Source organism: Pseudomonas sp. WSY_20, assembly GCF_043104335.1.
Taxonomy (GTDB): Bacteria; Pseudomonadota; Gammaproteobacteria; order Pseudomonadales; family Pseudomonadaceae; genus Aquipseudomonas; species Aquipseudomonas parafulva_B.
In genome coordinates, this window is record NZ_JBICKP010000054.1 from 1 (window position 1) to 56,925 (window position 56,925).

51 protein-coding genes and 1 pseudogene (1 of these 52 only partly in view) are annotated in these 56,925 nt (G+C 62.6%); 25 read left to right on the plus strand and 27 right to left on the minus strand.

The genetic code is table 11. The features are described 5' to 3' along the window. Nucleotides 1-20: 20 nt before the first annotated feature. Entirely contained in the window at nt 21-347 is a 327-nt protein-coding gene (gene trxA / locus ACF8E5_RS13205; protein ID WP_058602819.1) for a thioredoxin TrxA, read from the minus strand. A 256-nt stretch (nt 348-603) separates the two neighbouring features. Between trxA and ppx the strand changes: the two genes are divergently transcribed. Then, nucleotides 604-2,106 (plus strand): exopolyphosphatase, encoded by a 1,503-nt coding sequence (gene ppx, locus ACF8E5_RS13210; RefSeq protein WP_058638203.1) that lies wholly within the window; start codon nt 604-606, stop codon nt 2,104-2,106. On the opposite strand, the gene ppk1 is transcribed toward ppx, so the two are convergent. Next, nucleotides 2,093-4,336 (minus strand): polyphosphate kinase 1, encoded by a 2,244-nt coding sequence (gene ppk1, locus ACF8E5_RS13215; protein ID WP_058602818.1) that lies wholly within the window; start codon nt 4,334-4,336, stop codon nt 2,093-2,095. The genes ppx and ppk1 overlap by 14 nt on opposite strands. A gap of 213 nt (nt 4,337-4,549) precedes the next feature. On the opposite strand from ppk1, the gene ACF8E5_RS13220 reads away from it, so the two are divergent. Further along, nucleotides 4,550-5,134 carry a DedA family protein gene (locus ACF8E5_RS13220; RefSeq protein ID WP_023532679.1) on the plus strand — a complete coding sequence of 195 codons (585 nt, stop codon included), beginning with the start codon at nt 4,550-4,552 and terminating at the stop codon, nt 5,132-5,134. 101 nt (nt 5,135-5,235) lie between these two features. Beyond that, the gene (gene elbB / locus ACF8E5_RS13225; RefSeq protein ID WP_058638195.1) at nt 5,236-5,895 is read left to right on the plus strand and encodes an isoprenoid biosynthesis glyoxalase ElbB; all 660 of its coding nucleotides are present in this window, start codon (nt 5,236-5,238) and stop codon (nt 5,893-5,895) included. Nucleotides 5,896-5,949: 54 nt separating this feature from the next. Here elbB and ACF8E5_RS13230 read toward each other — a convergent pair whose 3' ends face one another. Then, on the minus strand, nt 5,950-6,402 hold the full coding sequence (locus ACF8E5_RS13230; RefSeq protein ID WP_058638196.1) for a YaiI/YqxD family protein: 453 nt from the start codon (nt 6,400-6,402) through the stop codon (nt 5,950-5,952). Between the two features lie 152 nt (nt 6,403-6,554). On the opposite strand from ACF8E5_RS13230, the gene ACF8E5_RS13235 reads away from it, so the two are divergent. Then, nucleotides 6,555-9,410, plus strand: coding sequence for a class I adenylate cyclase (locus ACF8E5_RS13235; protein ID WP_197844300.1), 2,856 nt, complete (start codon nt 6,555-6,557; stop codon nt 9,408-9,410). A gap of 31 nt (nt 9,411-9,441) precedes the next feature. On the opposite strand, the gene rnk is transcribed toward ACF8E5_RS13235, so the two are convergent. The 3 genes from rnk to cyaY form a co-directional block, all read right to left on the minus strand. Further along, on the minus strand, nt 9,442-9,852 hold the full coding sequence (gene rnk, locus ACF8E5_RS13240; RefSeq protein ID WP_058638197.1) for a nucleoside diphosphate kinase regulator: 411 nt from the start codon (nt 9,850-9,852) through the stop codon (nt 9,442-9,444). A gap of 218 nt (nt 9,853-10,070) precedes the next feature. Further along, the gene (locus tag ACF8E5_RS13245; RefSeq protein WP_058602813.1) at nt 10,071-10,292 is read right to left on the minus strand and encodes a DUF1289 domain-containing protein; all 222 of its coding nucleotides are present in this window, start codon (nt 10,290-10,292) and stop codon (nt 10,071-10,073) included. A gap of 1 nt (nt 10,293) precedes the next feature. Next, entirely contained in the window at nt 10,294-10,626 is a 333-nt protein-coding gene (gene cyaY, locus ACF8E5_RS13250; RefSeq protein WP_023532439.1) for an iron donor protein CyaY, read from the minus strand. Nucleotides 10,627-10,870: 244 nt separating this feature from the next. On the opposite strand from cyaY, the gene ACF8E5_RS13255 reads away from it, so the two are divergent. The 6 genes from ACF8E5_RS13255 to ACF8E5_RS13280 are packed head-to-tail and all read left to right on the plus strand — an operon-like array spanning nt 10,871 to nt 15,493. Then, nucleotides 10,871-11,086 (plus strand): lipoprotein, encoded by a 216-nt coding sequence (locus ACF8E5_RS13255; RefSeq protein WP_058638864.1) that lies wholly within the window; start codon nt 10,871-10,873, stop codon nt 11,084-11,086. A 9-nt stretch (nt 11,087-11,095) separates the two neighbouring features. Continuing rightward, nucleotides 11,096-12,343, plus strand: a complete 1,248-nt coding sequence (gene lysA / locus ACF8E5_RS13260; protein ID WP_058638863.1) for a diaminopimelate decarboxylase — start codon at nt 11,096-11,098, stop codon at nt 12,341-12,343. 4 nt (nt 12,344-12,347) lie between these two features. Beyond that, entirely contained in the window at nt 12,348-13,178 is an 831-nt protein-coding gene (dapF, locus tag ACF8E5_RS13265) for a diaminopimelate epimerase (protein ID WP_078479335.1), read from the plus strand. Between the two features lie 13 nt (nt 13,179-13,191). After that, complete coding sequence (locus tag ACF8E5_RS13270) at nt 13,192-13,902, plus strand: DUF484 family protein (protein WP_058638862.1); 711 nt, start codon at nt 13,192-13,194, stop codon at nt 13,900-13,902. Then, complete coding sequence (gene xerC, locus ACF8E5_RS13275) at nt 13,902-14,798, plus strand: tyrosine recombinase XerC (RefSeq protein ID WP_058602808.1); 897 nt, start codon at nt 13,902-13,904, stop codon at nt 14,796-14,798. Before ACF8E5_RS13270 ends, xerC begins: the two co-directional genes overlap by 1 nt. Next, nucleotides 14,798-15,493 (plus strand): HAD family hydrolase, encoded by a 696-nt coding sequence (locus ACF8E5_RS13280; protein WP_058602807.1) that lies wholly within the window; start codon nt 14,798-14,800, stop codon nt 15,491-15,493. Before xerC ends, ACF8E5_RS13280 begins: the two co-directional genes overlap by 1 nt. 77 nt (nt 15,494-15,570) lie before the next feature. On the opposite strand, the gene sutA is transcribed toward ACF8E5_RS13280, so the two are convergent. From sutA to glnK, 3 genes are all read right to left on the minus strand, one after another. Further along, nucleotides 15,571-15,900, minus strand: coding sequence for a transcriptional regulator SutA (sutA, locus tag ACF8E5_RS13285; protein ID WP_023532471.1), 330 nt, complete (start codon nt 15,898-15,900; stop codon nt 15,571-15,573). A 515-nt stretch (nt 15,901-16,415) separates the two neighbouring features. Beyond that, complete coding sequence (locus ACF8E5_RS13290) at nt 16,416-17,747, minus strand: ammonium transporter (RefSeq protein WP_023532646.1); 1,332 nt, start codon at nt 17,745-17,747, stop codon at nt 16,416-16,418. Nucleotides 17,748-17,794: 47 nt separating this feature from the next. Further along, the gene (gene glnK / locus ACF8E5_RS13295) at nt 17,795-18,133 is read right to left on the minus strand and encodes a P-II family nitrogen regulator (RefSeq protein ID WP_002555808.1); all 339 of its coding nucleotides are present in this window, start codon (nt 18,131-18,133) and stop codon (nt 17,795-17,797) included. 363 nt (nt 18,134-18,496) lie between these two features. Between glnK and ACF8E5_RS13300 the strand changes: the two genes are divergently transcribed. Beyond that, complete coding sequence (locus tag ACF8E5_RS13300) at nt 18,497-18,754, plus strand: accessory factor UbiK family protein (RefSeq protein ID WP_058602805.1); 258 nt, start codon at nt 18,497-18,499, stop codon at nt 18,752-18,754. Between the two features lie 35 nt (nt 18,755-18,789). Here the strand turns inward: ACF8E5_RS13300 and ACF8E5_RS13305 are convergent, their stop codons facing one another. Continuing rightward, the gene (locus tag ACF8E5_RS13305; protein ID WP_392475406.1) at nt 18,790-20,799 is read right to left on the minus strand and encodes a DUF4034 domain-containing protein; all 2,010 of its coding nucleotides are present in this window, start codon (nt 20,797-20,799) and stop codon (nt 18,790-18,792) included. A gap of 232 nt (nt 20,800-21,031) precedes the next feature. Between ACF8E5_RS13305 and ACF8E5_RS13310 the strand changes: the two genes are divergently transcribed. From ACF8E5_RS13310 to ACF8E5_RS13325, 4 genes are all read left to right on the plus strand, one after another. Further along, complete coding sequence (locus tag ACF8E5_RS13310; protein ID WP_058602804.1) at nt 21,032-22,522, plus strand: YifB family Mg chelatase-like AAA ATPase; 1,491 nt, start codon at nt 21,032-21,034, stop codon at nt 22,520-22,522. 117 nt (nt 22,523-22,639) lie between these two features. After that, the gene (locus ACF8E5_RS13315; RefSeq protein WP_392475389.1) at nt 22,640-23,416 is read left to right on the plus strand and encodes an alpha/beta fold hydrolase; all 777 of its coding nucleotides are present in this window, start codon (nt 22,640-22,642) and stop codon (nt 23,414-23,416) included. Beyond that, on the plus strand, nt 23,416-24,213 hold the full coding sequence (locus ACF8E5_RS13320) for an SDR family NAD(P)-dependent oxidoreductase (protein WP_144963932.1): 798 nt from the start codon (nt 23,416-23,418) through the stop codon (nt 24,211-24,213). Before ACF8E5_RS13315 ends, ACF8E5_RS13320 begins: the two co-directional genes overlap by 1 nt. A 130-nt stretch (nt 24,214-24,343) precedes the next feature. Then, entirely contained in the window at nt 24,344-25,255 is a 912-nt protein-coding gene (locus ACF8E5_RS13325) for a LysR substrate-binding domain-containing protein (protein WP_197844302.1), read from the plus strand. Nucleotides 25,256-25,455: 200 nt separating this feature from the next. On the opposite strand, the gene ACF8E5_RS13330 is transcribed toward ACF8E5_RS13325, so the two are convergent. The 4 genes from ACF8E5_RS13330 to ycaC all read right to left on the minus strand — a co-directional run bounded on the left by ACF8E5_RS13330 (nt 25,456) and on the right by ycaC (nt 29,540). After that, entirely contained in the window at nt 25,456-27,297 is a 1,842-nt protein-coding gene (locus ACF8E5_RS13330) for an amidohydrolase (protein WP_392475390.1), read from the minus strand. Nucleotides 27,298-27,374: 77 nt separating this feature from the next. After that, complete coding sequence (locus ACF8E5_RS13335) at nt 27,375-28,193, minus strand: alpha/beta fold hydrolase (protein ID WP_392475391.1); 819 nt, start codon at nt 28,191-28,193, stop codon at nt 27,375-27,377. A gap of 37 nt (nt 28,194-28,230) precedes the next feature. After that, nucleotides 28,231-28,797 carry an antibiotic biosynthesis monooxygenase gene (locus ACF8E5_RS13340; protein WP_392475392.1) on the minus strand — a complete coding sequence of 189 codons (567 nt, stop codon included), beginning with the start codon at nt 28,795-28,797 and terminating at the stop codon, nt 28,231-28,233. Nucleotides 28,798-28,910: 113 nt separating this feature from the next. After that, nucleotides 28,911-29,540 carry an isochorismate family cysteine hydrolase YcaC gene (gene ycaC, locus ACF8E5_RS13345; protein WP_023532859.1) on the minus strand — a complete coding sequence of 210 codons (630 nt, stop codon included), beginning with the start codon at nt 29,538-29,540 and terminating at the stop codon, nt 28,911-28,913. 223 nt (nt 29,541-29,763) lie between these two features. Here ycaC and ACF8E5_RS13350 point away from each other — a divergent pair, with 223 nt between their 5' ends. After that, nucleotides 29,764-31,191 carry a mechanosensitive ion channel family protein gene (locus ACF8E5_RS13350; RefSeq protein ID WP_058638853.1) on the plus strand — a complete coding sequence of 476 codons (1,428 nt, stop codon included), beginning with the start codon at nt 29,764-29,766 and terminating at the stop codon, nt 31,189-31,191. A gap of 29 nt (nt 31,192-31,220) precedes the next feature. Here ACF8E5_RS13350 and ACF8E5_RS13355 read toward each other — a convergent pair whose 3' ends face one another. Further along, entirely contained in the window at nt 31,221-32,507 is a 1,287-nt protein-coding gene (locus ACF8E5_RS13355; RefSeq protein ID WP_197844305.1) for an FAD-binding oxidoreductase, read from the minus strand. 159 nt (nt 32,508-32,666) lie between these two features. Next, nucleotides 32,667-34,157 (minus strand): aldehyde dehydrogenase family protein, encoded by a 1,491-nt coding sequence (locus ACF8E5_RS13360; protein WP_197844306.1) that lies wholly within the window; start codon nt 34,155-34,157, stop codon nt 32,667-32,669. A gap of 133 nt (nt 34,158-34,290) precedes the next feature. On the opposite strand from ACF8E5_RS13360, the gene ACF8E5_RS13365 reads away from it, so the two are divergent. Beyond that, nucleotides 34,291-35,181, plus strand: coding sequence for a LysR family transcriptional regulator (locus tag ACF8E5_RS13365; protein WP_058602794.1), 891 nt, complete (start codon nt 34,291-34,293; stop codon nt 35,179-35,181). 137 nt (nt 35,182-35,318) lie between these two features. Beyond that, the gene (locus tag ACF8E5_RS13370; RefSeq protein WP_196127304.1) at nt 35,319-36,713 is read left to right on the plus strand and encodes a VOC family protein; all 1,395 of its coding nucleotides are present in this window, start codon (nt 35,319-35,321) and stop codon (nt 36,711-36,713) included. A 38-nt stretch (nt 36,714-36,751) separates the two neighbouring features. Here ACF8E5_RS13370 and ACF8E5_RS13375 read toward each other — a convergent pair whose 3' ends face one another. The 3 genes and pseudogenes from ACF8E5_RS13375 to ACF8E5_RS13385 all read right to left on the minus strand — a co-directional run bounded on the left by ACF8E5_RS13375 (nt 36,752) and on the right by ACF8E5_RS13385 (nt 39,732). Then, nucleotides 36,752-37,612, minus strand: a complete 861-nt coding sequence (locus ACF8E5_RS13375; RefSeq protein ID WP_392475407.1) for a methyl-accepting chemotaxis protein — start codon at nt 37,610-37,612, stop codon at nt 36,752-36,754. Continuing rightward, nucleotides 37,607-38,650 (minus strand): annotated as a pseudogene (locus ACF8E5_RS13380) (Cache 3/Cache 2 fusion domain-containing protein); the annotation flags it as partial. The pseudogene ACF8E5_RS13380 and the gene ACF8E5_RS13375, both read right to left, overlap by 6 nt. A gap of 155 nt (nt 38,651-38,805) precedes the next feature. Beyond that, complete coding sequence (locus ACF8E5_RS13385) at nt 38,806-39,732, minus strand: LysR substrate-binding domain-containing protein (protein WP_058602791.1); 927 nt, start codon at nt 39,730-39,732, stop codon at nt 38,806-38,808. 154 nt (nt 39,733-39,886) lie between these two features. On the opposite strand from ACF8E5_RS13385, the gene ACF8E5_RS13390 reads away from it, so the two are divergent. Next, complete coding sequence (locus ACF8E5_RS13390; protein ID WP_197844308.1) at nt 39,887-41,275, plus strand: NorM family multidrug efflux MATE transporter; 1,389 nt, start codon at nt 39,887-39,889, stop codon at nt 41,273-41,275. Nucleotides 41,276-41,323: 48 nt separating this feature from the next. Here the strand turns inward: ACF8E5_RS13390 and ACF8E5_RS13395 are convergent, their stop codons facing one another. Continuing rightward, on the minus strand, nt 41,324-42,991 hold the full coding sequence (locus ACF8E5_RS13395; RefSeq protein WP_197844309.1) for a bifunctional diguanylate cyclase/phosphodiesterase: 1,668 nt from the start codon (nt 42,989-42,991) through the stop codon (nt 41,324-41,326). A gap of 290 nt (nt 42,992-43,281) precedes the next feature. On the opposite strand from ACF8E5_RS13395, the gene rep reads away from it, so the two are divergent. Next, entirely contained in the window at nt 43,282-45,291 is a 2,010-nt protein-coding gene (rep, locus tag ACF8E5_RS13400) for a DNA helicase Rep (protein WP_058638846.1), read from the plus strand. A 62-nt stretch (nt 45,292-45,353) separates the two neighbouring features. Next, nucleotides 45,354-45,926 carry a xanthine phosphoribosyltransferase gene (xpt, locus tag ACF8E5_RS13405; protein WP_023532789.1) on the plus strand — a complete coding sequence of 191 codons (573 nt, stop codon included), beginning with the start codon at nt 45,354-45,356 and terminating at the stop codon, nt 45,924-45,926. 60 nt (nt 45,927-45,986) lie between these two features. On the opposite strand, the gene ACF8E5_RS13410 is transcribed toward xpt, so the two are convergent. From ACF8E5_RS13410 to dadA, 5 genes are all read right to left on the minus strand, one after another. Then, the gene (locus tag ACF8E5_RS13410; protein WP_196126277.1) at nt 45,987-47,843 is read right to left on the minus strand and encodes an acetyl-CoA hydrolase/transferase family protein; all 1,857 of its coding nucleotides are present in this window, start codon (nt 47,841-47,843) and stop codon (nt 45,987-45,989) included. Between the two features lie 427 nt (nt 47,844-48,270). Then, entirely contained in the window at nt 48,271-48,720 is a 450-nt protein-coding gene (locus ACF8E5_RS13415; RefSeq protein WP_228385158.1) for a cytochrome c5 family protein, read from the minus strand. 109 nt (nt 48,721-48,829) lie between these two features. Then, nucleotides 48,830-49,378, minus strand: a complete 549-nt coding sequence (locus ACF8E5_RS13420; RefSeq protein WP_023532512.1) for a cupin domain-containing protein — start codon at nt 49,376-49,378, stop codon at nt 48,830-48,832. A gap of 93 nt (nt 49,379-49,471) precedes the next feature. After that, nucleotides 49,472-50,545 (minus strand): alanine racemase, encoded by a 1,074-nt coding sequence (gene alr, locus ACF8E5_RS13425; RefSeq protein ID WP_326383969.1) that lies wholly within the window; start codon nt 50,543-50,545, stop codon nt 49,472-49,474. An 80-nt stretch (nt 50,546-50,625) separates the two neighbouring features. Continuing rightward, complete coding sequence (gene dadA, locus ACF8E5_RS13430; RefSeq protein WP_326383968.1) at nt 50,626-51,930, minus strand: D-amino acid dehydrogenase; 1,305 nt, start codon at nt 51,928-51,930, stop codon at nt 50,626-50,628. A 154-nt stretch (nt 51,931-52,084) separates the two neighbouring features. Between dadA and dadR the strand changes: the two genes are divergently transcribed. Continuing rightward, nucleotides 52,085-52,573, plus strand: a complete 489-nt coding sequence (gene dadR / locus ACF8E5_RS13435; protein WP_039581953.1) for a transcriptional regulator DadR — start codon at nt 52,085-52,087, stop codon at nt 52,571-52,573. A gap of 22 nt (nt 52,574-52,595) precedes the next feature. Here dadR and ACF8E5_RS13440 read toward each other — a convergent pair whose 3' ends face one another. Beyond that, nucleotides 52,596-52,949, minus strand: a complete 354-nt coding sequence (locus ACF8E5_RS13440) for a YkgJ family cysteine cluster protein (RefSeq protein WP_023532519.1) — start codon at nt 52,947-52,949, stop codon at nt 52,596-52,598. Nucleotides 52,950-53,051: 102 nt separating this feature from the next. On the opposite strand from ACF8E5_RS13440, the gene ACF8E5_RS13445 reads away from it, so the two are divergent. Further along, nucleotides 53,052-54,344, plus strand: a complete 1,293-nt coding sequence (locus ACF8E5_RS13445; protein ID WP_058638843.1) for an FAD-binding oxidoreductase — start codon at nt 53,052-53,054, stop codon at nt 54,342-54,344. A 6-nt stretch (nt 54,345-54,350) separates the two neighbouring features. Here the strand turns inward: ACF8E5_RS13445 and ACF8E5_RS13450 are convergent, their stop codons facing one another. Continuing rightward, complete coding sequence (locus tag ACF8E5_RS13450) at nt 54,351-54,581, minus strand: DUF1127 domain-containing protein (RefSeq protein WP_078479345.1); 231 nt, start codon at nt 54,579-54,581, stop codon at nt 54,351-54,353. Nucleotides 54,582-54,757: 176 nt separating this feature from the next. Between ACF8E5_RS13450 and ACF8E5_RS13455 the strand changes: the two genes are divergently transcribed. Then, complete coding sequence (locus ACF8E5_RS13455) at nt 54,758-56,188, plus strand: PLP-dependent aminotransferase family protein (protein WP_058638841.1); 1,431 nt, start codon at nt 54,758-54,760, stop codon at nt 56,186-56,188. 58 nt (nt 56,189-56,246) lie between these two features. Continuing rightward, nucleotides 56,247-56,925, plus strand: partial view of a phospholipase D family protein gene (locus ACF8E5_RS13460; RefSeq protein ID WP_058602781.1) — the 5' end (the start) only. It continues 875 nt past the right edge of the window; only the first 679 of its 1,554 coding nucleotides appear in the window; the start codon lies at nt 56,247-56,249; the stop codon falls past the right edge of the window.

The following is a 56,925-nucleotide window of genomic DNA, read 5'->3' on the forward strand; positions in this document are numbered from 1 at the left end:
GCATTTGCGGGGCTTTTTCATCACAGGTGGGCGTCGAGAAACGCTGCCAGCTGCGATTTGGACAAGGCGCCGACCTTGGTGGCTTCGACGTTGCCGTTCTTGAACAGCATCAGCGTCGGGATACCACGCACGCCGTGCTTGGCTGGGGTTTCCTGGTTTTCGTCGATGTTCAGCTTGGCAACGACCAGCTTGCCTTCGTACGTAGTGGCGATGTCGTCCAGAACCGGAGCGATCATCTTGCACGGGCCGCACCATTCAGCCCAGTAGTCGACCAACACCGGGCCTTGAGCCTGAAGCACTTCGGCATCGAAGGTGGCGTCGGTGACGTGTTTGATTTTGTCGCTCATGGAAATCTCCAAGGTCGTAAGCACGGAAAACGTTGCCCATCATAGCCGCCCCCGCGGTCGACAGGAAGCCGCAGACGATTGAGTGTAACTATAGTTGTGCAAGAGCACTCGAATCGAAACTGTCACATCGCCGTCATCCAATCGAATGGCATATTGCCGTATATCAAGCTCACCGCGCAGGCCAGGTGCCACGCGTTGGCGACCAGCCTGCTATCGTGGCACGATTGCCAGGTTAATGACCGAGAACTTCCAGATCATGCCGCATACCACCGCGAAGAACCTGTCCCTGATAGCCGCCATCGACCTTGGCTCCAACAGCTTCCACATGGTCGTGGCCAAGGCCCACCACACCGAAATCCGCATTCTCGAGCGGCAGGGCGAGAAGGTACAGCTGGCCGCCGGCATCGATGAGGAGCGCAAGCTCAGTGAAGAAGCCATGGAGCGCGGCCTTGAGTGCCTCAAGCGCTTCGCTCAGCTGATCAACGGCATGCCCGCAGGCTCGGTGCGCATCGTCGGCACAAACGCCTTGCGTGAAGCGCGCAACCGCAACATCTTCATCCAGCGTGCCGAAGCCATCCTTGGCCACCCGGTGGAAGTCATTTCAGGCCGCGAAGAGGCCCGCCTGATCTACCTGGGCGTTTCCCACACGCTGGCCGATACCCCAGGCAAGCGCCTGGTGGCGGACATCGGCGGCGGCAGCACCGAATTCATCATTGGCCAGCGCTTCGAGCCCCTGTTGCGCGAGAGCTTGCAGATGGGCTGCGTCAGCTTCACCCAGCGCTATTTCCGTGACGGCAAGATCACCCCGGCGCGATATGCACAGGCGTATACGGCCGCCCGGCTTGAGCTGATGAGCATCGAGCATGCCCTGCACCGCCTGACCTGGGATGAAGCCATCGGCTCGTCCGGCACTATTCGTGCCATCGGCGCCGCCATTAGGTCCGCAGGCCTGGGCAATGGTGAGGTGAATGCCGACGGGCTGGCCTGGGTCAAGCGCAAGCTGTTCAAGCTGGGCGAAGTCGACAGGATCGACTTCGATGGGGTCAAGCCGGATCGGCGCACCATCTTCCCGGCGGGCCTGGCCATCCTCGAAGCGATCTTCGATGCCCTGGAGCTGCAGCGCATGGACCACTGCGACGGTGCGCTGCGTGAAGGTGTGCTGTTCGATCTGCTTGGACGGCATCATCATGAGGACGTACGCGAGCGTACCCTCAACTCGCTGATGGAGCGCTACCACGTCGACCAAGGCCAGGCCGCCAGGGTCGAGCGCAAGGCACTGCATGCCTTCGACCAGGTGGCCGAGGCATGGGACCTGCAGGACGGCAACTGGCGCGACCTGCTGGGTTGGGCAGCCAAGGTCCACGAGATCGGCCTGGACATTGCCCACTATCATTACCACAAGCACGGCGCGTACCTGATCGAGCACTCCGACCTGGCAGGCTTCTCGCGCGAGGATCAGCAGATGATGGCCTTGCTGGTGCGCGGCCACCGCCGCAACATTCCCAAGGACCGTTATGCCGAACTGGGGGATGAAGGGGTCAAGCTGCTGCGCCTGTGCGTGCTGCTGCGCTTCGCCATCCTGTTCCACCATATCCGGGGCACGCAGCAGATGCCCAAAGTCGAGCTCAAGGCGGCCGACAACCGCCTGGAAGTGGTATTCCCGGAAGGTTGGCTCGAACAGAACCAGCTGACCCAGGCCGACTTTGCCAACGAGGCGGAGTGGCTGGCCCGGGTCGGCTTTGTCCTCAGCGTACGTTGAGGACCGGGTTGCTCAGGCGCTCCAGTAGGGTCGCCTGGGCACTGCGCGGGTTCTGGTTACCCGTTGGACTGCTGCGCACATAGCGCCCGTCTGGCTGAAGGGTCCAGGCGTGGGTGTTGTCGGTCAGGTACGCCTCCAGTTCCTTCTTCACCCGCAACAGCAGCTTCTTGCCCTCGACCGGGAAGCAGGTCTCGACCCGCTTGTCGAGGTTGCGCTCCATCCAGTCGGCACTGGAGAGGTAGATCTGCTCTTCACCGCCATTGAGGAAATAGAACACACGGGTGTGTTCCAGGAAGCGGCCGATGATCGAGCGCACCTGGATGTTATGTGAAACCCCTGGAATCCCTGGACGCAGGCAGCACATGCCACGCACGATCAAGTCGATCTTCACCCCCGATTGACTGGCCTTGTACAAGGCCTTGATGACCTTCGCATCGGTCAGCGAGTTGAATTTGGCGATGATATGCGCCGGCTTGCCGTCCAAGGCGAACTGGGTTTCGCGGGCGATCATGTCCAGCATGCCCTTTTTCAAGGTGAACGGCGCATGCATCAGTTTCTTCATGCGCAGGGTCTTGCCCATGCCGATCAACTGGCTGAACAGCTTGCCGACGTCTTCGGTGAGCGCATCGTCGGAGGTGAGCAGGCTGTAGTCGGTGTACAAACGGGCGTTGCCAGCGTGGTAGTTGCCGGTCCCCAGGTGCGCATAGCGTACGATCTCGCCCTGCTCGCGGCGCAGGATCAACATCATCTTGGCGTGCGTCTTGAAACCGACCACGCCATAGATCACCACCGCGCCTGCTGCTTGCAGGCGGCTTGCCATCTGCAGGTTGGACTCCTCGTCAAAGCGTGCGCGCAGTTCGATCACTGCGGTGACTTCCTTGCCGTTGCGCGCTGCATCGACCAGCGCATCGACGATTTCCGAGTTGGCGCCGGAGCGGTACAGCGTCTGGCGTACGGCCAGGACGTGCGGGTCCTTGGCCGCCTGGCGCAACAAGTCGATGACCGGCGTGAACGACTCGAAGGGGTGCATGAGCAGGATGTCCTGCTTGCTGATCACGCTGAAAATATTGTCGGCGTTCTGCAGCAACTTCGGGATGGCCGGGGTGAACGGCACATATTGAAGCTCGGGATGGCTGTCCAGCCCGGTAATGCTGAACAACCGCGTCAGGTTGACCGGCCCGTTGACCTGGTACAGCTCGCTTTCGCTCAGGCTGAACTGCTTGAGCAGGTAGTCCGACAGGTGCTTGGGGCACGTATCGGCGACTTCCAGGCGCACGGCATCGCCATAGCGGCGCGAGAACAGCTCGCCACGAAGCGCCCGGGCCAGGTCGTCGACTTCCTCGGAATCCAACGCCAGGTCGGCGTTGCGGGTCAGGCGGAACTGGTAGCACCCCTTGACCTTCATGCCCTGGAACAGGTCGTCTGCGTGGGCATGGATCATCGACGAAAGGAAGACATAGTTCGCACCGGTGCCACCCACTTCCTCAGGCACGCGAATGACCCGTGGCAGCAGCCGCGGTGCCGGAATGATGGCCAGACCTGAATCGCGGCCGAAGGCATCGACGCCTTCGAGCTCGACGATGAAGTTCAGGCTCTTGTTCACCAGCAACGGGAATGGGTGGGTAGGGTCCAGGCCGATCGGGGTGATGATGGGCGCGATCTCGTCGCGGAAGTAGCGACGCACCCATGTCTTGAGCTTGGGTGTCCAGTGACGACGACGAATGAATCGAATCTGGTGTTTTTCCAGCTCTGGCAGCAATACATCGTTGAGAATCGCGTACTGGCGATCGACCTCGATATGCACCAGTTCGCTGATGCGCGTGAGGGCCTGGTGCGGCTGCAAGCCGTCGGCGCCGGCCTGCTCGCGGGCGAAATTGATCTGTTTCTTAAGCCCAGCCACACGAATCTCGAAAAACTCGTCCAGGTTGCTCGAGAAAATCAGCAGGAACTTCAGGCGTTCGAGCAACGGGTAGCTTTCATCCAGCGCCTGCTCCAGTACCCGGATGTTGAACTGCAGTTGGGACAGTTCGCGATGAATGTACAGGCTGGTATCGTCCAGGCCGGGCACGGCGATGGGCGGCGCCGGGGCCGGCGTGGGCGTCGCTGGCTCCGCTGCAGGCTCTACAGCGACCTGGGACCCGGGTGGCAGATCAGGCGGGGTCTGCACCAGCTCCTCTGGAAGCTCCTTGGCATCCTTGATCAAGACAGGGGGAAGCACTTCGTTATTCATCTGGCGGTCCTGAGGACGTTAACGCCCTATCATCAATTGAGCGGCAAGATAAGCGCCCATTATGACGCCTGTGTTACACGCCAGGGCAAGCCATGGCACACGGTTGCAGACATTGTGGTGGCGGGCACTGTTCACGTCGAGACACATTTGGACACTTTCCCGAACGCACGCGAAGGGGTAGGCTGCGCGTTCATTTCGCCAGCACCTCAGAAAATGCTCCAACAATTCCTGCAGGATTTCGGCTACTTTGCCCTTTTTCTAGGCACCTTCTTCGAAGGCGAGACCATTCTGGTCCTTGCAGGCTTTCTTGCGTTCCGCGATTACATGGACATCAAGCTGGTATGCCTGGTGGCATTCATGGGCAGCTATGCCGGTGATCAGCTGTGGTATTTCATGGGTCGTCGCCATGGACGCAAGATTCTGGCGCGCAAGCCCCGCTGGCAGGCAATGGGCGACCGCGCCCTGGGCCACATCCGTCGCCATCCCGATATCTGGGTGCTCAGCTTCCGCTTTGTTTACGGGCTTCGCACGGTAATGCCGGTCGCAATCGGCCTCTCGGGCTATCCGCCGCGGCGCTACCTGCTGCTCAACGGCATCGGGGCCGCGATCTGGGCCATCGCCCTGGGTGCTGCGGCCTATCATTTCGGCGCAATCCTCGAAGGCCTGCTGGGCAATATCAAGCGCTACGAACTGTGGGTACTCGGTGCCTTGCTGGTGCTTGGCGTAGGCCTGTGGCTGCACCGGCGCTTTCGTACGCTGCGGGCAGAGCGCCGGGCTGCGCGCGAGTCCCAGGACTGAACACCTGCACCGCGGCACACTCCAACAGACATGGACCATCCCGCACTGCGCCGCGCTGCCAGCCTGACGGGTATCAAGCGCTTCGACCTGGAGTAATGAGCATGACAAAAAAAGTGGCGGTGATTCTTTCTGGCTGTGGCGTTTATGACGGTGCAGAAATTCACGAAAGCGTGATCACCCTGCTGCGCCTGGACCAACGCGGCGCGCAGGTGCAGTGCTTTGCACCGAACATCGCGCAGATGCATGTCATCGACCACCTGACCGGCAACGAGATGCCCGAGTCGCGCAACGTGCTGGTGGAATCTGCCCGTATTGCGCGTGGCGATGTGAAAGACATCCGTGAGGCGCGCGTCGAGGACTTCGACGCGTTGATCGTTCCGGGCGGCTTTGGCGCAGCCAAGAACCTCTCGGACTTTGCCGTAAAAGGCGCAGACTGCACTGTCAATCCGGATGTCCTGGCGTTGGCCGAGGCGTTCGCCGCTGCCTGCAAGCCAGTTGGCCTGATCTGTATCTCGCCTGCACTGGCTGCCAAGATCTATGGCCCTGGCGTGGTCTGCACCATCGGTAACGACGCCGATACCGCTGAGGCCGTCGTCAAGATGGGCGGCACCCACGAAGAATGCGACGTGCACGACATCGTCGAGGACCCGCAGCGCAAACTGGTGACCACTCCCGCCTACATGTCGGCAAAGACCATCAGCGAAGCCGCTAGCGGGATCTACAAGCTGGTTGATCGCGTGCTGGAGCTGACCCACGAGTAAGCTCCGCTTGCCCGGCTGGAGCGCCTGACCGGGTGGTTGACGCTCTACTGGATATCAACGCACCGATAGCCGAGTGATAATCCGGTCCAGCGCATTGGCAAACGCCTGTTTTTCGCGATCCCCATAGGGCCCCTGCCCGCCGCCCGACTGGCCCTGTTCACGCAGTTCGGTGAACAGGTTGCGCGTAGCCAGGCGCTCGCCCATGTTGCGCTCGTCGAACTCGCGCCCGCGCGGGTCCAGCGCCGCTACGCCTTTCTTCACAAGCCGGTCGGCCAGCGGCACGTCGCTGCAGACGACCAACTCACCCGGCACGGCATGCTCGACGAGATAATCGTCGGCCGCATCCATGCCGCTGGGTACCACGATCAGTTGCACGATGCCGAAGGCTGGCTTGGCCACCGCCTGACCCGCGACCATGACCACTTCGAACTTGCGCTTGAGGGCGAACTTGACGATCAGGTCCCTGGCGGCCTTCGGACACGCGTCGGCATCGATCCAAACACGCATGATTTACCTCACGTTGTCATTGAGCCAGCCATGATGCACTACCCCACAGGTTGCAGGAACTCGCGCAAATGGCCTCAGTACTCAATGAGCCTGCGTGGGCCGTATCGTTCAAGCTACACTCGCCCCAGCTTCAGCGGACTGATGAGCGCAAAATGAATTGTCCCGACGAGATCCAACTGGACCTGGACAACGGGATCGACCGTAAGCTGCTGGCCACCTTGCGCGGGCGCTACCTACAGATCAACGCAGGCCGCCTGCAGCGGGCAATGGCCGGTTTGTCCCCCCGCCAGCAGCAGGTGCTGACCGCGCTGCCAGTGCTGTTCCATGTGAACCATCCGTTATTGCCCGGCTATGTTTCGTCGATGACGCCGGCAGGGATCTGCGACTTCGAGCCAAGCGGCGACCAGATATTCGAAGCCCAGCGCCTGGCACGTGCCTTCAGCTACAAAGCCCGCGACAAGTCCTCTGCACGTTCCATCGACGGGCTGTTTCTAATCGGCAGCCTGGGCACGCTTGCCCAGGCTGAGGACAGCGACATCGATGTGTGGGTATGCCATACCAGCGAACTGGAGCACGAAGCGTTGGAGTCACTGCAGCGTAAATGCCAGTTGCTGGAGACCTGGGCCGCGAGCCAGGGCGCCGATACGCATTTCTTCCTGATTGACACCCAGGCGTTCGCTCAAGGCCAGCGCACAGGCCAACTCGGCACCGACGATTGCGGCACCACGCAGCATTATCTTCTGCTGGACGAGTTCTACCGCACGGCCCTCTGGTTGGCAGGACGGACGCCACTGTGGTGGTTGGTGCCGCCCGATCAGGAGTGCGCTTACCCGGCCTACGCCCAGACCCTGCTGGCAAAGCGTTTCGTACGCCCTGGAGAAGCGCTCGATCTGGGCCACCTGGCGCAGATCCCAGGCCACGAATTCATTGGCGCCGGGCTTTGGCAGCTGTTCAAAGGTATCGATGCCCCTCACAAGTCCTTGCTCAAACTGCTGCTGGCCGAAGCCTATGCCAGCGAATACCCCACCGTGCGGTGCCTGAGCCTTGACTACAAGCAAGCGGTGTTCGCCAATCAGCTCGACCTTGACCGTCTCGATCCTTACGTCATGGTCTACCGACGGATCGAGCGCTACCTGATACAGCGCGGTGAGCTGGCTCGGTTGGAACTGGTGCGGCGCAGCTTGTACCTGAAAGTGAACGGCAAGCTCAGCGAACAGGGGCGCGCCGAGGGCTGGCAACGCCGCCTGCTGCGCAGCCTGACCGACGCATGGGGATGGGGAGGCGCGCAGCTGGCCATGCTCGATGGACGCCCTGGCTGGGGGGTGCACCAGGTTACCCTGGAGCGCCGCGAACGGGTGGCCGAACTCAGCCGCAGCTACCGGTTTCTGGTGCAGTTCGCACGCGCTCACGACGCGACCAGCCGCGCTGACCTGCGCGAGCTCAGCCTGTTGGGGCGGCGCCTGCAAGCGGCATTCGAACGCCGTGCAGACAAGGTGGAAATCCTCCAGGGCGACCGTGCTTGCGACCTGGCCGAACAAACCGTGACGTTGGCCCAATCACCCAGCCGCAGAGCGCCAGGCAGCCACCCCTGGGCACTGTACAGCGGTAACCTGCATGGCCATGAGATGGAACTCGCCAACCCGATCAAGCGCTGCTGGCACCTTGTGGAACTGTTGGTCTGGGCCCATTGCAATGGCGTGATAGACAGCCACACACGACTGGCGCTGCATCCGGGCATCAGCGATCTGAAAGAGCCTGAATTGCAGGGCCTGCTCGCGAGCCTGCAGCAACTCATCGTGTTGCCGCTGCTGGCCGTCAGCGAGATGAGGCTATTGCAGCCAAGCGCTGCCGACGATGTGCTGCTGCTGATCAACGTGGGCATCGACCCCCTGCCCCACCACCGTGAACTGGATATCCTGCTGACCACTGAACGTACCGACTCGCTCAGCTACGGTGGCCTGCGGGAAAACCTGGTATTGACGGTGGACCAGGTCACGATCAGCTCCTGGAACGAGGTGCTGGTACACCGCTACGACGGCGAGCACGCGCTGATGCGATGCCTGCGCGACTTCATCAACCTGCCGAAACAGGCAAGCGGCTGGCCCAACGTGCGGGCGCACTGCTTTGCCCAGCACCGGGCGCAGGCCATCAGTCAGCGTGTCGCCGAGCTCTTCCAGACCGCGCGGCAGTTGCACGAACAGGAGGCCCCTGGCCGTTACCTGGTGCAAGTGGCGCACCAGGTTCATGTGCTGGAGTGGCTTGGGGGCAAGGTCGTCCTCACAAGCCTGGACGATCATGATGCGCTACTCGCGTTCCTGGGCCAGGCGCGCAGCACCTACAGCCCTGTGTATCTGGATGCCAATGCCCTGGCGGACACCGATGTGGGCCTTGTGCTCGAGCAAGCCCGCCGCGACTGCGTTCAGGTCTTCTATCGACTATTCGACAACTGGGCCGAGCTCTACGTGCTGGATGAATGCAACGCCTTGTGGCACGAGCGCGTGCCGTTGCAGGACGAACCTCATCTTCTGCTGCCGCTGCAACGCTTTCTGGCATCGGTCTTGCGACGACGCGAGGCGCAGTTGCCTTATGGTGCAAGGCAAGCAGCACGCCTGGGCATCGTGTACGCGCAGCTGCTCGGGTCTGGATCAGGCAGGGCACGGGGCCTGGAGCAGCGGGCGGCACCGGATGCGGGGAACGCGCAGCCCTACTACGACGTCCAGGCCATGCTTCACGCCGACGCCGACGGTGCCACGCATGTGACCTTGTTCTGCGAGGAGCAGGAGTTCTCCGAGCTCGACCATGGGCCGAGCCTGTATGGCATGGTGGCCCGGGAAATCATCGCCCAACGGCGAAATGCGGGCCAGTATCGGTGCTACATCACCGACTTGGATGTTTCCGGGTTGCCCGATGGCCGCCAGGCCACGACGCAGGTCTACCTGAACTACAAACGGACACTTGAGCAGGCCTTGAATGAGGGGCTACGGCAGGTGCTGGCGAGCCAGGCTTAGCACTGGCCGCGCCAGCGGTGCGTTGCAAGCACTAAAGGTCGAAATCGCCCGCCGCTTCCGGCTGGTACTCGACTTCCAGCAACTCCAGCTTGAGGGTCTTGCCCCCTGGCGCCGGCCAGTCGATCTGCTCACCCACCGACAACCCGAGCAAGGCACAGCCGATGGGCGCCAGGACCGAGACCTTGCCGTCTGGCCCGGCATCCTTGGGGTAGACCAAGGTCAGGTGGTAGTCCTTGCCACTGGCTTGCTCGCGGCAATGCACGCGCGAATTCATGGTCACTACACCTGCCGGTACCTCATCATGACCTACCACCTGCTCGGCACGGTCGAGCTCGCCGCTGAGCGCGAGCACGCCAGGGGTACTTTCGTCGAGGCTATCGAGCAGACGCTCCAGACGTTGTACATCCAAACGGGTGAGGATAAGGGAAGGCTTGGTGCTCATGATCCAGTCAGACTCCTTTGAACAGGCAGTTTTTCGATGCACAGATAAAGCGAAACCCCGCCCTGAGCGCGTAGTGCTGTTCACTTGAGATTGTTGGGGCTGCTGTGCAGCCCTAAGTGACCAGCATTACGCCCAAAGGCGGGGTTTTCGAATGCTTTGGCGTCATCGACGCAAGCCCCGACACTACCACAGCGGGGCAAATACTCAAGCCCTTGCTATCAGTGTGCCTTACGGTCGCGAAGCGCAGTGGCCTCGCGGCAGATCTGCCGACGGCGCTCGTCATCGGCAGAGCGCCATTCGCGGATATGTTCCACATGCCGATGACAGCCGGTGCACACGCGCTGCTCGTCAAGGCGGCAGATGCTGATGCACGGCGATGGCACCGCTGGGCTGACGTTGCTGTAAAGCGGCTTGGGGGGCCGAACGGGTGCATTGCTCATGTCAGATGTCGTCGAAATCCAGCTTTTCGCCGGCTCGCTCCCACACGATGCGCTCAAGCATTTCACCTAGCAGCTCTTCGCTCTTCTCGCACACCCACTTGCCGCTCTCTTCGTCATAGTCAAAGTGGAAGCCGCCTGACCGATCGGCCAGCCACAGCTGGCGCAAAGGCTCCTGGCGGCTGAAGATCAGCTGGGCTCCACCTTCGAACTTGACGGTAAGCACCCCAGCGGAGTTCTCCATGTCCAGGTCCAGCCCGCTTTCGTCGAACAGGTCTTCCAGCGCCTGCTGGGTAGCGTCGACCAGATCATGGAAACGCGCTTCACTCAAACTCATTGCAGGAACCTCGAAATTGGCGGCGTGACAGGCAAGCCGGGCACGATACGGGCGCTGGCCGATGAATGCAAAGGTTTAGCCAGGGTCCTTGCAGGCCACTTCGCTCGCAATGCAGCCCTGACGGCAAACAGGTGCAGGTCGGCACCAAGGATAGCCTGCCCGGCGGGCCGGTACTTGCATAGGCAAGCCGCCGGTCGCTCGGTATACTCGGGCTCAATACTGCATTTTTCTAAGGATTTCATCCATGAAGCGCCTGATTTCCTCCCTCGCGGCGCTGGTCGCTGTTGCCTGCCTCGTTTCTGCATGCGGCCAGAAAGGCCCGCTGTACCTGCCCGATGACGGCAAGGACCGCAAAGACGCCCACTCGGCGCACCAGCACCAGACCAAAGCCAAGTCAGCACAGACCGAGGAGCAGCAAGACACGCTGCAGTCCGAGCCTGAGCAGTCGCCTGAGCAATAAGGGAATCGGATGAACGTCTTCAATTACCGCGACGGTGAACTGTTCGCGGAAGGGGTGTCCCTGTCGGCGATCGCCGAGCGGCACGGTACCCCCACCTACGTGTATTCGCGCGCCCACATCGAGGCCCAGTACCGCAGCTACACCGATGCCTTGCAAGGGTGTGAACACCTGGTCTGCTTCGCCGTCAAAGCCAACTCGAACCTGGGCGTGCTCAATGTACTGGCGCGCATGGGTGCAGGCTTCGACATCGTTTCAGGTGGCGAACTCGAGCGCGTGTTGGCTGCTGGCGGGCGCGCCGACCGCGTGGTGTTTTCCGGCGTGGGCAAAACCCGCGAAGACATGCGTCGTGCGCTTGAAGTGGGCGTGCATTGCTTCAACGTCGAGTCCACCGACGAGCTGGAGCGCTTGCAGCAGGTGGCCGCCGAAATGGGCAAGGTCGCGCCCGTCTCGCTGCGGGTCAACCCGGACGTGGATGCAGGTACCCACCCGTACATTTCCACCGGGCTCAAGGAAAACAAGTTCGGCATCGCCATCGCCGATGCAGAGGCCATCTACGTGCGGGCCGCTCAGTTGCCCAACCTGGACGTAGTCGGGGTCGATTGCCATATCGGTTCGCAGCTGACCACCGTGGAGCCCTTTCTCGATGCGCTGGACCGCTTGCTGGTACTGGTCGACCGCCTGGCAGAGTGCGGTATCCACCTGCGCCACCTGGACCTGGGCGGCGGGGTCGGCGTGCGCTACCGCGACGAAGAACCACCGCTGGTAGCCGATTACATCCAGGCCATTCGCACGCGCCTGGGCGATCGAGACCTGGCACTGGTGTTCGAGCCGGGGCGCTATATCGTGGCCAACGCTGGCGTGCTGCTGACCCGTGTGGAGTACCTCAAGCACACCGAACACAAGGACTTCGCCATCATCGATGCGGCCATGAACGACTTGATCCGCCCAGCCCTGTACCAGGCCTGGATGGGCATCTGTGCAGTCAAGCCGCGTGAGGGCGAAGGTCGTCCGTATGACCTGGTCGGTCCGATCTGCGAAACCGGCGATTTCCTGGGCAAGGACCGAGTCCTGAACCTTGCCGAAGGTGACCTGCTGGCCGTTCAGTCAGCAGGCGCCTATGGTTTCGTGATGAGCTCCAACTACAACACGCGTGGCCGTTGCGCGGAAATACTGGTCGACGGCGACCAGGCTTTCGAAGTACGCCGCCGCGAAACCATCGCCGAATTGTACGCTGGCGAAAGCCTGCTGCCGGAGTAAGCCCATGCTGCTGCGTTTTACCAAGATGCATGGGCTGGGCAACGACTTCATGGTCCTGGACCTGGTAAGCCAGCATGCCCACATCCAGCCCAAGCACGCCAAGCAGTGGGGCGATCGCCACACGGGCATCGGCTTTGACCAGTTGCTGATCGTCGAGGCGCCAAACAACCCGGAAGTCGATTTCCGCTACCGTATCTTCAATGCCGACGGCTCCGAAGTTGAACAGTGTGGCAATGGTGCACGCTGCTTTGCGCGGTTCGTGCTCGACAAGCGCCTGACCGCCAAGAAGCGCATACGTGTGGAAACCAAGGGCGGCATCATCGTGCTGGACGTGCAGAACGACGGCCAGGTCAGTGTCGACATGGGCCCGCCACGCTTCGTCCCTGCCGACATCCCGTTCGTCGCCGACGCGCAGTCGGTGAGCTACCCGCTGGAGGTGGACGGTCAGGTGCATTCGATTGCAGCGGTGTCCATGGGCAACCCTCACGCCGTACTGCGCGTGGACGATGTGGTCAGTGCCCCTGTGCATCAGCTGGGGCCGAAGATCGAAAACCACCCGCGCTTCCCCCAGCGCGTCAATGCCGGCTTCCTGCAGGTCATTGACCGCCACCGCGCCAACTTGCGCGTGTGGGAGCGCGGTGCTGGGGAAACCCAGGCGTGTGGTACCGGGGCCTGTGCAGCTGCCGTGGCTGCCATCAGCCAGGGCTGGATGGACTCGCCCGTCTCCCTTGACCTGCCGGGCGGGCGCTTGCATATCGAGTGGGCCGGTCCAGGCAAGCCGGTGGTGATGACCGGCCCAGCCGTACGCGTCTACGAAGGACAGGTTCGATTTTAAGCGAGTAACCGTCATGACCGATCACCCCAAGGATATACCCCAGCAAGCCGCTGAGCTCGATGCCGAAGCGGTGGTCGCTTACCTGCGTGCTCATCCGACCTTCTTCACCGAGCATGATGAGCTGCTGGTCGAGCAGCACATTCCACACCAGCGCGGTGACAGTGTTTCCCTGGTCGAGCGCCAGCTCAAGTTGCTGCGCGACCGCAACATCGAGATGCGCCACCGCCTTTCGCAGTTGATGGACGTGGCCCGTGACAACGATCGGTTGTTCGACAAGACCAGACGCCTGATCCTGGACTTGCTCGACGCCACCACGTTGGAAGACGTGGTGATGGTCGTCGAAGACAGCCTGCGTCAGGAGTTCCAGGTGCCTTTCGTCAGCCTGATCCTGTTTGGCGACAACGTGGCGCCCGTGGGGCGCTGGGTCAGCAACGCCGAAGCCCAGCAAGCGATCGGCCCGCTGCTCGGTAGCGGCAAGACCGTCAGCGGCAGCCTGCGTGACCACGAGCTGGCGTTTCTGTTCGGTGAGGAGCAACGCCGCGACGTAGGCTCCAGCGCAGTGGCGACCCTGGAGCACCAGGGGCTGCATGGTGTGCTGGCCATTGGTAGCCGCGACCCGCAGCATTACAAGAGCAGTGTCGGCACGCTGTTCCTGAGCTATATCGCCGAGGTGCTGGGCCGTGTGGTCCCCCGCGTCAGCCAAAGCCTGCGCCCGGTGCGCTGATGGAGCGCCAGCTGGAGGCTTACTGCGCACACCTGCGCAATGAGCGCCAGGTTTCCGAGCACACGCTTGTGGGCTACCGTCGGGACCTGGAGAAGGTCATGGCCTACTGCAGCGAGCAGGCTATCGGGGGCTGGCAAGCCTTGCAGATTCAGCACCTGCGCCAGTTGATCGCGCGCCAGCATCACCAGGGCCAGTCTTCGCGCAGTCTGTCCAGGCTGCTATCGGCGGTGCGAGGGCTGTACCGTTATCTCAACCGCGAAAAGATCTGCCAGCACGATCCTGCCAATGGCCTGAGCGCCCCCAAGGGGGAGCGTCGATTGCCCAAGGTGCTCGACACCGACCGTGCCTTGCAACTGCTCGATGGCGGCGTGGACGATGATTTCATTGCCCTGCGCGATCAAGCCATCCTCGAATTGTTCTACTCCTCAGGCCTGCGCCTTTCGGAGCTGACCAACCTTGATCTCGACCATGTCGACCTGGCCGGTGGCCTGGTACAGGTGCTGGGCAAAGGCGGCAAAGCCCGCGTGCTGCCGGTAGGGCGCAAGGCGCGGGAGGCGCTGCAGGCGTGGTACCGCGTGCGTGGCGCCGGCAACCCCAGGGATCGCGCCGTGTTCATCACTCGGCAAGGCAATCGCATCAGCCCACGCGCCGTGCAACAGCGGGTCAGGGTGGCCGGAGAACGCGAGCTGGGCCAGCATTTGCATCCGCACATGCTTCGCCATTCCTTCGCCAGCCACGTGCTGGAATCGTCCCAGGACTTGCGCGCTGTACAGGAAATGCTCGGACACGCCGACATCGGCACGACGCAAATCTATACGCACCTGGATTTCCAGCACCTGGCAACGGTGTACGACAGCGCCCATCCCAGGGCCAAACGCAGCAAAGGCACCGACTGATGAACATCAAGCTGATCACCTTCGACCTCGACGATACTCTGTGGGACACAGCGCCGGTCATTGCCAGTGCCGAGGTTGTGCTGCGCGACTGGCTTCAAGCTAATGCCCCGTTGCTGGGCGACGTGCCTGTCGAACATCTGTTCGCCATCCGTGAACGGATCGTCCTGGCAGAACCCGAGCTCAAGCACCGTATCAGCGCCTTGCGCCGCCGCGTGCTGACCCGCGCCCTCGAAGATGTAGGCTACGGCCAGACGCAGGCGCAACAATTGGCCGAACAGGGGTTCGAGGTGTTCTTGCAGGCCAGGCACAAGGTCGAGATTTTCCCGGAAGTCCAGCCGATGCTGGAATTGCTGAGCCAGCATTACGCCCTGGGCGTCATCACCAATGGCAATGCCGATGTCAGCCGGCTGGGGCTGGCCGACTATTTCCGCTTCGCCTTGTGCGCGGAGGACCTGGGTATCGGCAAGCCCGACCCTGCCCCGTTTGAAGAGGCCCTGCGGCGCAGCGGCGTGCCTGCCAGCGAAGCGGTGCACGTCGGCGATCATCCTCGCGATGACATTGCCGGTGCTCAGCGCGCCGGGCTGCGCGCTGTCTGGTTCAACCCCCAGGCCAAGGCATGGGTCGGTGAACAAGCGCCCGATGCCGAAATTCAGCGCCTGTCGCACCTGCACGAGGTGCTTGCTCGCTGGCAATGACCTCGCCGACAGCACCTCGCCGCGCAAACCAGGCATAAAAAAACCCGCAGCGACGGCGGGTTTTTCGAGGGCATCGCTTAGATAGGGCGACTGCCGTATTTGTTGTCCGGCTTCTTGGGTGGGTCGGCGACCACATTGGCCTCGACTTCCTGAACCTTGCCACCACGCGACAGGAACTCTTCCATGGCCTTGGCCAGGGCATCGCGCTCCTTTTGCTTGGCTTCCAGGCTGGGCATCTCGTCTACCGAGACAGCCGCCTTGGATTTGCCCTTGGCAGCGGGTGCAGGACTGCTGTCGTCGTCGCCAGCGTCTTCTGCAACATCATCGGCAGCCGCTTCCAGGCCGTCATCAGCCTCGTCTTCATCACCGACCTCGAGGTCATCATTTTCCAGATCGTCGTCGCTCATGTTCTACCTCATGACGTGCAAAAGCAGGTTAGTTAGAGACCAGTGCAGCCGTAGACCGGCAGCGCCTGGCGAAAATTCCACTGGCCGTGGGTTCGACCTCGGCCTTTGGGCCAACACATCTGACGGACGGCTGTACCCTGGTGGGCCTGCACGTGGCAGTGCCGCACAAAACCTGTGACCCCTGCTGGGCCACGCGCTTTTTTAGCAAGCCTGGCAAAGGCTGGCAGGGGTGATGAATGCATGATCCAACACCCTTCGGCGCGCATTCTAGCGTGCTCGCAGAAAAAGCAAAGCGCCATGAATGCCCCAACTTTTGTAAGTTTTGTACCCGTGTCACAAACAGGCGGGATAAACCGTTTGCGCGCCTGAAAATACTGGGCAATTGATCAAAAAAAGGCAGCAGGGGCGCCTGTGAGCGACATGCCAGCCCATGCCCCGGACGCCTGCCCAGGCCGACCCCAACCACAAGACGAAAAAATGCCCGGCAAGCCGGGCACATTTCTGCAGCTTCGTTGTTACAGGTTGTAGCCGCGTTCGTTGTGCTGCGCCAGATCAAGACCAACGGATTCTTCTTCTTCGTTGACCCGAAGCCCCATCACCAAGTCCAGGACCTTGAGGATGATGTAGGTGACGATGGCGGTGTAGGCCACGGTGAAAATCACGCCCTTGGCCTGCACCCAGACCTGCATGCCGATATCGGTGACCGCGCCGAAGCCGCCCAGCGCCGGGGCTGCGAACACACCGGTCAGAATGGCGCCGACAATACCGCCGATGCCGTGTACGCCAAATGCGTCCAAGGAGTCGTCGTAGCCGAGCTTGCGCTTGAGGCTGGTGGCGCAGAAGTAGCAGATCACGCCCGATGCGAGGCCGATGACCAGGGCGCCCATCGGCCCCACCGTGCCCGCTGCCGGCGTAATGGCGACCAGGCCCGCGACCACGCCCGATGCGATACCCAGCGCACTGGGCTTACCGTGACCGATCCATTCGGCGAACATCCAGCCCAACGCCGCAGCAGCCGTGGCGATCTGGGTGACCAGCATGGCCATGCCTGCAGTGCCGTTGGCCGCAGCCGCCGAACCCGCGTTGAAACCGAACCAGCCGATCCACAGCATGGCCGCGCCCATCAGCGTGTAGCCCAGGTTGTGCGGTGCCATGGGTGTGGTCGGGTAGCCTTTGCGCTTGCCCAGCACCAGGCAGCAGACCAGGCCTGCGATACCGGCATTGATGTGCACGACGGTGCCACCCGCGAAGTCCAGCACGCCCCAGTCCCACATCAGGGCACCGTCACCGCTCCACACCATATGGGCGATCGGCGCATAGACGAGGGTGAACCAGATGCCCATGAACACCAGCATGGCCGAAAACTTCATGCGCTCGGCGAAGGCGCCCACGATCAAGGCCGGTGTGATGATGGCGAACGTCATCTGGAAGGTGATGAACACCGCTTCGGGGAACAGCGCCGTGGCCGAGGTCAGGCTGTCAGGCGTCACGCCGCTGAGAAATGCCTTGGAGAAGCCGCCGACGAAGGAATTGAAGTTGAGAACGCCTTTCTCCATACCGGTGGTATCGAAGGCCATGCTGTACCCGTAGACGACCCAGAGAATGCTCATCAAGCCAGTGATGGCGAAGCACTGCATCATCACCGACAACACGTTTTTCGAGCGCACCATGCCGCCATAGAACAGCGCCAGGCCTGGGATGGTCATGAACAGCACGAGCGCCGTGGCGGTGAGCATCCAGGCGGTGTCGCCGGAGTTGAGTGCTGGCGCGGCCTCCTCTGCAAGGGCAAGCCCTGGCATGACGAAGGACAATAGGGCTCCTAGCCCTGCGATCTTACGCAGAGTCATATTGTTTTCTCCTGGGGCGTTGGGTTTGGTGAGGCTTGTGTTGCTGCTTAGATCGCGTCGGTATCGGTCTCGCCGGTACGGATGCGGATCGCCTGCTCCAGATTCACCACGAAGATCTTGCCGTCACCGATCTTGCCGGTGTTGGCAGCCTTGGTGATGGCCTCGATTACCCGATCCAGGTCTTTGTCATCGATGGCAACATCGATCTTCACCTTGGGCAGGAAATCGACCACGTATTCGGCACCGCGATACAGTTCGGTGTGACCCTTTTGACGCCCGAAGCCTTTGACTTCGGTGACGGTGATGCCCTGCACGCCGATTTCCGACAGTGACTCGCGCACGTCGTCCAGCTTGAACGGCTTGATGATGGCTGTGACTAGCTTCATGAAACTCTCTCCCGATTTGGTGGACTTGCCCCAGGAAAACAAACCCGTCTCAAGTCTAAGCGCAGCGGTTGCCTTTTGTAACGCGTCGTCGGCATGCGCACTGCCTGGTCACAAGGAACTGCATCAGTGCATGGCTCGCTTAGCACTTTGCAGAAACCTTGCCAGGTTTGTGAAAGCCAGCAAAATCAGACCTTTGGTCACATTGCACGGCTTTGGCCCATCGCCACTACCCAGCCTGTGCACTCATACGGTGCGAGGCCGACACTGCCATTGCGCGAAAAATGTGCAACGCCGCCTCGTCATTGGAGACACCGGGGTGCGTGGTACACTGGCCACCATTTCCCGACACTGGTGGATACCTTGATGCTCGCGCCCAAAGCCCTTCTCGATGCCCTGAGCGACCAGGCCTCGCGCCTGTTCAGCAGCGACAACACCCAGCCTCGGGCCGAGCTGGAAAGCCAGTTCAAGGCCCTGATGCAGGGCGCTTTGAGCAAGCTCGACGTGGTCAGCCGCGAGGAATTCGATAGTCAGATGGTGGTGCTGGCACGCACCCGGACTCGCCTGGAGGCGCTGGAAAAACAAGTCGCCGAACTCGAAGCGCGCCTGGAAGCTAAACGCTGACGCCTAGGCTGAGTGAATCAGCCTCTTATCAGGTTTCAGCGCGCTTCAAGCCTGCGGGCCGGTCGATCCAGGCCAGGTTTGGGCGGCAGTTCGCTGGGGCGTAGGGTGCCCCGGAACAATGCAGCACCGTATTGCGTGAACAGGGTGCGTACCCTGTTATGCGAATTGAGGACTTCGGCGTGAATGTCTTCGATGGCAGTGTCGCCAGGTCGCAGACTCGCCGCGTGGGTCACCCACTCGATGGCTGCGTAGCGGCTTTGCCTGCGTGTACCTTGCCCCTGCATCCAGGCAAGCCCCAGCTCGGCACTGGCACGCGCCGCAATAGCGCTGTCCGGGTGTTCCACCAGGCTGAGCAAGTAGGCGACCGCCTCGGCTCGCTCACGCGGCTGGCCAAACTGGCGCAGCAATATGCCCAGGTGCAACCGTGCGCAGGCATTGGTCTGAGCATTGCCCAGGGCGTCTATCAACAGGCACCTGACCTCAAGCACCTTGTCTCGATCACCAAAGTTCGTCCCCCCTTGCATCTGCAGGCAGGCCAACCGGTATTTGGCTTGGCGACTGCCCAGCTGGACGGCGCGCAGCAACCATTGCTCAGCCACTTCACGGTCCAGGTATCGCCCAGGGGTATCGTTCCACTCGCCCTGGTGCAGTTCAAACAGGCTCAACGCCGCACCTGACAGGGCTTGCTCGGCGCCGCCCTGAAGCAAAAAGTAGGCGACCTCATGCCGCCCGTAGGACCAGAGCAAGCGGGCCAGTTCCAGGATTTTCAGGCCCGGCGCCTGGCCCGCCCGCTGGCGCTTGATCGCAATCGCCAGCCAGCGCTTGGCTTGATCGCCGCTGCGCGCCAGGCCCCACAAGCCACAGTGATGACCCGCGGCCCGCAGCGCGCAGGCAGCGGCGTGGGAGCGGCCATCGCTCAGGCGAAGGATCGCGGTATTGAGCAACGCCTGCTCGTGCGCGGGCGTGCTCGTCAAAGCCGTGATGATCAAATGTCGAAGCGGCGGCCCCAGTGCCTGAATGCCGCCCAAGTCGGCAGGGCACGCAAGACTCTGGGTAAAATCGGCCAGTGCCTGGTTGTGATCGCGTAAAACGCTCGCCTGCAATGCACCGCGCCATGCCAGCATCACGGCAGTATCCCTGGGCCGCAGTGGTCGCACAGCCCAGTCGTCGAACAACTGCTGGTACTTGGCCACGGCGCTTGGGCGCTCGGTACTGGGGAGCTTCAAGCGTGCCTCGACGGCCATCCATCGCAGCGCATTGCGCAACGGCTCGCTCCAGCCCTGGCAGGACGGCATGTTGACCAACCGTTCGACGGACTCGACTTGCCCACGTCGGTCCTGCAACAGATACAACGCATGGGCCTTGATGGCCTCGAAGCAGCCCGGCCGTGCGGCCAATGCCTGGCTCAGCCAATAGGCCTGCGGTTCCTGGCGCTCGGTGCGCGGCGCGAGCCCATCGGGCAACATCCGAGGCAGCTCGGCCAAGGGCATCACCCCATGCCTGACCAAATACGGCGCCGCAGCCTCCTGCACCTCTACATCCGCACGTGCACTGGGCCTGAAGCGGGCAGGCTGTTCATTGAACAGCTCCATCAGCCAGCCCGGCTCGCGGAACCTGGCACTGAGCAACTGCAAGCCTATGGAGGCCGCAACCGGTCGCTCCGAACGGGCCAGGGCTTTGAGTAAATGGGCAGTGGCGGTTTCGCACATTTGCTCTATCGCCAGCCAGCGTGCCGGTGTGCGGGCGCCGCCCTGGTCCACCTGGCAGGCACGGTTGAGGCAATAGAAGCCCATGACGACCTGCGGGTGATAGGCCCTGGGGCAGGCATCGATCCAGGCCCGAAGGACCTGGCTCAGCGCTCTGTCCCCCTGGTCCGGGTCGATCAGCAGATGGCGCTCGACAGCTGAGAGGTAAGCTGGGAACTCACCCGGAGGGGCTTGGTGCCAGCGGGCCTCCAGGGAATCGAAATAGCGGTTGAGCTCGACGAACGCATTGGTCTGAACCAGTTCGCGAATAACCTCACGGGTGTGGGTGAGCGTTTGCACAGCGCAATACCTCAAGTCCATTTCAAGGTCGAAGCGGTGCCATCCCATGGCATCGGTGGTTTGCTTGAACAACACTAAGCCAAAGAAGGTCGCTGCGCAAAGCTATTGGATCCATTTCCAGGCGCTACTTAGGCGGAAATGATCAGAAGCACACTGGTACCCCCACCGCCATCCTGGCTCGCTATGCTTGGTCCATCCGCAGGAAGCGGTCTTGGCAGCGAATGGAGCGCCCATGTCTTTAGCCCTTGTCCACAGCCGCGCCCAGGTAGGCGTACAGGCCCCGGCCGTCAGCGTCGAAACCCATTTAGCAAATGGCTTGCCTCATCTCACATTAGTCGGCTTGCCCGAAACCACGGTCAAGGAAAGCAAGGACCGCGTGCGCAGTGCCATCGTCAACAGTGGCCTGAATTACCCAGCGCGGCGCATCACGCAAAACCTCGCACCCGCCGACCTGCCCAAGGACGGTGGCCGCTATGACCTGGCCATCGCCCTGGGCATCCTGGCGGCCGACGCCCAGGTACCCGTTGCCGCCCTGACCGAGCTCGAATGCCTGGGCGAGCTGGCGCTGTCAGGCACGTTGCGGCCGGTGCAGGGCGTCTTGCCGGCAGCACTCGCCGCACGCGAAGCTGGCCGAGCGCTGGTAGTACCCCGTGAAAATGCCGAGGAAGCCAGCCTTGCCAGCGGTTTGGTGGTGTATGCCGTCGGCCATCTATTGGAGCTGGTGGCCCATCTGAACGGGCAGGTACCGCTACCTGCCTATGCCGCCAATGGCTTGCTCCTGGACCCTCGCCCCTATCCCGACCTGAGCGAGGTGCAGGGGCAACTGGCCGCCAAACGCGCGCTGCTACTGGCCGCTGCCGGGGCGCACAACCTGCTCTTCACCGGGCCGCCGGGCACTGGCAAAACCTTGTTGGCCAGCCGCCTGCCGGGCCTGCTGCCACCGCTGGATGAGCATGAAGCCCTGGAAGTCGCCGCCATCCAGTCGGTCAGCGGCCACACCCCGCTGAGCAGCTGGCCACAGCGACCGTTTCGCCATCCTCACCATTCCGCCTCCGGGCCTGCGCTGGTGGGTGGCGGAAGCCGGCCGCAGCCCGGGGAAATCACCTTGGCCCACCACGGGGTGCTGTTTCTGGACGAGTTGCCCGAATTCGAGCGCCGGGTACTTGAAGTGCTGCGTGAACCCTTGGAATCTGGCGAGATCGTGATCGCCAGAGCGCGGGATAAAGTGCGCTTCCCTGCCCGCTTTCAGTTAGTCGCCGCCATGAACCCCTGCCCCTGCGGCTACCTGGGCGACCCCACAGGGCGATGCCGTTGCAGCACCGAACAAATCTCCCGTTATCGCAATAAACTGTCAGGCCCGCTGCTGGACCGTATCGACTTGCACCTGACCGTGGCGCGCGAGAGCACCACACTCAACAATCGGCCCTGCGGGCAAAGCAGTGCCGACGTCGCCCTCCAGGTCGCGCACGCCCGGGACGTGCAACAGCGTCGGCAAGGGTGCGCCAATGCATTCCTCGACCTGGACGGGCTGCGCCAGCACTGTAGCTTGGCAGCACCTGATCAGGCTTGGCTGGAAGGCGCCTGTGAACGGCTGACGCTGTCGCTGCGAGCAGCACACCGATTGCTCAAGGTCGCCAGGACACTGGCAGACCTTGAGGGATGCACGGCGATTGGCCGGGCGCATCTGGCCGAGGCCCTGCAGTACCGTCCTGGGGGTGGTTGAAAGGATACCTGGATGCCCACCCCGCAGAAACAATGCTGCCCAGCGCTCGCAGCGCCTGAATGAACTTCCCCAGCCGCTTCGCTTTCCATCTATAAAGCGAACGACTTCAGGTGCTCGATGCTCCCATACAGCCAGCAAGGCCGCGGTCCCGTTACCTTCGTGTTGATGCATTTTCTGGGCGGCTCGCACCGAACATGGTCCGCCACCCTCCCTTACCTGGACCGTACGCATGCCTGCATCGCCCTGAACACACCCGGATACGGCGACGCCAATGACGTCACCGGCTATACGGTCGACGAAATGGCCGACCAGGTCGATGCGAGCATCCGGGAGCTTGGGCTCAAGCACTGCATCCTTGTTGGCCACTCGATGACCGGAAAAGTCGCGGTCGTGCTGGCCGCTCGCCGCCCGGACTACCTTCAGGGCCTGATCCTGGTCGCCCCATCACCCCCTGGCCCCCAGCCGATGAGCGATGAAGACCGCGACCAGCAACGGGCCTACACCGCCAGCCGGGAGCAAGCCGAAGCCTTCGTCGACGACTCGAGCTACCACAGGCTGCCCGATGCCCTGCGCGAAGTCGCCATCGCCGACGCCCAGGCCGTCAACCTCGACGCCTGGCGTGCCTGGGTCGATCACGGCAGCCGCGAAGACTGGAGCGATCGCATCGGCCTGCTGCCTTATCCGGCCCTGCTGATCTGCGGCGCCGATGACCAGCAGGTGCCCGACGCCCAAGAGCAGCAACGGACGACCTTGTCGCACTTCCCTAACAGCACTGTGCTTACCCTGCCTGGTGCGGGGCACCTGATGCCTTACCAGACCCCTCAGGCATTGGCCGAGCCGATGCTTGATTTCGCAAGACCTATCGCTGCTGAACTTTCCCTGGGAGATCGTTGATGGATTTAGGTTTGAAAAACCGTGTGGCCCTGATCAGCGGCGCAGCTGGCGGTATTGGTCTGGCCACCGCTCGCCTACTGGCCGAGGAAGGTGTGAAGCTGGTGTTGACGGACATCGACCAAGGTAAGCTCGAAGATGCCGTCAAGGCGTTGGGTGGCGCGCCCTTGCTCATAGCGGCGGACATGACCCGCCAGGACGAGGTGAACAACTTGGTCCGGCAAGCCGAAGAGCGTTTTGGCCAGGTGGACATCGTGGTGCATACCACGGGGGTAACGGGCGCCAAGGGTGACCCGCTGGAAATGAAGGACGAGGACTACCAGGAAGCCTGGGATACCGACTTCTTCACCGCCGTGCGGGTGGCGCGGGCCACCCTTCCGGCGATGCGCAAGCGAGGCTGGGGACGGTTGGTGTGCATCACCTCCGAGAATGCCGTGCAGCCTTACTGGGAAGAGGCTGTGTACAACGTCGCCAAAGCCGCACTGGCTGCGTTCATCAAGAACCTGTCCTACAAAGAGGCGGCGCATGGGGTGCTGTGCAACACGGTGTCGCCGGCCTTCATCGAAACCAACATGACCGATGGCATGATGAAACAGCGCGCCGAAGAGAAAGGCGTGAGCTTCGAGGAGGCTATCGAAAGCTTCCTCGAAGAGGAGCGGCCCGGCATCGTGCAGAAGCGTCGAGGCAAGCCTGAAGAGGTCGCGGCCGCGATCGCGCTGCTGGTTTCGGAGCGGGCTTCGTTCATCAATGGCAGCAACCTGCGGGTCGATGGCGGCTCGGTGCAAAGCGTCCAGAACTGAACCAGCACGGGTGCTCGGGCCGGGGCGGGCCCGAGCGCGCTCCGCGCCCCAAGCGCCAGATCCACCATCCAGCCGCCAGGAACGTTAAACTGCGCAGGCCGCCCTTGGCGGGTTCTGTGGAGACGCATTCTTGGAAGACCTCAACTCACTCTACTACTTCACCCAAGTGGTCGAGCACGGTGGCTTCGCCCCGGCGGGTCGGGCGCTGAACATGCCCAAGTCGAAACTCAGCCGACGCATTGCCGACCTCGAAGAGCGTCTGGGCGTGCGCTTGCTGCAGCGCACCAGCCGCCACTTCGCGCTGACCGAGATCGGCCAGGCCTATTACAACCGTTGCCTTGCCATGCGCGTCGAAGCCGAGGGTGCTGCCGAGATCATCGAGCGCAACCGCAGCGAGCCCCGAGGGCTGGTGCGTATCAGTTGCCCGACCACTCTGCTCAACGCCTGGGTCGGGCCGATGTTGACGCGCTACATGCTCAAGTACCCGCAGGTGGAGCTGTTCATCGAAAGCACCAACCGGCGCGTCGATCTCTTGCATGAAGGCTTCGACATCGCCCTGCGTGTTCGTTTTCCGCCGCTGGAAAACACGGACATGGTGATGAAGGTGCTGAGCGACAGCACCCAGTGTCTGGTGGGCCATCCTCGCTACCTGGCGCAATTGCCAGACGGTTTCGATCCTCAGTTGCTGGGCGCGCTGCCCAGCCTGCATTGGGGCAGCGCCCAGCGGGAGTATCACTGGGAGCTGTCCCAGGGTGGTGACAACAACCAGAGCATCGTCATACCGCACACGCCGCGCATGGTCACCGACGACCTGTTTGCCCTGCGCCACTTCGTGGTTGCGGGTATCGGCATTGCGCACCTGCCACGCGTGGCTGTGCGTGACGACCTGGCAGCGGGCCGCCTGGTGGAGTTGCTGCCAGGCTGGTACCCGCGCAGTGGTATCGTGCATGCGATCTTTCCCTCACGACGCGGCTTGCTGCCCTCGGTGCGTGCATTGATCGATCACCTGGCGGACGAATTTGCGCTTTGCGACATGGCATGAGGTTCGAACCGGTAAGGTTCATGGCGGGCGCCCGACATTGTCCCGCCGCTTCAGTTACAAGACAGTGAACGGCTGCGGGTAACCGGGTGCTTTGGCCCACAACCTGTCTATCGGAATGTCGCCTGGGACGCTAAGCCGTTCAAAACCTAGCGCGTTGCATCTGAAATGCTGGGGCTGCCGCACAGCCCTCAGAATCGGGCCTAGAACGCAAAGCACGAGCAACCCAGCGCGCCCCAGAACCCCTGGAAGTCATTGACCGGCACGCTGGAATGCCGGGCCTTATCATGGCTGTGGGCGTGGACACCGCACGGGCCCGAGCACTGGTGTGCCATGCCGACCAGCGAGGGGGTGCCCACGCGCCAGTGGCCCGGCACCTTGGCGACCGGTGACCACTCAGGCAACACCGGCACCTGGGGTGGCCCTAACGTGTCGAACTCGGCGGCGCCGTACACGACCTTGCCGTCCACCACGGTGAGCACCGACTCGATACCCTTGATCGCCTCTTCCTCCACCGAGAAGAAATCCAGCGACAGCGCCGCCAGGTCGGCGAGCTGACCGACCTTGATCTGCCCCTTCTTGCCCTGCTCACTGGAGAACCAGGCACTGCCCTGGGTGAACAGCTGCAAGGCCGTGTCCCGGCTCAGTCCTTCGGGATACAGCGCCATGCCGCCAACGGTCTTGCCGCTGACCAGCCAGTACAGCGAAGTCCACGGGTTGTAGCTGGACACGCGGGTCGCATCGGTACCCGCCCCTACTGGCACACCCATCTCCAGCATGCGCTTGATCGGCGGCGTCTGCTGCGCCGCTTGGGCGCCATAGCGGTCGACGAAATACTCGCCCTGGAAGGCCATGCGGTCCTGAATGGCAATGCCGCCACCCAAGGCGCGTACCCGCTCGATGTTGCGGGGCGTGATGGTTTCGGCATGGTCGAAGAACCACGGCAAGCCATTGAACGGTACGTCGCGGTTGACCTTCTCGAACACATCGAGCATGCGCGTGATCGACTCGTCATAGGTCGCGTGCAGGCGGAACGGCCAGCGTTGCTCGACCAGGTGTCGCACCACCGGCTCCAGTTCCTGCTCCATGGTCTGCGGCAGGTCCGGGCGCGGTTCCAGGAAGTCTTCGAAGTCGGCAGCCGAGAACACCAGCATTTCGCCTGCACCGTTGTGACGCAGGAAATCGGTGCCGCTGTGCAACTTGACGCTGGCCGTCCATTTGCGGAAATCGTCCAGCTCTTCCTTGGGCTTCTGGGTGAACAGGTTGTAGGCGATGCTCACCGTCAGCTGACCGTTGTCGGCCAGCTCCTGGATCACCGAATAATCGTCCGGGAAATTCTGGTAGCCGCCACCGGCATCGATGGCACTGGTCAGCCCCAATCGATTCAGTTCGCGCATGAACTGGCGTGTGGAGTTGACCTGGTATTCGAGAGGCAGCTTGGGGCCTTTTGCCAGCGTGGCGTAGAGAATCATGGCATTCGGCCGCGCGATCAGCATGCCCGTCGGGTTGCCGAATTTGTCACGCTGGATTTCCCCCCCAGGTGGATTGGGCGTGGTCTTGTCATAGCCCACAGCCTTGAGCGCTGCACGATTGAGTAATGCCCGGTCGTACAGGTGCAGCAGGAACACCGGGGTATCAGGCGCAGCCTGGTTGATTTCCTCAAGGGTGGGCATGCGTTTTTCGGCGAACTGGAACTCGTTCCAGCCACCCACCACCCTGACCCATTGCGGGGTCGGCGTACGTGCGGCTTGGTCCTTGAGCATGCGCAGGGCATCGGCCACCGACGGAACCCCTTCCCAACGCAGCTCCAGGTTGTAGTTGAGGCCCCCGCGGATCAGGTGCAGGTGCGAGTCGTTGAGCCCGGGAATGACGGTGCGCTGGCGCAGGTCCACAAGCTGGGTGGCCGTTGCTTTGTGGGCCATGGCCTCGGCATCGCTGCCCACGGCGATGAAACGACCGTCCTTGATGGCTACGGCGGTGGCGTTGGGGTTCTCGCGGTCGACGGTGTGCAGCTTGCCGTTGAACAGAATCAGATCAGCGCCCATGGGGCCTCCTTGGAATGGGTAGCAAATTCATACGTCAGGCGCAGCGGCGGCGTGGCGACGCCGCCTGCCCGTCTGGCTCAACGCTGGAGAAACGCCAGCAGGTCTTCGTTCAGTTGTTGCGCATGGGTCACAGCAAACCCATGCGGCGCACCGGCATACACTTTCAGCTCGGCGCCGGCGATCAGCTGCGCCGCGCGCTTGCCGGTGGTCTCGAAAGGCACGACCTGGTCGGCATCGCCGTGAATCACCAAGGTCGGCACATCGACCTGGGTCAGGTCCTGACGGAAATCGGTTTGCGAAAATGCCGTCACGCAGTCCAACGTCGCCTTGAGCGAGGCCAGCAGCGCGATGTTCAAGGTCTGCGTCTGTACGCCTTGGGACACCTGCTGGCCCTGCTTAAGCCCGTAAAACGGGGCAGCGAAGTCGGCGATGAACTGAGCGCGGTCGGCCCGCAACCCGGCCTCGATCCCTTCGAACACCGACAGATCCACCCCGTCCGGATTATCTGGGCGCTTGCCGAACACAGGCGTCACAGCTCCCAGCAGCACCAGACCGGCCACCCGCCCGGTACCGTGGCGACCGATATAGCGGCTGACATCACCGCCTCCCATCGAAAAGCCCACCAGGGTGACCTCATGCAGGTCCAGGTGCTCGATCAGTTGCGCGATGTCATCGGCGAAGGTGTCATAGTCGTAGCCGGTCCACGGCTGGCTCGACCGACCAAAGCCACGGCGGTCGAAGGCGATGGCCCGGTAGCCGCGGCTGGCCAGGTACTCCATCTGCGTGTCCCACATGTCGGCATCCAGCGGCCAGCCATGGCTGAACAGCACCGGCTTGCCAGTACCCCAGTCCTTGAAATAGATCGAGGTGCCATCACGCGTTTGGAACGTGCTCATATCGGTATCTCCTAGCGGTACGTGGAAAAGGGCTTGTTCAGCCGCGCAGCCAATGGGCGCAACGGCGGGTGACCCAGGGCATGATGTAGAACACCACAGGCAGGATGACGAACAGGTTACCGATCAGGGTGCCTCTGACCGGCCCAGCCAGCTGTGGAAAACGTTCGAAGAGCGGAACCAGCAGGTGCGGGACCAGGAACGTCATCGGGCAGATCACCAGGTACGTCAGCACTGCCTGTTTCCAACGCGGCGGTGGTACGGCGCCGGTGCCGGGTGGGGTGAACCAGAATTCCGGGTCCTCATGGACCTGAGGGCTGTCGCCACCGTCGAGCAGCGGCAGCACGTCCCGGATCATCGCCTGGCGTTCTGCCGAATTGACCCACGCCTGCAACAAGTCGGTATTGGCGAACCGGACCACGGTGGTGAAGTGTAGACCGCCCTGGTCGGGTCGAATGACATTGACGTCCAGGTGCCCCGCCTGGCGGCGGGCGGTGCCTACCGCGTGCTTGAGCCACACTTCGTAGTCGTTCAGTGACGCGGCGCGGACCTTGTGCTGGATCACCAGGGTAACCACATTGCGGTTGTCTTGGGCGGCGGTGTTCATCTGCATTCCTTGGGCTGAGCCTGCCCGCATCCGCTGGGCAACAGGGGACGGGCTGAACGTTATCGAGGTGTGCGGCCCTGCGGGCACCGGCCGGGGTGCCCGCGGCGGTGGGGTTACTTGCTGGCGTTGAAAGCGTTGTAGCTGGTCATCAGGTTGCGGTAGTCAGGGATATGGTTGGAGCACAGCGCGGCCAAGCCCTCGACGTCGTTGCGCCAGTCGCGGTGCAGTTCGCAGGCTACGCCGAACCAGGTCATCAGCTGGGCGCCAGCACGGCTCATGCGGTCGTGGGCGGCATCGCGGGTCATGGCATTGAAAGTGCCGGACGCGTCGGTCACCACGAACACCTCGAACGCCTCTTCCAGGGCGGCCAGGGCCGGGAAGGCCACGCACACTTCGGTGACCACACCTGCGATGATCAGTTGCTTCTTGCCAGTGGCCTTCACCGCCTTGACGAAGTCTTCGTTGTCCCAGGCGTTGATCTGGCCAGGACGTGCGATGTAAGGCGCGTCCGGGAACAGGGCCTTGAGCTCTGGCACCAGTGGGCCGTTGGGGCCTTGCTCGAAGCTGGTGGTCAGGATGGTCGGCAGGTTGAAGAACTTGGCCAGGTCCGCCAGGGCCAGCACATTGTTCTTGAAGGTGTCGGGCTCGATATCGCGCACCAGCGACAGCAGCCCAGCCTGGTGATCGACCAGCAGAACGGCAGCGTCGTCTTTGTTCAGGCGGTTGTATTTGAATTGAGTCATGGCGGTTGCTCCAGTAGTCGTGATTTGCAGTAGGTGGGGTGTTTCGCGTTGATGGGAGAAGATTAAAACCATCCAGTTTTAGGCGGTAGATAGTGATTTTTGGCTTTAGCGTTCTATTTTGTGAACGATGGTTCAGCGCCATTAACTGCAGCGCCGTGCCCATTGCCTCCTGCATGAACCTGCTCTATTACTACCCGCAGCCCATCCCTGCCCCGAGACCACCATGCTGGCGTTCATCCAGTCGTCCCCACTGCTGCTCGGTACCACCCTGTTGCTGCTTGACCTGATCGTTTGGCACCTGATTCCGGCCCAGCGCCATGCCTGGCGAATAGCCACGCGGCTGACCCTGTTCCTGCTTTTCAGCCTGGTGCTGGTGGCTGCGGGTATGAGCCCGCTGCAGCCCGCCCCTTGGGTCGACGACGTTGCCCGCAACTTGCTGGCCACCGTGCTTGCCATCGCCTGGTGGCTGTTTGGCGCGCGCACCGTCACGGTGGTTTTCGGCCTGTTGTTGGTGGCGCGCGGCAGCCACGGTGGACGCTTGCTGCAGGATGTGCTCGGCGCATTGATCTTCATCGCTGCCGTGGTGGCGGCGGCCGGCTATGTACTGCAATTGCCCGTCAAGGGGCTGCTGGCCACCTCGGGGGTGATGGCCATCGTTATCGGCCTGGCCTTGCAGAGCACCCTGGCGGACGTGTTCAGCGGCATCGTGCTCAACACCACGCGGCCCTATCAGATTGGTGACGCCATTTCCATCGATGGCACGGAGGGCAAGGTGCTGGACATCGACTGGCGCGCTACCCGCCTGCTCACCAGTAGCGGCAGCCTGGCGGTCATCCCGAACTCCGTGGCTGCCAAGGCCCGCTTACTCAACCATAGCCGTCCGGCTGATGTGCATGGGGTGTCGATCAGCGTGGTCGTGCCTGCCAGCGTGCGCCCTGGCAAGGTGTTCGATGCGCTGGAAAAGGCGCTGCGCGGTACCCGTGCGATTCTTTCCGCACCCGCCTCCAAGGTGGCCGTGAAAACCTCGACGCTCGATTCGGTGGAATACGAAGCCAGCGGTTTCATCGCCGACATGAGTGGCAAGAACGCTACGCGCAACCAGTTGTTCGACCTGGCCCACCGGCACCTGGAAGCGAACGGGGTGCTCTGGAACCAGGACCTGACGATGCCGCCGCGCAGTCGTCAACGGGAGGTGCTGGACGAGGTACGGGTGTTCCGCGCCCTGAGTGATGAAGAGCGTGACACACTGAGCCAGCACATGACCGCCGTCGAGTACCTGGCTGATACGACGATTCTGGAGGTGGGCAAGCAGTCCGAGCACGTGCTGATCATAGGGCGAGGCGTCGTATCGGCGGCGGTGCTGGAGGATGGCAAGCGCCTGGAGGCCGGACGCATGGGCCCAGGTGAAGTACTGGGCATCGACGGGCTCGTTGATGAAGACGACTCGCTGGTGGAGTTCAGAACCTTGACCAGTTGCCTGCTGTATCGCATCGACAAGCAACGGGTCAAAGCGTATCTGCAGCAACATGGCGATGTGCAGACCGCCTTGAGCAAACTGCAACGCGTCCGGCGTCAGGGTCGCGAATCGCTACTCTTGCACAAGCCTGTTTCCATCAGGAAAGGCGGTTTCTTGAGCTGGCTGCACAAATGACGCGTCACCTGCCGGTGTGGGGCGTTGCCTCACAGCACCACACGCAGGCACTGGCCGGCGTGATACAGCGAGAATCCGGACTCATAGAACGCCGTGCGCAGTGACGTCGCGCTCACGCCTTTCATGGTCGAGAACGGTATCGGCAGGCTGGCTGCTTCCCCTTCTGACAGAAACTCGGCGAACGCCCGGCCAATGACGGTGCCGGTCGTATTGCCACGCCCGTTGTAGCCGGTGACCGCCACCAACCCAGGGGCGGGTTCGAACAAACGCATCAGGTGGTCGGGCGTAAAGTCGATGCAGCCGGTCCAATGCATGTCCCATTCGACCTTGCCAAGCGCAGGATAGTAGTGACGCTGGATACGGTCGGCCCAACTGCGCACGAACCACGCGGGCTTGTTGTCGACCCGGCCCAGGCTGCCGAGCAGCAAACGGCCCTGGTCATCGCGGCGAATACTGCTGAGCACGGTGCGGGTATCCCAGGAGCCTTGGCCGTGAGGGAGTATCTTGTCGGCCTGCGCGCCCTGCAATGGCTTGGAGGCGACCTGGTAGTAGTAGCCTTTGAAGAACTGCTTTTGCAGGTTGCTCCAGTCCCCTTCGGTGTAGGCGCCCGTGGAGATCACCACCTTCTCGGCGCGAACCGAACCGCGTGCGGTCTGCACACGCCAGCCGTCACCCTCGCGCGTCAGGCCCTGAACTGCGGACTGTTGGAACAGCTTGCCGCCCAGGCGCACCACGGCAGCTGCCAGGCCCTGGGTGTAGCCCATCGGGTTGATGGTGCCGGCACGGCGGTCGAGCAAGGCGGCGGCGATCTTGTCGGTACCGCAATATTCCTGGCACTGTGCGCCGGTCAGCAGCTCGACATCGGCACCGCGCCGTCGCCACTGCTCGTGGCGGGCCTGCAGATCGGCGATGCCGGTGGCGTTATGTGCCATGTGCAGGGTGCCCTGGTGCCGTGCCTGACAGTCGATGCCCAGGCGTTCGATCATGGCGAACACATCGGCCGGGGCCTGCCCCAGCACCGTATTCAACCGGCTGCCTTGCTTCTGGCCCAGGGTGGCTTCAACGTCGTCCGGGCGAATCCACGTACCGGCATTGACCAGCCCGACGTTGCGGCCAGAGCCGCCGTGGCCCACCTTCCAGGCCTCCAGCACGATCACCGACTTACCCTGCTCGAGCAGGTGAATGGCCGCTGACAACCCGGTAATGCCGCCGCCGATCACGCAGACATCGGCGTGGTGTTCCCCCGCCAGGGCCTGGACGGTCACGCTTGGCACGGTGACGCATTCCCACAAGCATTCTTGACGCAGTTCGGACATGGCCCGGCTCCCGCAATTTATTCTTGTTCGAGACCGCCGTGCGGCCTTTCGCAGCCAAGCCCGCGTCCCCAGGCATCGAGGCATATGCACCGATCCCGATGGAGGCGGGCTTGGTCGCCCACCAAGGGGCGTGCCCCTGGTTCTACACAATCACGCTAGTCAGTCGAACACGATGCCCTGCGCCAGTGGCAACTCACGGGAGTAGTTCACGGTATTGGTCTGACGGCGCATGTAGCCTTTCCAGGCATCGGAACCGGATTCACGGCCACCACCGGTCTCCTTCTCACCCCCGAACGCCCCGCCGATTTCAGCACCGCTGGTGCCAATGTTGACGTTGGCAATACCGCAATCACTGCCAGCCGCGCTCTGGAAACGCTCAGCCTCGCGCAGGTCAGTGGTGAAGATGCAGGACGATAAGCCCTGGGGGACCTCGTTGTTCAGGCGCAAGGCTTCGTCGAAGTCATCGTAGGCCAGCACATAGAGAATCGGCGCGAACGTTTCATGGCGCACCACCTCGCTTTGCCCAGGCATTTCGGCAATGGCAGGCGATACGTAATAGGCATTGGGATATTGGTCGGCCAACTGGCGCTCACCCCCGAACACTTGGCCGCCTTCGTCGCGAGCCTTGGCCAGGGCGCCTTGCATGGCATCGAACGAGGCCTTGTCGATCAGGGGCCCAACCAGGTTGTCCTTGCGCGGGTCACCAATGCGCACCTTGCCGTAGGCGGCTTTGACCCGAGCCAGTACTTCATCCTTGATCGAACGGTGCACGATGAGGCGGCGCAGCGTGGTACAGCGCTGCCCGGCAGTGCCGACTGCCGAGAAGATAATGCCCCGCACGGCCAGGTCCAGGTCGGCGCTAGGTGCCAGGATCATTGCATTGTTGCCGCCAAGTTCCAGGATGCTGCGGCCAAAGCGTGCCGCTACACGCGGCCCGACTTCACGGCCCATGCGCGTGCTGCCGGTGGCACTCACCAGGGCCACGCGGGGGTCATCGACCAGGGCTTCGCCTGCTTCACGGCCGCCGATGACCAACTGCGCAAGACCTGCCGGCGCATCACCGAAGGCTTTCAACGCCTTGTCGAACAACGCCTGGCACGCCAGGGCGGTCAATGGCGTTTTCTCGGAGGGCTTCCACACCACCGAATTGCCGGCCACCAGAGCCAGGGCGGTGTTCCAGGACCAGACCGCCACCGGGAAGTTGAACGCGCTGATCACACCGACCACACCCAGCGGGTGCCAGCTTTCGCGCATGTGGTGGCCAGGGCGCTCGGAAGCGATGGTCAGGCCGTACAACTGACGTGACAGCCCCACTGCAAAGTCGCAGATGTCGATCATTTCCTGCACTTCGCCCAGGCCTTCCTGGGTGATCTTGCCTGCTTCGATCGAAACCAGTTCACCCAGGTCTGCCTTGTGCTCGCGCAACACTTCGCCGAACAGGCGCACCAGCTCACCCCGGCGTGGGGCAGGCACGCTGCGCCACGCCTCGAACGCCTGCTGGGCCTGCTCGATACGCGCGGTGGTCTCGGCTTGACCGAGCAGCGTCACCGAAGCGATCTGGCTGCCGTCGATTGGCGTGTGTACAGCGTAATCGCCTTGGGTGTAAGCCTGGGCAGCAACGCCCAGGCGCTCGAGCAATCCAGCAACCATTGGTGTTCTCCTACATGGGTAGACAGGTTGGATATGATGTGGATCAGTATTAATCCGATCAGTTAAGCGCAACAAACGACCTTTATTCCGCATATCATTCCGTCAGGTAATGATTTGAGCCCGTGAGAACGCTATGTCAAAACGTCTGGTGCCGTCCATGACCGCCCTGCAGTGCTTTGAAGCTGCAGCCCGCCACTTGAGCTTCACCCGAGCCGCCGAAGAGCTGCATTTGACCCAAAGTGCGGTCAGCAAGCAGGTGGCGCAGCTCGAAGACCTGTTGCGTCACCACCTTTTCCTGCGCATTCGCCGACGTTTACAGCTCACGCCAGCCGGCAGCCTCTATCTGGCCGAGGTGAACAAGATCCTCACGCAGGTCGATATGTCCAGCCGCTACGTGCTGACGTACGGGGAGCAGACCGAGATCCTGAAGGTCGCGACGCAGCCAAGCTTCGGCGTGCGCTGGCTGATCCCCCACCTCAAGGGCTTCGGCCGGCGGCACAGCAACATTCACTTGGACATCCGCAACGAAATGGAGCCCTTTTCACTGTTGCAAGGCTCGGCCGACGTCGTGTTCTTCTACGGCCAGGGCACGTGGCCGGGGGCCAGCTGCATCGAGCTGTTCGGTGAAGAAGTCGTGCCGGTGTGTTCGCCAGAGCTGCTGGCAGGCCGTGACCTGCCGAGTGCCGAGGCATTGACCGACCTGGTGTTGCTGCAAAGCACTTCACGGCCAGAAGCCTGGCACGAATGGTTCCTGGAGCAGGGCCTGCAAAGCGTCAGCGCGTACCACGGCCCGCGCTTCGACACGTTCTACATGGCCCTGAGCGCTGCCCAGGCCGGTTGCGGGGTGGCGCTAGTGCCGCGCTACCTGGTGGCGAAGGAGCTGGCCGAGGGCAGCCTGGTCGTGCCCTGGAATCATGCAATGCGCAGTGCCGGCGCGCACTACCTGGCGTATGCCGAACATGCCGCGGAAGTGCCCAAGGTGCGGGCGCTGGTGGATTGGATCGGTGAGCAGCTGCAGGCATGAAGCCCTCGACAGGAGGAGCACCCTACGCCTGTCTAGGTCGATCAAAAAAGGAATGACACGCCTACTTTTTTTCGCTTGTGGCCCGGGTGCATTCCCCGCTTTCATGTAAGGGTCAGCCATTAACCAGGAATCCAGCGATGCCCGCCCATGATTTCGTCAGCCCCGACAGCATCCGTGCGCAGTTTTCTGCCGCCATGTCGCTCATGTACAAACAGGAAGTGCCGTTGTACGGCAAGCTGCTGGCGCTGGTGAGCGAAATCAACCAGCAGGTGATGGCCGAGCAACCAGAAGTGGCGCAGGCGCTGCGCTGGACAGGGGAACTTGAGCGGCTGGGCCATGAACGCCATGGTGCCATCCGCGTGGGTACGGCCGAGGAGCTGGCGACCATCGCGCGACTTTTTGCGGTCATGGGCATGCAGCCAGTGGGCTACTACGACCTCAGCAGTGCTGGGGTCCCGGTGCACTCCACCGCGTTCCGTGCCGTGCATGAGCAGTCGCTGCACGTCAGCCCGTTCCGTGTCTTCACCTCGCTGTTGCGCTTGGAGCTGATCGACAACCTGCAGTTGCGGGAAATGGCCAAGGATATCCTGGCCAAACGCCAGATCTTCACCCCTCGCGTACTCCATCTGATCGAGCAGCGCGAACGCGATGGCGGCTTGAATACCGCAGATGCCCAGACTTTCGTACAGGAAGCCCTGCACACCTTCCGCTGGCACCGCGACGCTACCGTCACCGCCGAGCAGTACCAGCAGCTGCACGACCAGCACCGCCTGCTTGCCGATGTTGTCGCGTTCAAGGGCCCGCACATCAATCACCTCACTCCGCGCACCCTGGATATTGATGCCATCCAGCTCGGCATGCCGGCCAAGGGCATCACGCCCAAGGCCGTGGTCGAAGGCCCCCCTCCCCGCCGCCACCCCATTCTACTGCGCCAGACCAGCTTCAAGGCCTTGCAGGAAAAGGTCGTGTTCTGCGGTCAGCACGGTAGCGAAGGCAGCCACACCGCGCGCTTTGGGGAAATCGAGCAACGTGGCGCGGCGCTGACGCCGAAGGGGCGCCAGCTCTATGACAAGCTGCTCGACAGGACTCGCCTTGCATTGGGTGGTGCACCCGCCGAAGCCAATGCCGCACAGTACATGGCGATGCTCACAGACGCCTTCGCCGCCTTCCCGGACGACCTGGTGCAGATGCGTGAGCAAGGCCTGGCGTATTTTCGCTACTTCGCGACCGAGAAAGGCTTGGCCGCGCGCGGTGAACAAGGCAGGCCAACTACCCTGCAGGGGCTAATCGACGCAGACCACGTGCATTTCGAGGCACTGGTGTACGAAGATTTCTTGCCGGTAAGCGCCGCAGGGATCTTCCAGTCCAACCTGGGCGACGATGCCCGGGCCGAGTACGGCAGCAACGCCAACCGCGCGGCCTTCGAAGCGGCGCTGGGGCTGCAGGTGCAGGATGAACTGGCGCTCTATGCGCAAAGCGAGCGCCGCTCGCTGCAGGCGTGCGCGCAGGCACTGAACCTGGTATCGCTGTAAAGCGACACGTTGAAGGGGCACTTGGGTGCCCCACCGTGTCAGCGGAAACGGTCCACTTCCTGACGCAACTGCGCTGCCAACCCTTCCAGCTCCCGCGCTGTTAATGCCAGCTCGTTGGCCACCTCGCGCTGCTCACCGTTGGCCTGGGCGATGCTCTGCAAATTGCGGCTCAGCACGGTCGCTGTGCTGCTCTGCTCCTGGGTCGCCATACTGATCACGGCAAACTGCTCACCCGCCGCACGGCTTTGTTCGTCGATGCGGGCAAGTGCCTGCGCGACCTTGCCATTGCGCTCCAGGCCGTCCTGCATCAGCTGGTTACTCTGCTCCAGCGTGGTGATGGCATGCCAGGTCTGCTGCTGGATGCTGGTGATCATGCCGGATATCTCATCGGTGGCCTGTCGGGTTCGCGCTGCCAGCCCACGCACCTCGTCAGCCACCACTGCAAAGCCACGCCCCTGCTCACCGGCACGGGCCGCTTCGATGGCAGCATTCAAAGCCAACAGATTGGTCTGCTCAGCGATGGCGGTGATGACACTTATGATGCTGCCGATCTCTTGCGAACGTGCACCCAGGCTGTTCACGACCGTGGCTGTGTCACCCAGGGCATCGGCAATCTGCTTGAGCGAGTGCGATGCTTCTTCCATGGCGCCGCGACCCACGCGGGTCTGCTGGGCATTGTCGCGGGCCATGCGCTCGGTGCCAGCCATGTTGTCGGCGATGTTCATGGACGTGGCGCTGAACTCTTCCACCGCGCCCGCCATGCTGGTGATTTCGCCTGATTGCTGGTCCATGCCCACACAGGCGCCAGCCGACAGGCCTGACAGCGAGCGGGCGCGGGTACTGACCTGTTCGGAGGCACTGCGGATGTGCTCGACCATGTTCGAGAGGGCTTCACCCATCGTGTTGAAGCTGCGCGCCAACTGTCCGATTTCATCGTGGCTGGTCACGTTCAGCCGTGCGTTCAGGTCACCCGCTCCGAGCGCTTGTGCTTGCCGTACCAGATCATCCAGCGGGCGCAGCTTACGCCTGAGCAACCAGAGCGTGGCAGCCACGGCCATGAGCATGGCCAGCACGCTGCCGACGGCAAGGCGCAGCCCCACGCTCCGGGTTACCTCGCGGATCTCCGCCAGGGGCATGCTCGCTACCACCGTCCAAGGCCCTTCGGCGAAGGGCGCCGTCGCGCTGTACAGCGGCTGCTCGGCATTGGCCGGCGGCACCAGCCACTGGCCCTTTTCATCCTGCAGTGCCAACGAACCGGTTTGGCCAATGCGCAAGCGTTTGAGGTTGGCGAACTGGGCGTTCTGCGCATCGGTGTAATCGAAACCCACGAACAGCACCGCAATCACCCGGCCATTACCGTCGGTCATCGGCACATAGCGCGTCATGTAGTTGCGGTCGAACAACACGGCACGGCCAACGTACATCTGCCCGGCCAGTAACTTGGCGTAAGCGGGGTGCTGGCGGTCGAGCTGGGTACCGATGGCGCGGCTGCCGTCCTGTTTCTTCAAATTGGTGCTGATGCGCACGAAATCGTCGCCACTGCGCACGAACACCGTGGCGATACCGGCAGTCATCTGCTGGAAGTCGTCCACTTGCTGGAAGTCGTTGTTCAATAACTGATCGCCCAGGTACAGGGCCGGCGTTGCGTACCCTGCGACCTGCACGGTCTGCCCTGCATGCAGCGACAGCCCTGAGGCGAAGCGTCGCTCGAACAAGCCGCTCAAGCGCTGGGTATTGTCCTTGAGCGAGCCGTGGAACGTGTCAAGCTGGTCGGCCAGCAAGCGCGCCTCACTGGCCAGGTGGGCCTGGCGCGTAGCGAGGTTGGCATCGTCCAGTGAACGCAGGGCAAAAAGGGTACTGCCGGAAATCACCAGCGCCAGCACGATGGCGAGGGCGATACCGAGTTGCGAGGCAATCCGGGCACGCGGTTGAGGCATGGGCAAGCTCCTGGCAAGAGGCCGGGATCATCCTGATCGCGCTGACCGCCCGCTTTTATTTGACGGGAAGCGCGCCCTCTTCCGGGACGCTGGTGCCATTTGATCGGCGTCGGCGCTGAATACTTGAGTGCCGGACCGGGATATAGCGCTCGCAGTCAAAGGGCTGGCAGGATCACCACCTCGGGTAGCGCCATGGCATTCACCTCGGCTTGCAGGAAGGCACTGAGGCGGCGCAGGCGCTCGCCGCCCGGCCGGGTCCGCGGCCATACCAGGTAGTAGTCCATGCCGCTGGGGACTGCTGTCGGCCATGGCAGGCTCATGCGCCCCTGCGCCACATCTTCGGCCACCATCATCAGGTCACCAATTGAAACACCGTAGCCTCGGGCCGCTGCAATCATGCCCAGTTCCAACGTGTCGAACACCTGCCCGCCCTTGAGCGAAACCCTGCTACTCAGGCCCAGGCGCTCCAGCCATACCCGCCAGTCACGCTTGTCCATTGTAGGGTGCAGCAGTTCGCTACTCGCAAGGCGCGCCGCGGTCCAGGGCCCGTCATCCAACAGCCCTGGTGCACCCACCGGCACCAGCAGTTCGGGGAACAGCTTGCGTACCTCCCACTCCGCCGGGAACACCCCATCGCCCAGCAGCACCGCGCAATCGAAAGGTTCCTGGTTGAAGTCCACATGGTCGACGTCCATCCAGGCACTGGTCAGTTGCACTTCATTGCCAGGTTGCAGCCGACGGAAGCGGCTCAGCCGGGCCAGCAACCAACGCATGGTCAGGGTGGACGGCGCCTTCATGCGCAGCATCTCGTCTTCACCGCGCAACGTGTCACAAGCACGCTCAAGCGCGGCAAAGCCTTCGCGCACACCCGGTAGCAGTACCCGTGCAGCTTCGGTCAGTTGCAGGCTGCGGCCACTGCGCACGAACAGTCGGCAGGCAAAGTGATCCTCCAGCGTGCGAATGTGCCGGCTGACCGCGCTTTGGGTAATGGACAACGCTTCGCCAGCACGGGTGAATGAGTTCAACCTCGCCGTAGCTTCGAATGCACGCAGCGCATACAAGGGCGGTAACTTGCGGGTCATGAGGTTCCTTGTTCGGCGGAGATACGGCGACCTGCGCATAATATCGCCATGATTAAAACTCATGCCAATGATCGCATTTATCCTTTTGTTAAAAGCTGACCCAAGCTTCAGAATCGCCCTTCGTCAGCCACCGTCTTCGCCAAGGATCACATCCATGCACGTCGCACCTACCCACGAGCTCAAGGCATTACTGCGTTTGGCAGGCCCGCTGATCGCCTCGCAGCTGGCGCACATGCTCATGGTACTGACCGACACCCTGATGATGGCACGCATCAGCCCGCAGGCCTTGGCCGGTGGCGGGTTGGGCGCGGCGGGCTATTCGTTCGTGTCCATCTTCTGCCTGGGCGTCATCGCGGCGGTCGGCACCCTGGTAGCCTTCCGCCGAGGCGCCAATGACATCGAGGGCGCCACACGGCTGGCGCAAAGCGGCTTGTGGCTGGCCTGGGGCCTGGCCTTGTTCGCGGCGCTGGTGCTGTGGAACCTCGAACCTGTGCTGCTGCTTTTCGGGCAGCAGCCTGACAACGTCGCCTCGGCGGCCGAGTTTCTCACCCTGCTGCCGCTGGCGTTGCCGGGCTACCTGACCTTCATGGCCTTGCGTGGCTTCACTAGCGCCCTGGGCCGCTCTACGCCGGTGATGGTCATCAGCCTGGTAGGCACCGTACTCAACTACTTGCTGAACGTTGCGCTGATCGAAGGCATGTTCGGCCTGCCCAAGCTTGGTCTGATGGGCATCGGCCTGGTCACTGCGGTGGTCTCGATGGGCATGGCCATTGCCCTGGCGCTGTACATCCGCTGGCACCCGGCTTATGCCGCCTACCCGCTGCGCAAGGGCCTGTCGCGGCCATCGCTGCCAGCGTTGGGCGAGCTGTGGCGGCTGGGCCTGCCGATCGGCGGCACCTACATGGTGGAAGTAGGGCTGTTCGCTTTTGCGGCGCTGTGCATGGGCGTACTGGGCAGTACCGAGTTGGGCGCGCACCAAATCGCCCTGCAGATCGTGTCGACCGCCTTCATGGTGCCCACTGGCCTGTCCTATGCCGTGACCATGCGCGTAGGCCATTACTACGGTGCGGGCAACTTGCTCGCCGCGCGCAGCGCTGGCCGGGTGGGGATCGGCTTCGGGGCCATGCTGATGTTCGCCTTCGCTGCGCTGTTCTGGTTGCTGCCAGACGCATTGGTAGGGCTGTTTATCGACAGGGCCGACCCGGCATTTGCCGCCATCTTCCAGCTGGCGGTCCAGCTGCTGATGGTAGCCGCCTGGTTCGAGCTGTTCGATGGCGTGCAGACCATCGCCATGGGCTCTATTCGTGGACTGAAAGACGCCAAGACTACGTTCCTGATCGGGCTGGTGTGCTACTGGCTCATCGGGGCACCCAGCGCCTGGTTGTTCACTTTCGTCTTTGGCGGGGGCGCGGTGGGCGTCTGGTGGGGGCTGGCCTTGGGGCTGGCGTGCGCCTCGGTGGCGCTGACCTTCGGCTTCGAATGGCGGATGCGGCGGCTGTTGCGCCACGCCGGAACACGCGCCGCAACGGCCACATCTGCCTGATTTCAACCCATTGAGGTGGCTTTGCCGATTGGCCAGAGGGGCGGACAGCTAGCCTGCAACCCCCACTTGGCGGTGTGACGACTGCAGCAGGAACGGGATCAGCGCGTTTACCGGCAGGGGCTTGCTGACCAGGAAACCCTGTATCTGGTTGCAGCCAAACCCGCGCAGCAAGGCCAATTGCGCTTCGCTTTCGACGCCCTCGGCCACCACTTCGAGGTTGAGATTGTGGGCCAGGTTGATCATGGCGTGCACCAGCTTGCGGTTCTCTTCGCGCATATCCATCTGCGCAACGAAACTGCGGTCCACCTTGAGCAAGGTGATCGGCAGGCTGTTGAGGTGCACGAACGAAGAGAACCCTGTGCCAAAGTCGTCCAGCGAGAAGCGCACGCCCAGGCGCCCCAGTGCATCCATGGTCTGACGCACCCGCTCATTGCGCCGCATCACGGCCGTTTCGGTCAGCTCGAATTCCAGCCAGTGGGCATCGACACCGTACTCGGCGATCAGCCGGCTCAAGGTTGCCAGCAACTGGCTGTCCTGAAACTGCCGGAAACTGAGGTTGACCGCCATGTGCAACGGCGCAAGCCCCTGTGTGTTCAGGGCCTGCATGTCGCGCAGGGCACGGGCGATGACCCAGTAACCCAGCGGCACGATCAGCCCGCTTTGCTCGGCCAATGGCACGAACTCACTGGGCGGCAGCAAGCCCCGTTCGGCGTGGCGCCAGCGCACCAGCGCTTCGAGACCGACGATCCGCCCATCAGCCAGGTTCAAGCGCGGCTGATAGTGAAGTTCCAGCTCGTCACGGCGCAAGGCCCGGCGCAGCTCGCTTTCGAGATCGGCCAGGCTGCGTGCGTGGCGATTGATGCGCTCGTTGAAGACATGGAAGGTACAGCCCTGGGTGGCCTTGGCCTGACGCATGGCGATGTGCGCATGCCACATCAGCGGGTCGGCGCCACTCTGGGCGCGCGCGTGGGCCAGGCCCAGGCTGCAGCCGAGCAGCAGGCTTTCGCCATCGACCCAGTAGGGCTCGGCCAATGCCTCGACGATGCGCTCGGCCATCCACTCGGCACGCCCTGGGTCGCGGCGGGTGTCGATCAGCAAGGCGAACTCGTCACTGCCCAGGCGTGCCAGCTGGTCGCCTGCTTCGAGTTGATGCTTCAGACGTAGCACCACCTGCAGAATGAGGTGATCCCCACTCTGGTGCCCCAGGGCGTCATTGACATGGCGAAAGTTGTCCAGGTCCAGATGCCCCAGGGCGACGCCGCGCCCGTCATGGTCGGCCAGGCGCGTGGCCAGCAAGGCCTGGAAGCCCTGGCGGTTGGCGATGCCGGTCAAAGGGTCTTGCTCGGCCAAGCGTTGCAGGGTGGCTACCAGTACACCTCGCTCACGCACGTGACGCAGGCAGCGACGCAGGCTGTCGACATTGACTTGGTCGCTCACCAGCCAGTCGCTGACGCCGCTGGGCGCCGCCTCTGGCTCGCTGTGCAACAGCAGGATGGTCGGCAGGTCACAACGACCGGGTGCTGGCTGCAACGCCGGCGTGGTCAGCACCACGGCCTGCCGGTCGCGGCTGAACAGACTGTCGACGGCATCCCAGTCGGGTGCCGTGAGCAGTACGGCCGCGCCCTTCAAGGCAGGCATGCACGCGTGCAGCAAGGCCGCCCACTCGGGCTCACTGGCCAACAGCAGCAAACGCATAGGTTCGACAGGCGCGGACAAGACGGCTCCTTAAGGCTCGACGATGCAACGTAGACCGATGAACAGGCCGACGCATTCAATGGAAATGATTTTCACTTGTAAGCGCGCCTTTTAACAGCCTGGTCCGATGTATTTTGTCGTGCATCCTGCGCGAAAGCAGACAAACCAGCAAATACGATTTTTTCAGGCGCAAGCATTAGCGGCGCTAATGATCGTTTCGAAAGTCTGACTCGAACGTCAGACGGTCACGCCATGAACACGCATGCCTGTTAGAATGCGCGGCTATTTTCTGGCGACCCCCGGTTTCTAGCATGTCCCGACTCAATCCCCGGCAGCAGGAAGCCCGTGACTATGTCGGCGGCCCTCTTTTGGTGCTCGCCGGTGCAGGTTCGGGCAAGACCAGCGTCATCACGCGCAAAATTGCCCACCTCATCCAGAACTGCGGTATTCGCGCCCAGTACATCGTGGCCATGACCTTCACCAACAAGGCCGCCCGCGAGATGAAGGAGCGGGTTGCCAGCCTGCTGCGTCCGGGTGAAGGCCGAGGGCTGACGGTCTGCACGTTCCACAACCTGGGCCTGAACATCATCCGCAAGGAGCACGAACGCCTGGGCTACAAGCCTGGTTTTTCGATCTTCGACGAGTCGGATATCAAAGCCCTGCTGTCGGACATCATGCAGAAAGAGTACTCCGGCGACGACGGCATCGACGAAATCAAGAACATGATCGGTGCCTGGAAGAACGACCTGATCCTGCCTCCCGAGGCCCTGGAGAAAGCACGCAACCCGCGCGAGCAGACCGCTGCGGTCGTTTACACCCACTATCAGCGCACGCTCAAGGCGTTCAACGCCGTGGACTTCGACGACCTGATCCTGCAACCGGTCAAGTTGTTCCAGGAACACCCCGAGGTGCTCGAGCGCTGGCAGAATCGCGTGCGTTATCTGTTGGTGGACGAATACCAGGACACCAACGCCAGCCAGTACCTGCTGGTGAAGATGCTGATCGGCATGCGCAACCAGTTCACCGTGGTGGGCGACGACGACCAGTCGATCTACGCCTGGCGCGGCGCGCGCCCCGAGAACCTGATGCTGCTCAAGGAGGACTATCCCTCACTGAAAGTGGTCATGCTGGAGCAGAACTACCGCTCCACCAGCCGCATCCTGCGCTGCGCCAACGTGCTGATCGCCAACAACCCGCACGCGTTCGAGAAACAGCTGTGGAGCGAGATGGGCGTGGGCGACGAGATCCGGGTGATACGTTGCAAGAACGAGGATGCCGAGGCCGAGCGCGTAGCGATGGAAATCCTCACGCTGCACCTGCGCACCAACCGTCCCTACAGCGATTTCGCCATCCTCTACCGCGGCAACTACCAGGCCAAGCTGATCGAGCTGAAGTTGCAGCACCACCAGGTGCCTTACCGTCTTTCCGGCGGCAACAGCTTCTTTGGCCGCCAGGAAGTCAAGGACCTCATGGCCTATCTGCGCCTGCTGGTGAACCCTGACGACGACAACGCCTACCTACGTGTCATCAACGTGCCGCGCCGGGAAATCGGCTCGACCACCTTGGAAAAGCTCGGCAACTATGCCACCGGCCGGGGCATTTCGATGTATGCCGCCAGTGAGGAACTGGGCCTGGGCGAGCACCTGGATGCGCGCTACACCGAGCGCCTGCAGCGCTTCAAGCACTGGCTGGACGGCGTGCGCCACAAGGTGGCGCTGGACGACCCCATAGCCGCCCTGCATGAAATGATCCGCGACATCGACTACGAAAACTGGATCCGCCAGCAGACCGCCAGCGACAAGGCCGCGGAGTTTCGCATCAGCAACGTCTGGTTCCTGGTCGAAGCGCTGAAGAACACCCTCGAGAAGGACGAAGAGGGTGACATGACCATTGAGGACGCCATCGGCAAGTTGGTGCTGCGCGACATGCTCGAGCGCCAGCAGGAAGAGGAAGAAAACGCCGACGGTGTGCAGATGATGACCCTGCACGCGTCCAAGGGCCTGGAATTTCCCTACGTGTTCATCATGGGCATGGAGGAGGAGATCCTGCCTCACCGCTCCAGCATCGAGGCCGACACCATCGAGGAAGAGCGCCGCCTGGCTTATGTGGGTATTACCCGCGCACGCCAGACGCTGGCGTTCACGTTCGCCGCCAAACGCAAGCAATACGGGGAAATCATCGACTGCACGCCCAGTCGCTTCCTCGACGAACTGCCCCCCGAAGACCTGTCCTGGGAAGGGCTGGACGATGCACCGGTCGAGGTCAAGGCCGCACGCGGCAACAATGCCCTGGCCGACATCCGGGCGATGCTCAAACGCTGATCAACCATTACTCTTAAACACTGCCGCTGTTTGCGGCCATTTCTGTTCCGAGGAATACCATAGTGGAAGCACTGCATCAGAAGATTCGCGAAGAAGGCATCGTGCTTTCCGACCAGGTTCTCAAAGTCGATGCGTTTCTCAACCATCAGATCGACCCGGCGCTGATGCAGCTGATCGGTGACGAGTTCGCCCGCTTGTTCGCCGATGCCGGCGTGACCAAGATCGTCACCATCGAGGCGTCGGGCATCGCGCCTGCGGTGATGACCGGGTTGAAGCTGGGCGTGCCGGTGATCTTCGCGCGCAAGCACCAGTCGCTGACCCTCACCGAAAACCTGCTGACGGCTTCTGTGTATTCGTTCACCAAGCAGACCGAGAACACCGTGGCCATTTCGCCGCGCCACCTGAGCAGCAGCGATCGGGTGCTGGTGATGGATGACTTCCTGGCCAACGGCAAGGCGTCCCAGGCGCTGATATCGATCATCAAGCAGGCCGGGGCGACCGTGGTAGGCCTGGGGATCGTGATCGAGAAATCGTTCCAGGGCGGGCGCGCTGAGCTGGATCGCCAAGGCTATCGCGTGGAGTCGCTGGCGCGAGTGAAATCGCTGGAAGGCGGTGTGGTCAGCTTCATCGAGTGATGCGGCACCGGCTCGCTCGCATCCGGGCACAGGGGGCTGCGTGGCAGCCCCCTGCCGGTTTCAAGTCGCCGCCAGGCCCGCCAACAGCAACCGTTGGTACAGCGCTTCTTTTAGCCCCTGAGGCTGGTCAAGTTGCATCCGTGCCAGATGCCGCTCATACCCTTGCGGCTCTGGCGCCTCCAGCGTGGCCTTGCCCAGTTCGAGCGCCTCGCTGAGCTTGAACTTGCTTTTCAACCAGTTCAGTGCCCGTAGCAAGTCCTGCTCTTCAACCGTGAAATCGGTCCCCATGGGGTATTCCGGGAACAGCTGTGGGTGCTGTGCCTGGACCGCGGCCAGGCGCTGCGGCGTGTTATCGGCAAAACGCCTGTCGAGCTGAAAATCTTCCGCCAATTTGCCAGCGTTTTTGGCCTGCACGATCAGGCTCTGCTGGAACCGGGCGTCACACACCGCAAGCAATCGCGCAATGACCTCGCTGTCGGTCTGCCCCCTGAGGTCGGCGATGCCATATTCGGTCACCACGATATCGCGCAGGTGGCGGGGAATGGTGCAATGGCCGTAGTTCCAGAAGATGTTCGACGACACCTCGCCGCCCGCTTCGCGCCAACTGCGCAGCAGCAGTATCGAGCGGCCACCTTCCAGCGCGTGCCCTTGGGCGACGAAGTTGTACTGCCCACCTACCCCGCTCAACACTCGCCCGTCTTCGAGCTGATCGGCCACACCCGCACCGAGCAGGGTCATGCCGAACACCGTATTGATAAAGCGTGCGTCTTGTCGCTGGCGACGCTTGAGCTGTTCGTCACCGTAGAGCTCGTTGACGAAATTGATCCCGGTCATGGCAAACCGTGCGCGCTGCTCAAGGGTCATGTCGCGCAAGCGCTGGTAGAACGCTTGCGGGCCGAGGAAGAACCCCCCGTGCAGGATCACTCCCCGGTCATCCACAGCACGCCGCAGCACGCCCGCCTCGGCCAGCGCCAACAGCCCGTTGACGAACATCTCGCTACAGCCATACAGCCCCTGTTCGAAGGGCGCGAGCCCCCCTTCCCGCTCGATCAGTGCCTGCGTGGTGCCCGCGCCAAGGCCGTCGAGCGCTGCACGGTAGGCAACGTTATCGCTCTGGCGGGCGAGCAGCGCGGCGGCAACCGCGTCGCCCATGGCACCAATCCCGATCTGCAGGGTGCCGCCGTCGCGCACCAGGCTGCTGGCATGCAGGCCGATGCAGTGGTCCTGTATGGTGACCGGCATGTTGGGCGTTGAAAACAGTTGGCGCTGCTCGGCTTCGTCCAGCAACAGGTCGAACGCATCCATTGGCAGTTCGGCATCACCGGGCATGTAGGGCAGCTGCGCATGCACCTGACCCAGCATGAGAATGGTCTCGCCGGCGGCACGGCGGCGTTCGACCATGGGTAACAGGTCCAGGGTGATGTCCGGGTTGCAGGCCAGGCTCAGATGGACAGGCCGCTCCGGCGTAGCCGCCACCAGCTGGGCGATGAGGTTCAGACCCTTGGCATTGATGTCTCGCGCGGCATGGCTGTAGTTGCTGCTGACGTAATCCTGTTGAGCCGACTCACTGGCAAGCAGGCTGCCGGGCTGCATGAAGAATTGTTCTACGCGAATGTTCGGCGGCAGGCTGTCATTGCGCAGGTCGGCCAGATAGTGAAGCTCTTCGTAGTCGCCGAACACGCGCTCGACGAAGGGCTCGAGCAAGCGTTGCTGCAAGCCATCACCCAGCGCTGGTCGCCCCAGGGAGAGGGCTGTATAGATGGTCAGACGGCGTTCGGGCAACTCACGGATGCGGGCATAAAGTGCGTTGACGAACGCATTGGGTTTGCCCAGGCCCAGCGGCAGGCCCATGTGGATATGGGTTGGCAGGCGGGACAGGACCTGTTCGACGGCCTGGTCGATGGAACTGAGGTGCATCGAGGCCTCCTGGTTCGTGCTTGGGTTCAGGAGGTTCGACAGGCAGGTGGAATGGTTGGTTGCCTGGGCGGGAAGCGGAAGGCGCAGACAATTGGACAAGCACTGGCAGCCACTCGACAATTCGGTGGCCTTCAGGCTCAGCGAAGGTATAAGCGTACGCGGTGCCTGTAGGAGCGGCCCCGGCAATTAGCGATAGTGCTCACATCTCCGGGGCTGCTGCGCAGCCCATCGCGGCACGAGGCCGCTCCTGTGATCGTGGGATGGCTGAAGTAGCGCGATTGCAGGAGCAACTGCCTTTCACCGCCTCTAAGGGCCAGCGCCCCCCGTGTGGGAGCGGCCTCGCGCCGCGATGGGCCGCGAAGCGGCCCCGGCAAGGCAAGATGCGAAGCTAGAATACTGGGACTGCTACGCAGCACATTGCAGTAACTTACAGGCCAGACATCTTCTCAATAGCGGCCTTTAGCTCATCATCCGAACAATCCGCGCAGGTGCCCTTGGGCGGCATGGCGTTGATGCCCGTGATGGCCTTGGCCAGGATGCCATCCAACCCACCCTGGTGGTCGGCACGCTCCTTCCAGGCTGCGCTGTCGCCCACTTTCGGCGCGCCGAGCAGGCCCGTGCCATGGCAGGCCGTGCAATGCTTGGCGATGATGTCGTCGGGCGTTCTGGCAGACCCGGCGCCAGCGCTGGCGGTCACGGCCATGCCCTTGCATTCCTGGCCCTGGATACACACCTTACCGACCGGTTCCAGGCGCTTGGCGATATCGTCATTGGTCGCAGCGGTAGCGGTAATTGCCCACAGGGCCAGTACGGCGGCCGGGATGGCCAGCATCTTCTTGACTTGATTCACGCGAACACCCTCATGGTGGCTAATCATGCTCGCGGCCACGGATCCTCGAGCGCCGAAAAGTATAACGGCAAGCCCGAAGCCGGGAAACGACCCTACACAGGAAAGGGGTATTGACGCGTCAATGCACTGCGCTGGATCAAAAGTTCGAGGGGGTGGCGGCGCTGATCAAGCGTGCTGGCTGTTCGAACGGGTTGCGAAAACGGTGCGGGCGGGTGCTTTCGAAGTAATAGCTGTCGCCTGCTTCGAGAATGAACAGCTCGGTACCGACCACCAATTCCAGGCGGCCTTCAAGCAGAATGCCAGTCTCTTCGCCATCATGGGTCAGCATTTCGGCACCGGTGTCGGCGCCGGGCGGGTACACCTCGGTCAGAAAAGCGATGGCACGGTTGCGGTGCGATTTGCCAACCAGCTTCATGGTCACCGCACCATCGGAGATGTCGATCAGTTCGTGGGCTTTGTAGACGATCTGCGCAGGGCTCTCGGGTTCGAGCTCCACGGAAAAGAACTCGACCATGGACATGGGAATGCCGCTCAGTACCTTGCGCAGCGAACTGATCGACGGGCTCACACTGTTTTTCTCGATCATCGAGATGGTGCTGTTGGTAACCCCTGCGCGCTTGGCGAGTTCACGCTGGGACAGGCCCTTGAGCGTGCGGATGGCTTGCAGTCGTTCGCCGACGTCCAAAGCTGGAGCCTCCTGAGACGGGTATGCGGGTGGATGTGAACGATATCATGGCAACGCCGTTCAGTATTTACAACACACCACCCGCCTGACGCCCTAGTCCCCAATGTATGCTCGGGGCACCCGCTTGAGATTGCAGAAGATCTGGTAAGGAATGGTACCGGCCTGGCTCGCCACCTCAGCGGCATGGACCTGCTTGCCCCATAGTTCGACTGGGCTGCCGACGGTCGCCTGCGGCACGTCGGTCAGGTCGATGCTCAGCATGTCCATCGACACGCGACCGATGAGCGGCGCCCGGTTGCCAGCAACGATGACCGGCGTACCGTTGGGCGCCTGGCGAGGGTAACCGTCGGCGTAGCCCATGGCGACCACGCCTACACGGGTGGGCCGCGTGCTGACGAACGTGGCGCCGTAACCCACCGGCTCGCCGGCCGGCAGCTCCCGCACACTGATGACCCGCGACTGCAGTGTCATGACCGGCTGCAAGCGTTGGGCCTGAGCTTGAGGCATATCGAACGGCGTTGCGCCGTAGAGCATCAGCCCTGGGCGCACCCAATCACCGGCTGCCTGGGGCCAACCCAGCACGGCTGGAGAGTTGCGCAGGCTGCACTCTGCTGCCAAGCCCTGGCGCGCGGTTTCGAAAACGGCAATCTGCTCGGCCGTGGCCTGCGCACCCAGCTCATCGGCACGGGCGAAATGGCTCATGAGCACAATGCGCCCTACCTTGCCGCAGGCCAGCAGGCGCTCATAGGCATCGCGATAGTCCTTGGGATGCAGCCCTACACGGTGCATGCCGGTATCGAGCTTGAGCCAGACGGTGAGCGGGCTGGCCAGCGGGCTTTTCTCGATGGCCTCCAATTGCCAGGCCGAATGCACGACGCACCACAGGTCATGTTCGACGATCAACGGCAGCTCACTGGCCTCGAAGAAGCCCTCCAGCAGCAGGACCGGGCCCCTGATGCCGGCCGCACGCAGCTCCAGCGCCTCCTCGATGCAGGCCACGGCAAACCCGTCCGCTTCGGGCTCGAGCGCCAACGCGCAGCGCACAGCACCATGGCCGTAGGCGTCGGCCTTGATCACGGCAAGCGCCTTGGCACCGGTCAGTTCGCGGGCGAGACGGTAATTGTGGCGCAGGGCCTGGAGGTCGATCAGGGCACGGGCGGGGCGCATGCGGCTGCCTTATAAGTCATACGGGTTGAAATCGAAGCTGGGGCATTCGCAGGTCACCGGCGAATACCCCAATGGATGGCTTACTGCTGATGGGCAGGCGAACCATGCCCGTGACGGGCCACTTCGCGGCTACTGCCATAGCGCGAGATGTCCAGCCCCTCTGCACTGATCTGCGGTTTCTTGCGCGCGATCAGGTCAGCCAGCAGACGACCCGAGCCACAGGCCATGGTCCAGCCCAGCGTGCCGTGACCTGTATTGAGGAACAGGTTACGGAAGGCGGTTGCACCCACGATGGGGGTACCGTCTGGCGTCGCGGGACGCAGCCCAGTCCAGAAACTGGCCTTGCTCAAATCACCGCCGCGAGGATAAAGGTCGTTGACGATCATCTCCAGTGTTTCGCGTCGGCGGGGGTTGAGCGACAGGTCGAAGCCGGCGATCTCAGCCATACCTCCAACACGAATACGGTTGTCGAAACGGGTGATGGCGACCTTGTATGTTTCGTCGAGGATGGTCGAGGCAGGCGCCATGTCACCGTTGGTGATGGGTACGGTCAGGGAGTAGCCCTTCAACGGATAGACCGGCGCCTTGATGCCCAGGGGCTTGAGCATCTGCGGCGAATAGCTGCCCAATGCCAGCACGTAGCGGTCGGCGGTTTCGAGCTTGCCATCGATCCAGACACCGTTGATGCGGTCACCTGCATGATCCAGGCGCTGGATGTCCTGCCCGAAGCGGAATTCCACGCCCAGGTTGCGGGCCATTTCTGCCAGTTTGGTGGTGAACAACTGGCAATCGCCGGTCTGGTCGTTGGGTAGGCGCAGGGCGCCGGCGAGAATGCCCTTCACACTGGCCAGGGCAGGTTCGACACGGGCGATGCCATCGCGGTCGAGCAATTCATAAGGCACGCCTGATTGCTCAAGCACGGCGATATCCTTGGCAGCTGCATCGACCTGGGCCTGGGTACGGAACAGCTGGGTGGTGCCCAGGCTACGATTCTCGTACGCGATTCCGGTTTCGGCGCGCAGTTCGTCGAGGCAGTCGCGGCTGTACTCGGACAACCGCACCATGCGCTCCTTGTTCACGGCATAGCGGTTGGCCGTGCAGTTGCGCAGCATCTGGGCCATCCACAGGTACTGGTCTACGTCACCGGTCAGCTTGATGGCAAGCGGAGCGTGGCGCTCGAGCAGCCATTTAACGGCTTTCAGAGGCACCCCCGGCGCCGCCCACGGCGAGGCATAGCCAGGCGAGATCTGGCCGGCGTTGGCAAAGCTGGTTTCCATGGCCACCGCTGGCTGGCGGTCCACCACCGTCACTTCGAGCCCTTGCCGGGCCAGGTAATAGGCACTGGCGGTTCCGATCACGCCGCTACCAAGTACCAGAACTCGCATCGTTTCTTTCCCCTCGCGGCCTGCCGCGGTGTGTTGTTGGACTGCCATTGATGGGCGAAGTATAGGAATTCGAGAGCAGTGCAATTCACTATATAAAAGCCTATTATTGGCGAGAATTCTCGGCACAATGGCCTTTTACGGAGGGGCATCCCCTATGAGAACCCAGCATCAAAGTAAGCGTGAGCTGGACAAGATCGACCGGAACATCCTGCGCATCCTGCAGAGCGACGGGCGTATCTCCTTCACCGAACTGGGCGAGAAGGTCGGCCTCTCCACCACGCCGTGCACCGAGCGCGTGCGCCGGCTGGAACGTGAAGGCATCATCATGGGCTATAACGCCCGCCTGAACCCACAGCACCTCAAGGGCAGCCTGCTGGTCTTCGTGGAAATCAGCCTGGACTACAAGTCTGGCGATACCTTCGAGGAGTTTCGCCGGGCAGTCCTGAAGCTGCCGCACGTGCTCGAATGCCACCTGGTTTCCGGCGACTTCGACTACCTGGTCAAGGCGCGCATTTCGGAAATGGCTTCGTATCGCAAGCTGCTTGGCGACATCCTGCTCAAGCTGCCCCACGTGCGTGAGTCCAAAAGCTACATCGTGATGGAGGAGGTGAAGGAAAGTCTCTGCCTGCCGATCCCGGACTGACGCCGGGCCCTACCGCAAACGCCTAGACCAGCACTTGCCGGGTGGTGGCAATGAACTGGTGCACCAGTTGCTCGGCCGCAGGGTCGATCATGGGTTCGGGCCCACGACCACGCGGGCAGGCCAGTCGTGGGGTGGTACCGAACAGGCGACAGATCAGTGGCCGCTCTTCATATACCGTGCAGCCCTGGGGCCCCAGATGCACGCAGTCCAGGCGCTCCAGGGCAGCGTCCTGTTCGGCCTGGGATTTGCGCGGCAGCCGAGCCATCTCTTGCGCCGAGGTGGTAACCGGCCCGCAGCAGTCATGGCAGCCAGGCTCGCATTCGAACGAAGGGATGAGTTCGCGCAGGAAGTGGATCTTGTGGCGGTCGCAGGACATGACGAGGCACAGGTTGAAAAGGTCCGCCCATTATAGGCCGGTTGCCCGCCCTGGGCCTGCGGCTTATTCTCCCGTTCCAGCCCACGCACTAGGACTCGTCCAATGATCCACAGCGCGCAGCATGCCGCTTCTTACTACGCCGCCAGCAGCGCGCCTCACCCTGATCATGCCTATCTGCAAGGCGAGCACACCGCCGATGTGTGCATCGTCGGTGGTGGCTACTCCGGTTTGAACACGGCCCTGGAGTTGGCCGAGCGTGGCTTCTCGGTGATCCTGCTCGAAGCGCGCAAGATCGGCTGGGGCGCCAGTGGGCGCAACGGTGGGCAGTTGATCCGCGGGGTCGGCCATGGTCTGGAGCAGTTCCTGCCGGTCATCGGCGAGCAGGGCGTTCGCGACTTGCAACTGATGGGGCTGGAGGCCGTGCAGATCGTGCGCGATCGTGTAGCGCGGCACGCCATCGCCTGCGACTTGACCTGGGGCTATTGCGACCTGGCCAACAAGCCGGCGCAAATGGCGGGCCTGGCCGAAGAGGCCGAACACTTACGCAGCCTGGGTTACGCCCACGAACTGCGGCTGGTCGCAAAGGATGACATTCACGATGTGGTGGGCTCGCAGCGCTATGCAGGCGGGCTGGTGGACATGGGCTCTGGCCACTTGCACCCCCTTAACCTGGCGTTGGGCGAAGCCGCGGCAGCCGCGCGCCTGGGTGTGAAACTCCACGAGCAGTCCGAGGTGACCCGCATCGACTATGGCCCGCAGGTGCAGGTACACACCGCCCAGGGCCGGGTCCGGGCGCAAACGCTGGTCCTGTGCTGCAACGCCTACCTCAATGGTTTGAACGGTGAGCTGGGCGGCAAGGTATTGCCCGCCGGCAGTTACCTCATCGCCACCGAGCCGCTGGGTGAAGCGCGTGCACGCTCGCTGTTGCCACAGAACATGGCCGTGTGCGACCAGCGCGTGGCGCTGGACTACTACCGCCTGAGCGCAGATCACCGGCTGCTGTTCGGCGGCGCTTGCCATTATTCCGGGCGCGATCCAAAGGATATCGCCGCCTACATGCGGCCCAAGATGCTGCGCGTGTTCCCTCAGCTGGCCGACGTACGCATCGATTACCAGTGGGGCGGCATGATCGGGATCGGCGCCAACCGCCTGCCCCAGGTGGGCCGCCTGCCTGATCAGCCGAACGTTTACTACGCCCAGGCCTACGCAGGCCACGGGCTGAACGCTACTCACCTGGCCGCCCGCCTGCTCGGGGAAGCCATCAGCGGCCAGCAAAGCGGGCGTTTCGACTTGTTTGCAAAGGTGCCACACATGACGTTCCCAGGGGGCAAGCACTTGCGCTCACCTTTACTGGCCTTGGGCATGCTGTGGCACAGGCTCAAGGAGCTGGTGTGAAAGCAGTCACGGCTTCCAGAAAGGCTTGCAGCCTTCTGAGCGCGCCTCTTGCCAGCTGAGACCCACATCGCGCAGTTCATGGTCGCTCAACTGTAACAGCGCCCTGCGGGTGTGCCAGCGGCGCAACATCAGCCGCCAGCGGCTCAACGCCTGGGGCGCAGCGTGGGTTTTGCTTCGCTGCAGGGCTTCTTTTTCGCCTACCGACTGTTCGATGCGCACATCGCTCAAGCTTCCCATCGCTGCTGTCTCCCTTTCGATGACAATGTGGGGACAGCATGCCGGGTGCACGGCCTGACAATACAGATCCAAAAAAGCGTTATTATTTGGATACAGATCGGGCTTGCAGGTAACTGAATGCTGCCTTTTCTGCCAATCTGTATGGTGCGTTGACCGGCGCAGCCCAGGAGTATGACGTGACGCTCTACCTGAACCTTGCCGAGGTACTCGGCGCGCGTATCGAACAGGGCCTCTATCGGCCCGGCCAGCGGCTGCCATCGGTGCGGGCACTGAGCGTGGAGCACGGGGTGAGCCTGAGCACCGTGCAGCAGGCCTACCGCATGCTCGAAGACAGTGGCATGGTCTCGCCACGGCCAAAGTCCGGCTACTTCGTGAGCGACCATCGCCACCTGCCGGCCTTGCCGGCGGTCAGCCGGCCCGCCCAGCGCCCGGTGGACATTTCCCAATGGGAGCAGGTTCTGGAGCTGGTGCGCAGTACCCCGCAACCGGGTGTGATACAGCTTGGACGGGGCATGCCGGACATCGAGAGCCCTACCCTCAAGCCGCTGTTGCGCAGCCTCGCCAGGCTCAGCCGTCGCCAGGACATGCCCGGGCTGTATTACGACAATATCCACGGCAACCTGGCCTTGCGTGAACAGGTGGCACGCCTGGCCCTGGACTCTGGGTGCAGGCTCTCGCCCTCTGAGTTGGTGGTGACGACAGGCTGCCACGAAGCCCTGTCGTGCAGCATCCGCGCTGTGTGCGAGCCTGGCGATATCGTTGCGGTGGACTCGCCCAGCTTCCATGGCGCCATGCAGACGCTCAAGGGCCTGGGCATGAAGGCGCTGGAGATCCCCACAGACCCGGTGACAGGCATCAGCCTCGAGGCGCTCGAACTGGCCCTTGAGCAGTGGCCGATCAAGCTCATCCAGATCACCCCAAGTTGCAACAACCCGCTGGGCTACATCATGCCTGAGGCTCGTAAAAAGGCCCTGTTGAACCTTGCACAGCGCTACGACGTAGCCATTCTCGAGGACGATGTCTACGGTGACCTGGCCTATACCTACCCTCGGCCACGGACGGTCAAGTCATTCGATACGCAAGGCCGCGTGCTGTTGTGCAGTTCATTTTCCAAGACGCTTGCCCCTGGCCTGCGTGTCGGTTGGGTAGCGCCTGGGCGCTACCTGGAGCGGGTCCTGCACATGAAGTACATCAGCACGGGCAGCACCGCCAGTCAGCCTCAATTGGCGGTGGCGGACTTCATCGCCAACGGGCATTACCAACCCCATGTGCGGCGCATGCGCAGCCAGTACCAACGCAGCCGTGAATTGATGAGCGACTGGGTGACCCGGTATTTTCCGCAAGGCACCCGCGTAAGCCGTCCGCAAGGCGGCTTCATGCTATGGGTGGAATTGCCGGAACATTTCGATACCTTGCAGCTCAATCACGCCTTGTTGGAGCAAGGCGTACAAGTGGCCGTGGGCAGCATCTTTTCCGCTTCCGGCAAGTTCCGTCACTGCCTGCGCATGAACTTCGCCGCCAGGCCCACTGCGCAAATCGAGGCGGCGGTGCGCAAGGTTGGTGAGACCGCCCAACGCTTGCTGGACGAGGACATCATCGCGACGTAACTTTGCGTTGCCCGCCACTGTCCAATCCCAAAGCCCTGCTGCACAGGACGATCCACCGTTGAAACTCCAGCGAGCCCTACCCTTGCTGCTGACGCTGCTGCTCGGCGTCTGCGGCTGCGCCAGCGTCGATACGCCGCGCCAAACCAGTCAAGCCCTGCCCGCCGATGGCTCGGCGTTCGGCCGCTCGGTGCTGCGCCAGGCAGCCCCTTATGAAGGCCGTTCCGGCTTTCGCCTACTCCCCAACAGCAACGAGGCTTTCCGGGCGCGCGCCGAGCTGATACGCAATGCGCAGGCCAGCATCGACGTGCAGTACTACATCGTCCATGACGGACTCAGCACCCGCGCCCTGGTCCATGAGCTGTTGCGGGCGGCCGACCGGGGCGTGCGCGTACGCATTCTGCTGGACGACACCACCAGTGACGGCCTGGATGCAATCATGGGCACCCTCGCCGCCCACCCGAACATCCAGATCCGTGTGTTCAACCCCCTGCACCTGGGGCGCGCCACCGGGGTCACACGCGCCATGGGCCGGTTGCTCAATCTGTCGCGTCAGCACCGACGCATGCACAACAAGCTGTTCCTGGTGGACAACAGCATGGCCATCGTCGGCGGGCGAAACCTGGGCGACGAGTATTTCGATGCCGAGCCCAACCTGAACTTCACCGACATCGATCTGCTGGGTGTGGGCCCTATAGCAGAACAGTTGGGACACAGCTTCGATCAGTACTGGAACAGCG

Bases quoted from the DNA above. Each gene is read 5' to 3' on its own strand.
- trxA (WP_058602819.1), bottom strand. From the start codon at position 347: ATGAGCGACAAAATCAAACACGTCACCGACGCCACCTTCGATGCCGAA.
- ppx (WP_058638203.1), top strand. From the start codon at position 604: ATGCCGCATACCACCGCGAAGAACCTGTCCCTGATAGCCGCCATCGAC.
- ppk1 (WP_058602818.1), bottom strand. From the start codon at position 4,336: ATGAATAACGAAGTGCTTCCCCCTGTCTTGATCAAGGATGCCAAGGAG.
- ACF8E5_RS13220 (WP_023532679.1), top strand. From the start codon at position 4,550: ATGCTCCAACAATTCCTGCAGGATTTCGGCTACTTTGCCCTTTTTCTA.
- elbB (WP_058638195.1), top strand. From the start codon at position 5,236: ATGACAAAAAAAGTGGCGGTGATTCTTTCTGGCTGTGGCGTTTATGAC.
- ACF8E5_RS13230 (WP_058638196.1), bottom strand. From the start codon at position 6,402: ATGCGTGTTTGGATCGATGCCGACGCGTGTCCGAAGGCCGCCAGGGAC.
- ACF8E5_RS13235 (WP_197844300.1), top strand. From the start codon at position 6,555: ATGAATTGTCCCGACGAGATCCAACTGGACCTGGACAACGGGATCGAC.
- rnk (WP_058638197.1), bottom strand. From the start codon at position 9,852: ATGAGCACCAAGCCTTCCCTTATCCTCACCCGTTTGGATGTACAACGT.
- ACF8E5_RS13245 (WP_058602813.1), bottom strand. From the start codon at position 10,292: ATGAGCAATGCACCCGTTCGGCCCCCCAAGCCGCTTTACAGCAACGTC.
- cyaY (WP_023532439.1), bottom strand. From the start codon at position 10,626: ATGAGTTTGAGTGAAGCGCGTTTCCATGATCTGGTCGACGCTACCCAG.
- ACF8E5_RS13255 (WP_058638864.1), top strand. From the start codon at position 10,871: ATGAAGCGCCTGATTTCCTCCCTCGCGGCGCTGGTCGCTGTTGCCTGC.
- lysA (WP_058638863.1), top strand. From the start codon at position 11,096: ATGAACGTCTTCAATTACCGCGACGGTGAACTGTTCGCGGAAGGGGTG.
- dapF (WP_078479335.1), top strand. From the start codon at position 12,348: ATGCTGCTGCGTTTTACCAAGATGCATGGGCTGGGCAACGACTTCATG.
- ACF8E5_RS13270 (WP_058638862.1), top strand. From the start codon at position 13,192: ATGACCGATCACCCCAAGGATATACCCCAGCAAGCCGCTGAGCTCGAT.
- xerC (WP_058602808.1), top strand. From the start codon at position 13,902: ATGGAGCGCCAGCTGGAGGCTTACTGCGCACACCTGCGCAATGAGCGC.
- ACF8E5_RS13280 (WP_058602807.1), top strand. From the start codon at position 14,798: ATGAACATCAAGCTGATCACCTTCGACCTCGACGATACTCTGTGGGAC.
- sutA (WP_023532471.1), bottom strand. From the start codon at position 15,900: ATGAGCGACGACGATCTGGAAAATGATGACCTCGAGGTCGGTGATGAA.
- ACF8E5_RS13290 (WP_023532646.1), bottom strand. From the start codon at position 17,747: ATGACTCTGCGTAAGATCGCAGGGCTAGGAGCCCTATTGTCCTTCGTC.
- glnK (WP_002555808.1), bottom strand. From the start codon at position 18,133: ATGAAGCTAGTCACAGCCATCATCAAGCCGTTCAAGCTGGACGACGTG.
- ACF8E5_RS13300 (WP_058602805.1), top strand. From the start codon at position 18,497: ATGCTCGCGCCCAAAGCCCTTCTCGATGCCCTGAGCGACCAGGCCTCG.
- ACF8E5_RS13310 (WP_058602804.1), top strand. From the start codon at position 21,032: ATGTCTTTAGCCCTTGTCCACAGCCGCGCCCAGGTAGGCGTACAGGCC.
- ACF8E5_RS13315 (WP_392475389.1), top strand. From the start codon at position 22,640: ATGCTCCCATACAGCCAGCAAGGCCGCGGTCCCGTTACCTTCGTGTTG.
- ACF8E5_RS13320 (WP_144963932.1), top strand. From the start codon at position 23,416: ATGGATTTAGGTTTGAAAAACCGTGTGGCCCTGATCAGCGGCGCAGCT.
- ACF8E5_RS13330 (WP_392475390.1), bottom strand. From the start codon at position 27,297: ATGGGCGCTGATCTGATTCTGTTCAACGGCAAGCTGCACACCGTCGAC.
- ACF8E5_RS13335 (WP_392475391.1), bottom strand. From the start codon at position 28,193: ATGAGCACGTTCCAAACGCGTGATGGCACCTCGATCTATTTCAAGGAC.
- ACF8E5_RS13340 (WP_392475392.1), bottom strand. From the start codon at position 28,797: ATGAACACCGCCGCCCAAGACAACCGCAATGTGGTTACCCTGGTGATC.
- ycaC (WP_023532859.1), bottom strand. From the start codon at position 29,540: ATGACTCAATTCAAATACAACCGCCTGAACAAAGACGACGCTGCCGTT.
- ACF8E5_RS13350 (WP_058638853.1), top strand. From the start codon at position 29,764: ATGCTGGCGTTCATCCAGTCGTCCCCACTGCTGCTCGGTACCACCCTG.
- ACF8E5_RS13355 (WP_197844305.1), bottom strand. From the start codon at position 32,507: ATGTCCGAACTGCGTCAAGAATGCTTGTGGGAATGCGTCACCGTGCCA.
- ACF8E5_RS13360 (WP_197844306.1), bottom strand. From the start codon at position 34,157: ATGGTTGCTGGATTGCTCGAGCGCCTGGGCGTTGCTGCCCAGGCTTAC.
- ACF8E5_RS13365 (WP_058602794.1), top strand. From the start codon at position 34,291: ATGTCAAAACGTCTGGTGCCGTCCATGACCGCCCTGCAGTGCTTTGAA.
- ACF8E5_RS13370 (WP_196127304.1), top strand. From the start codon at position 35,319: ATGCCCGCCCATGATTTCGTCAGCCCCGACAGCATCCGTGCGCAGTTT.
- ACF8E5_RS13375 (WP_392475407.1), bottom strand. From the start codon at position 37,612: ATGGGTGAAGCCCTCTCGAACATGGTCGAGCACATCCGCAGTGCCTCC.
- ACF8E5_RS13385 (WP_058602791.1), bottom strand. From the start codon at position 39,732: ATGACCCGCAAGTTACCGCCCTTGTATGCGCTGCGTGCATTCGAAGCT.
- ACF8E5_RS13390 (WP_197844308.1), top strand. From the start codon at position 39,887: ATGCACGTCGCACCTACCCACGAGCTCAAGGCATTACTGCGTTTGGCA.
- rep (WP_058638846.1), top strand. From the start codon at position 43,282: ATGTCCCGACTCAATCCCCGGCAGCAGGAAGCCCGTGACTATGTCGGC.
- ACF8E5_RS13410 (WP_196126277.1), bottom strand. From the start codon at position 47,843: ATGCACCTCAGTTCCATCGACCAGGCCGTCGAACAGGTCCTGTCCCGC.
- ACF8E5_RS13415 (WP_228385158.1), bottom strand. From the start codon at position 48,720: ATGATTAGCCACCATGAGGGTGTTCGCGTGAATCAAGTCAAGAAGATG.
- alr (WP_326383969.1), bottom strand. From the start codon at position 50,545: ATGCGCCCCGCCCGTGCCCTGATCGACCTCCAGGCCCTGCGCCACAAT.
- dadA (WP_326383968.1), bottom strand. From the start codon at position 51,930: ATGCGAGTTCTGGTACTTGGTAGCGGCGTGATCGGAACCGCCAGTGCC.
- dadR (WP_039581953.1), top strand. From the start codon at position 52,085: ATGAGAACCCAGCATCAAAGTAAGCGTGAGCTGGACAAGATCGACCGG.
- ACF8E5_RS13440 (WP_023532519.1), bottom strand. From the start codon at position 52,949: ATGTCCTGCGACCGCCACAAGATCCACTTCCTGCGCGAACTCATCCCT.
- ACF8E5_RS13445 (WP_058638843.1), top strand. From the start codon at position 53,052: ATGATCCACAGCGCGCAGCATGCCGCTTCTTACTACGCCGCCAGCAGC.
- ACF8E5_RS13450 (WP_078479345.1), bottom strand. From the start codon at position 54,581: ATGGGAAGCTTGAGCGATGTGCGCATCGAACAGTCGGTAGGCGAAAAA.